The following is a 55,745-nucleotide window of genomic DNA, read 5'->3' as shown; positions in this document are numbered from 1 at the left end:
TTGCCCTGCCGCTAACCGGCTGGCTGAGCCGGCGTTTCGGTGAGGTGAAGTTGTTTCTCTGGGCCACCCTGCTATTTGTACTGGCCTCGTTTCTCTGCGGTATCTCCCGTTCAATGCCGGAACTGGTGGGCTTTCGCGTATTGCAGGGGGTTGTGGCCGGGCCGTTGTACCCGATGGCGCAGACGTTGTTGATCGCGATCTATCCGCCGGCGAAACGGGGAATGGCAATTGCCCTGCTGGCCATGGTGACGGTGGTGGCACCGATTGCCGGACCGATTCTGGGCGGCACCATTACCGACAGCTACAGCTGGCCGTGGATCTTCTTTATCAATGTGCCGATCGGTCTGTTCGCTGCTTTTGTCGTGCGCCAGCAGCTGGCGGATCGCCCGGTTGTGACCAGTCGGCAGCCGATGGACTACGTCGGGCTACTGGCGCTGATTGTCGGCGTAGGTGCGTTGCAGATCGTGCTCGACAAGGGCAATGACGCCGATTGGTTCGAATCCACCTTCATCATCATCGGTACCGCCATTTCGGTGGTGGCGTTGGCGTTCTTTGTCATCTGGGAAATGACCGACGCGCACCCGGTGGTCAACCTGCGGCTATTCGCCTACCGCAACTTCCGTTATGGCACGCTGGTGCTGGTGTTGGGCTATGCGGCCTTTTTCGGCATCAACCTGATTCTGCCGCAGTGGCTGCAAACCCGGCTGGGCTACACGGCTACCTGGGCCGGCTTTGCCGCGGCACCGTTGGGGGTGTTGCCGGTGCTGCTATCGCCGTTTATAGGAAAGTACGCGCCGCGCTTCGATATGCGCGTGCTGGCGGGCCTGGCGTTTCTGGCGATGGGCATGAGCTGCTTTATGCGCGCCGGCTTTACCACTGAAGTGGACTTTCAGCATATCGCCCTGGTGCAGCTGTTTATGGGCGTGGGTGTGGCGCTGTTCTTTATGCCGACCCTGACCATCCTGCTCTCCGACCTGCCGCCGCAGCAGATTGCCGATGGCTCCGGCCTGGCGACTTTCCTGCGGACCCTGGGCGGCAGCTTTGCCGCCTCGCTGACCACCTGGATCTGGATTCGCCGCGCCGACCAGCACCATGCCTATATGACCGAGAGCATCAGCGTCTACGACCCGGCTAGCCAAACTGCGCTGCACAACCTCGGCGGGGCCAGCCCGCAGGCGTATGCGCAGTTGGATCAGATGGTCACCAGCCAGGCGTACATGCTTTCCACCATTGATTACTTCACCCTGTTGGGCTGGATGTTTATGGCCCTGATCGTGATCGTCTGGCTGGCCAAGCCGCCGTTTACCGCCAAGGCCGGGCCGGAGGCCAGCGGCGGGCATTAAATACGCTGCGGTCTTGTGGGAGGGGCTTTCGCCGCGACGCTGTTGATTTTAAAAGCTCGCGGCGAAAGCCCCTCCCACCCGGACCGCGCTGACCTGTCGTAGTTGTCATCATTCGTACATCAAAAATTAATTCCTCCGTCACGGAACTCGGGCAGTTTGCAAGCCTGCGTTTACCTCAGAGGAGTTGCCATGTTGTTTACCAAGTCGCGTTACATCAAACCCGTCGCCATTGCCTTGCTGGCCGCTGCTGTCAGCGCCTGCGCAAGCACCGCGCAGACGCCCGCCAAGCCTGCCAGCAAAGCGCCGGACGTAGCGCTGAACAACACTGATTGGTATCAGGTACGTACCCAGACCGAAGTGTATGTTTTCGACGACTACGCGGTGTTCACGCAATTCGTGCAAACCGGCAAAGCGCCTGCGCTGAAGCCGTTGGACAAGAAAGACAACTTCGGTCGCGCAATCATTCTTGGCCTGAAAGCCGAAGACCAGAACCTGCCACTGAAAGACATCGCTGCCGCGCGTTTCCTCGACGTCAGCCTGGTACCGGGCAACCCGTTCTACGGTGAAATCCGTAAAGACGGCATCATCTACGTGTTCGCCCGTTACGGCGACATGATGGATATGTACAAAACCGGCGAGCCAACCTTCAGCTACACCGAAATCGGCGGTGGCCCGAAAGGCGAGCGCGTGGTGTACGGTCTGATGAAAGAAGAGAAAAAACCGGAGAAACAAATCGCTCTGTTCCACCAGAAATACCCGCACTAAGCGACGGGTTGTGGAAACAAAAACGGCAGCCCGCGGGCTGCCGTTTTTATTGGGCGCGATTAATCCCCGTGGGCGGTTTAACCCGCTACCAATACCCGGATCGCTTCCAGACGCAGAGCGGCTTTGTCCAGCATTGCCAGGCCTTGTTCCAGCTGGCTGCGCAGGGTTTCCAGCTCGCTGTCGCGCACGCTCGGGTTGACCGCTTGCAGGGCGGTCAGGCGTGCCAGCTCTTCCTGGGTGTCGGCGGCCAGACGGCGTTTGGCTTCGTCAACGCGTTCAACGTGGCGCGGGCTGATCTTGCCTTCGGCCGAGTTGATCTGCTGGTTAAGGGTGTCGCGCTGGGCCTGCACGAACTTGTTGGCGCTGGCCCGTGGCACGCTTTCCAGCTGGTCGTTGAGTTTCTCGAAGGAAACCTTGGCGGCCAGGTCGTTGCCATTGGCATCAAGCAGGCAGCGCAGGGCAGCGGGTGGCAGGTAACGGCCCAGTTGCAGGGCGCGCGGGGCGACCACTTCGCTGACGTACAGCAGCTCCAGCAATACGGTGCCGGGTTTCAGCGCCTTGTTCTTGATCAGCGCCACGGCGGTGTTGCCCATCGAGCCTGAGCGCACCAGGTCCATACCGCCTTGCACCATCGGGTGTTCCCAGGTAAGGAATTGCATGTCCTCGCGCGCCAGCGCCTGGTTGCGGTCGTAGGTGATGGTCACGCCTTCGTCGTCGCCGAGCGGGAAGCTGGCGTCGAGCATTTTCTCGCTGGGGCGCAGGATCAGGGCGTTTTCCGAGTGGTCTTCGCTTTCGATACCGAAGGCTTCGAACAGCTCTTCCATATAGATAGGCAGGGCGAATTCGTCGTCTTGCTCGTGAATCGCTTCCACCAGCGCCTGGCCTTCGCCCGAACCGCCAGAGTTGAGTTCCAGCAAGCGGTCGCGGCCGCTGTGCAGTTCACCTTCGAGGCGAATGCGCTCCGCTTTGGCTTCGTCGACCAGCACTTGCCAGTCGCCATCGTCGGCGCTTTCCAGCATCGGCAGCAGGCGCGGGCCGAACTGGTGTTGTAAGGCATTGCCGGTCGGGCAGGTGGCCTGGAAGGCGTTCAGCGCCTGGTGGTACCACTGGAACAGCCGTTCCTGCGGGGTGTTTTCCAGGTACGGCACGTGCAGTTGGATGGTGTGTTTCTGGCCGATACGGTCGAGACGGCCGATGCGCTGTTCCAGCAGATCCGGGTGCGCCGGCAGGTCGAACAGTACCAGGTGATGGGAGAACTGGAAGTTGCGGCCTTCGCTGCCGATTTCGGAACAGATCAGCACCTGGGCGCCGAATTCTTCGTCGGCAAAATAGGCCGCCGCACGGTCGCGCTCGAGAATGTTCATGCCTTCGTGGAAGACCGTGGCCGGAATGCCGGAGCGCACGCGCAGGGCGTCTTCCAGGTCCATCGCGGTTTCGGCGTGGGCGCAGATCACCAGCACTTTAACGCGCTTGAGCATTTTCAGGGTGTCGATCAGCCAGTCGACGCGCGGGTCGAATTTCCACCAGCGTTCTTCTTCACTGGCTTCCGGCTGGGCCTGGAAGCTGACTTCCGGGTACAGGTCGGCGTGTTCGCCCACCGGCAATTCCAGGTACAGGTCCGGGCAGGCCAGCGGGTAGGGGTGCAGTTCGCGCTCGGGGAAACCCTGCACGGCGGCGCGGGTGTTGCGGAACAACAGGCGGCCGGTGCCATGGCGGTCGAGCAGCTCGCGCACCAGGCGCGCGGAGGCTTCGATATCGCCATCGGTGACGGCGGCCAGCAAGGCCTCACCTTCGGCACCGAGGAAACCGTGGATGGTTGTATGCGCGGCCGGGGACAAGCGGCCCTGGTCGAGCAGTTCTTGCACCGCTTCGGCCACTGGTTTGTAGTTGGCGCTTTCGGCGCGGAAGGCTTCCAGATCGTGGAAGCGCGCCGGGTCGAGCAGGCGCAAACGGGCGAAGTGGCTGTCCTGGCCCAGTTGTTCCGGGGTGGCGGTCAGCAGCAGGACGCCAGGAATCACCTCGGCCAACTGCTCAACCAACTGGTATTGCGGGCTGGCTTGTTCCGGGTGCCAGACCAGGTGGTGCGCTTCGTCGACCACCAGCAGGTCCCAGCCGGCGGCGAACAGGGCGTCTTGCGCCTTGTCGTCTTCGCACAGCCACTCCAGGGCCACGAGGGCGAGCTGGCAGTCTTCAAACGGGTTGCTGGCATCGCTTTCAATAAAGCGTTCGGCGTCGAACAACGCCACTTCCAGGTTAAAGCGCCGGCGCATTTCCACCAGCCACTGGTGCTGGAGGTTTTCCGGCACCAGGATCAGCACGCGGCTGGCACGGCCCGACAGCAGCTGGCGGTGCATAACCAGGCCGGCTTCGATGGTTTTCCCCAGGCCTACTTCATCGGCCAGCAATACGCGCGGAGCGATGCGGTCGGCCACTTCACGGGCAATGTGCAACTGGTGCGCGATCGGTTGCGCACGCACGCCACCCAGGCCCCAGAGTGAAGACTGCAACTGGCGGCTGGTGTGTTCCAGGGTGTGGTAGCGCAGGGCGAACCAGGCCAGCGGGTCGATTTGCCCGGCGAACAGGCGGTCGCTGGCGAGACGGAACTGAATAAAGTTGGAAAGCTGGGTTTCCGGCAGCGTCACCGACTGGTGCTGCGCATTGAGGCCGTGATAGACCAGCAGGCCGTCGATATCGTCGACTTCCTGAACGGTCAGCTTCCAGCCTTCGAAATGGGTGATCTCATCGCCGGGCGAGAAACGCACGCGGGTCAGCGGTGCATTGCGGGTGGCGTATTGGCGGGTTTCACCAGTGGCCGGGTAGAGCATGGTGAGCATGCGGCCATCCTGTACGAGGACGGTGCCCAAGCCCAACTCCGCTTCGCTGTCACTAATCCAGCGTTGCCCCGGTTCATACTGCTGCGCCATGCCTGTCTCCCGCGATGAAAAAGCCCGCTATGGTAACGGAACCCGGCGGCCCTGGCCAAAGGCGATGCACATCAATTGCTTACTGGCCTTTCGCCTGGGTGGGCGTTTACCGCGTCAAAAAGGGCCAAAACCCCGTTTCATATGGTAAAAGTGTAGCGATACAGCGCTAAAGTCGTCGATTTGATGGCCGACAGCCTGACCAAGGGCGTGTTTTTCTGCCCTGATCGATTTGTCGCTATGGAGGATGGCCGATGATTCCGCCCATTCCGCCGCACCTGGTGACGGCGCCGCCTCAGCAAGACCTGATCAAGCCCGTGCCCGCGCTGCCTGTGGTCGCGCCTGTGGAAAGCACCACCCATGAAAATAAAGTCGCGCTGGGCAAGCGCGACGCGCAAGAGACCGAAGAACTGCTCTGGGAAGAGCAGCGCCGGCGTCGGCAACGCCGCGGCTATAGCGCGGCGGAACTGGCTGAAGGCGAGGTGGCCGAGGAAGACCAGGAGTTGATCCAACAGCTACCGCGTCAGGGCCTGTGGGTGGATGTCGAGGTATAGAAGTTGTGCCGAGCTTTTGTGATTTGAGTACCTGAGTGGACCTTTTCGATAACCCGCCCATTTCCCTCGACAATGCTGATCTGCGCTACACCCCGCACTGGGTGGACGAGCGTACGGCGGACCGTTGGCTCGCCGAACTCCTGGCCCAGACACCCTGGGAACAACCGCACGTTTTCATTCATGGCCAACACTTTCCCGTGCCGCGCTTGCTGGCCTGGTACGGCGACGCTGATGCTAGCTACCGCTATTCCGGCATGACCCACCAGCCCTTGCCCTGGACGCCGCTGCTGGCCGAGATCCGCGAACGGGTGCAGGAAGAGGCGGGCGAGCGCTTCAACGGTTTGCTGATCAACCACTATCGCGATGGCCAGGACTCCATGGGCTGGCATAGCGACGCCGAAGCGGTGTTGGGCGCGAACCCGACAGTGGTGTCGCTGAACCTGGGCGGTACGCGGCGCTTCGATTTGCGCCGGGTCGGCAGTACGCGTATCGAGCACTCGCTGGAATTGGAACACGGCTCCCTACTGGTCATGGCCGGGCCAACGCAGCATTATTGGCAGCATCAGGTGGCCAAGACGCGCAAACCCTGCGCGCCGCGGTTGAACCTCACTTTCCGCCTTATCCGGTCCCAGCCATGAGCAACGACAGCAAGCTGATCGACTTCAGCGCCGAGCGCGACAAGCGTATCCACGACCTTAACGAAAAACGCTTGAACGAAGTGCGCCAAGCCTTCGAACAGGCCTTGCCGCTGAGCAAGGCGAAAAACAAGAAGCCCAAGAACAAACCGAAAAAGCCCTGAGTGATCCCCGCGTTGCTGCCGCCTGGCGGCAACCTGTGCTTTTTTTCTTCGGCGAGCCCGCCACCCTCAATGCCATTGACTCAGATCAAGTCCGCCACCCCGCGCGGTGCCTATCCTTTGCCCATCGCTTCAAGAACACCCGGGTACGCAAGGCAGTGTTCGAGAAGCCATGGTGTTCACGGGCACATCTGGAGGCTCTTATGTATTTCGATATCGCCGTATTCGCAGGGCTGGCAGTTGTGGCCCTGACCGTTGGTTTCTTTGGTGGGATTGGTTGGTTTATCCGTAGCGACATCCGTAAGCACAAAGCGCATTAAGGACGGCACTACGGTTTCATGGGCACGCAAGGCTTTTGGGCAACTTAGGTTGCCCATTTTTTTGCCTGCGATTTGCCACCGTCACCGCTATCGCTCCCCCGTAGGAGCGGCTTCAGCCGCGATGTTTTTGATCTTCAATATCAGCGTTTTCAGGTCCGGCCAATCGCGGCTGAAGGCCGCTCCTACAGGTTGATCCCGCTGCCATTTCGTCGCCCACCAGCTATCGTGCATAGGTGTTCCCTGACAGGTTCCTGCCGTGCGCACATTGTTACAGGTGTTTCTCGCGCCTGATCTTCCCGCCGTCAAATTCGCGATCAAAACCCTGATAGGCGCTGGCCTGGCATTGTGGTGCGCGATGCGTTTCGGCCTGGAGCAGCCGCAATGGGCTTTTATGACGGCGGTGATAGTCGCTCAACCGCTGTCGGGCATGGTGGTGCAGAAGGGCCTGGCGCGGCTGTGCGGCACTTTGGTGGGGACGCTGATGTCGGTGCTGGTGATGGCCTTTTTCGCTCAGGCCCCCTGGCTGTTTCTGCTGGTGCTGGCGACCTGGCTGGGCATCTGTACCGCCGCTTCCACCTTGATGCGCAGTGCCTGGTCCTATGCCTTTGTGCTGGCCGGCTACACCGTGGTGATCATCGCTCTGCCGGCCATCAGCAACCCGCTGAATGTGTTCGATCAGGCGGTGTCGCGCTGTACGGAAATCTCCCTGGGCATTGTCTGCGCCACGGTAATCAGCGCCTTGCTCTGGCCGCAGCGGGTCGAGCAGTTGTTGGCCAAGCAGGCGCGGGATGCCTGGCTGGCCGGTATTCATGCCTCGAAAGCAGCCTTGAGCGGCGAGCGCCAGGAGCGTCAGGGTTTGCTTGGCGCCCTGGGCCGCATCGTCGCCGTGGATGCCCAGCGCGAGCATGCCTGGTTCGAAGGCAGTCGCGGTCGGCAGCGGGCGGTGGCGCTGCGGGTACTCAGCCGCGACCTTCTCACCCAGTTGCGCCTGGCCCGAGGTGTGGCTCGGCAATGGCGCCAGTTGTCGCCCGCCGAGGCGCAGCAGGTGCAGCCCTGGTTGGAGCAGGTGCAGCAGGCGCTGGACGATCCCCAGGTGCCCGTGCTGTTGGATCTGCGTGAACGCTTGCTGGCCGCCGTCGAAGATGAGCAACTGCCGACGTTGCAGCAATATTGCCTGGGCCGCCTGGCCTTGCTGGTGCGGCAACTGCTGGCCGCGCACGACACCTTGAACGCGGTGGAGCAGGGCGTGGCTCCGGCCGATGCGCCGCGCGCCATGTCCTGGCACCGCGATATCCAGATGGCCTCGCTCTATGGCTTTCGCAGCGGCGTGGCGTTTCTGCTGATCGCCACCTTCTGGCTGGCCACCGGCTGGACCTCCGCCGCCGGCGGCCTGACCATGACAGCGGTGCTCTGCAGCCTGTTCGCCAACCGCGAAAACGCCGCAGAGATCGGCCTGGGATTTCTCCGTGGGGTGATCTACTCGCTGCCCGTGGCCTTCGTGGTTGGCCAACTGCTACTGCCGCAACTGAGCGGTTTTCCCTTGCTCTGCCTGGCCATGGGCGTACCGCTGTTCTTCGCCGCCCTGGGCATGACCAAGCCGGCGACTGCCGGTACCTCTACCTCCTTCGCCCTGCAATTTATCGTGCTCTGCGCGCCGCAGAACCTGATGCGTTTCGATGTCTCCTCCTTCCTCAATCAGGCCGTGGCGATTGTCTTGGGCGTGGGTTTTGCCGTGCAGATTTTCCGGCTGATCAGTCTGCGCAACCCCGAGTGGCATGCCGAGCGCCTGCTGCACGCCATGTTGATCGACCTCAGTCGTTTGCCGCAGCGGCCGCTAGCCGGGGCGGAAAACTGGTTTGGCGGGCGCATGGCCGACCGCCTGTTGCAACTGGCTCGTCACTATCCGGTGTTGCCGACACACTCGCGCAGCCGCTGGGACGACGGCATCAGCGGCCTTGACCTGGGCGATGAGCTGCTGCACTTGCGCCGCTGCCTGGAGGTGTCTGATTCCCCGGATCTGCACGATGCCGAAGCGCGTTTTATGCGCGCCCTCGAACCTGTTCTGCTGGAAGGCCCGGAAGCCCATTCGGTGTCGGCACTGGATAAGCCCGTGGCCGATCTGCTCAGCGCCTTGCGCGAGTCAGGCAACAGTATCGACCGCCGCCTGGCCCAGGCCGCCCTGCTGCAATTGCAGTTCAGCTGGCGGCTGTGGTGCGAACAGTCGGAACTGAACCCCTACACCCCGCAGGAAACTGCGCCGTTAAAGGAGGCGGACCATGGCGTTGCGTGAGTGGGCGCTGGGCGGTGTATTGCTCAGCCCGTTTTTGCTGTACGTGCTACTGGCGTTGCTGTGCACCGGGCTCTTGCGCCTGGGCTTGCAGCGCGTTGGTGTGGCGCGCTGGATCTGGCATGAGGCGCTGTTCGATACCGCCTTGTTTGTCTGTGTACTGGCGGCGGTGGTTGCCGTAACGAGTCGTTGGTAAGGAGGAGTGCGGTATGCGTTCAACCCTGCGGGTGGTGATTACCCTGTGTCTGGTCGCTGTGGCCATCTGGGCCGGCTACGACCTGTGGCGCTATTACATGCTGTCGCCCTGGACCCGCGATGCGCGCATCCGCGCCGATGTGGTGGTGATCGCCCCGGACCTGTCCGGCTGGGTGGTCGACCTTCAGGTGCATGACAACCAGGAAGTGAAGGCCGGCGACCTGCTCCTCAGTCTCGATCGGCAGCGCTACCAGGCGGCCCTGGACAAGGCCCAGGCCGTGGCCAATACCCGCCAGCAGCAACTGCGTCTGCGCGACCACGAAGCGCAGCGTCGTGCCAGCCTGGGGCCGCAAGCCATCAGCGCCGAGCTAAAGGAGAACGCGCAGATCACTGCCGATATCGCCCGTGGCTCACTGAAAGAAGCCCAGGCCGATGTAGCCCTGGCCGAACTCAATCTGGCGCGTAGCGAGGTGCGTGCGCCGCGCACCGGGCAGATCACCAACCTGCGTCTGGCCCAGGGCAACTACGTTACCGCCGGGCAGTCGGTGATGGCCCTGGTGGATGAGCAGTCGTTCTACGTACAGGCCTACTTCGAGGAAACCAAGCTGCCGCGCATTCGCATCGGCGCGCCGGTAAAAGTCTGGCTGATGAGTGAAGGACAGACCCTGAGCGGGCAGATCGAAAGCATCAGCCGCGGCATCACCGACCGCAATGCGATACCCGACAGCCAGTTGCTCGCCAACGTCGAGCCGACCTTTAACTGGGTGCGCTTGGCGCAGCGGATTCCGGTGCGGATCAAGCTCGACCCGTTGCCGGCGGACGTGCAACTGAGCGCCGGGATGACGGCGAGTGTGCGGGTGAGTGAGGAGGGGCAGGACTGAGTTCTCGTAGGAGCAACTGTCTTAATCACGCGCTTGCGGGTTGCCAGGAGGTCCCATCTCGGACCATGGCATTGAGGCGCGTGATCAAGACGCGCAGGCAAGCCATTAAGGCGACCTTGGCCGGTTTTCCGCGTTGTCGCAGGGCTTGGTACCGACGTTTGAAGTCCTCTTGGCGGCGTACTACGGACCAGGACGTCATGTACAGAACCCTTCGTAATAGGGGGCGGCCTCCGCTTATCCGGCGGACACCGCGCTGGCTTCCGCTGTCGGCGTTGTAGGGCGCAACTCCTACCAAGGCTGCGATTTGACGCCGATCCAGTTGCCCCAGCTCTGGCAGGTAGGTCAGCAGACTCGCTACGGTGACGGGGCCTATACCTGTGATTTCGCGCAGGCGGGTGCAGCGCTCTTCGTCCACCTCTCTAGCAGCTTCAGCGATGGCTCGATCAAGTTGAGATATCTGCGCCTTGAGCGTTTCCAGACAAGCGTTGAGGCTATTGATAACGAAAGGATTGCAGGCCTGCTTACGGCGACGACGCTCGTCGTCACGCTGCTGGACGAGTTGCTCGCGGCGTCTCACCAACTCGCGCAGGGCCTGGGCCTCAGGGCTTTCCACCTCGCACGCCTTCGCCTCAATGACCTCAGCCAGATGAGCAAGAACGGCGGCATCAATGGGGTCCGTCTTGGCCAAACGCCCCATCGCCTTCGCGAAAGCTTTTGCCCGTTAAGGGTTAACCCGAACCACGTCCAAACCGTTGGTCAACAGATGCTGCAGCACGCCTCGCTCGTAGCCCCCAGTGGCTTCCAGCAACACACGCTGAACGTCGTAACCTTCTAGGGAACAAAGCAGCTGTGCCCAGCCCTCGCCGGTGTTGGGATATTCGAAGGACGTTCCTTGTGGCCGAACAAAAACAGCAAGAGTTTTCTTGGATACATCAATTCCAACCCATGCACTCATCGTCAGATCCTCTTAGAATCAGGGTCGAGAGCGCCTCTGGCGATGCCCACGCTTGTGCGGTCCGAGTTGCAGCTCGATCAACTGTTCGGGCTTGGACGCCAGAGGTATGTAGGGGGTGGCATGAGCTCCTACTCGTGCTCGGGGCACTGCGGCTTATCAGCCTACCCCCTACTGCTCTCACCTCGGATATTAACGTCCTGCGCTGACACAAGCGGCTTCAGCCGCGATGCTCTTGAACAATCAACAGCAACGCGGCTGAAGCCGCTCCTACTGGAACAGCGTTAACCGATGGTGATCGCCGGCAAGTCGGTGAGAGTCACGGTCTGCTGCGAACGCGGTGCGAGAATTTCCGCTTCACCATCCACCACCAGCTCATCGCGCTGGTTGAACACACGGGTGGCTACACGTACGCGGAATTTCGGCAGCTTTTCCAGAATTTCCAAGCGCACGGTCAGCGTATCGCCGAGCTTCACCGGCAGGGTGAAGCGCATGGTCTGGCCCAGGTAGATGGTGCCCGGCCCAGGCAACTCGCACGCCACTGCCGCGCTGATCAGAGCGCCGCTGAACATGCCGTGGGCAATGCGCTCTTTGAACATGGTGCTGGCGGCGTATTCGGCATCCAGGTGCACGGGGTTGTGGTCACCGGAAACCGCGGCGAACAGCTGAATGTCGCGCTCGTCCACGGTCTTGCTGTAGCTGGCGGTCTGGCCGACTTCGAGGGCTTCGTACGGGGTGTTAGTCAATTGGCTCATGCAGGCTCCTGAGTTTCGGGGTGGCTACGGCGGCTGTGACTCAAGGTCTTGTCCAGCCAGCCGAGCAGATCGGCCGTCACCTCGTCACGGTTGGTCTCGTTGAGCAACTCATGGCGGGCGTCCGGGTAAATTTTCAACAGGGTGTTCTTGTGGCCCGCCTCGCGCAGGGCGGCGGTCAGCGCTTCCAGGCGTTTGCCATCGCTGACCGGGTCGCGGCTGCCACCGATCACCAGCAACGGCAGGTCGGCGTCGATCTGCTTGAGGTGGTTGACCGGGGTGATCTGCTGCAAGCCTTCGAGCAGGTCGATCCACAGTTGATTGGTGCAGCGGAAGCCGCACAGCGGGTCGTTGACGTATTTGTCCACTTCCTGCGGATCGCGGCTCAACCAATCGAATTGGGTGCGGGTCGGTTTGAAGGCCTTGTTGAACGAGCCGAAAGACAGAAACTCGAGCAACGCGCTGCGACCGGTGACGCCCTGGCGCCAGCGCTCGAAGCGGGCGATGGCCGCCGCTGCTTTATACAGCCCCACCGGTTGATAGTTGGAGCCGGACAGAATGGCACCCTGCACGCTGCAGCTGTGCTGCATCAGGTAAGCCTGGCCGATATAGCTGCCCATGCTGTGGCCGAGGAGAAAGATCGGCACATTGGGGTGCTGTTGGCGGATATGGTGGTTTAGGTTGGCCAGATCACTGACCACCCGCTGCCAGCCGTGGTGCTCGGCGTACATGCCCTGCACACCGCGCTGGGCGGTTTTGCCATGGCCGCGTTGGTCATGGGCATACAGCTCGTAGCCCGCAGCCACCAGCGCTTCACCCAGGCGGGCATAGCGTCCGCCATGTTCGGCCATGCCGTGGGCGACCATCACCACCGCTTTCGGTGCCTGCTCGGCGTACCAACGGTTGACGTACAGCGGGGCTGCGTCGCTGGCCGTTAGCCAGAAATCATCGTGCATGGGCAGTCCTCGTTCCTTGTTCTGCCGGGTAGGTTCTGCAAAAGGTCTGCGGCAACAATTTCACAACAGAGCGGCTTCAGCAGGTTGGGCATTGTAGAGCGAGCGTCGGGGCTTGTCCCAGCCTGGCGTCGTTTAGTCTGCCGCTACGAGTTGAGCAAGATTCACGTAATAAATGACGCTGCCTTTGGTATTTGCGCTATGTGCCAGAGCTGCTAAGTTCCCGTCAGCCCCGAATGCGCGGGCCAGACACTCTCAGGTAACGAGGATAAAAATAATGCAACCTGATTTCTGGAGCGACAAACGCCCGGCCGGCGTCCCGAACGAGATTGACCTGGGCACCTTCAAGTCGGTAATCGAGGTGTTTGAGCGCTCCTGTAAGAAGTACGCCGACCGTCCGGCGTTCTCCAATATGGGCGTAACCCTGACCTACGCCGAGCTGGACCGTCTTTCCGCCGCGTTCTCTGGCTACCTGCAAAAACACACTGATCTCAAGCCCGGCGACCGCATCGCCGTGCAATTGCCCAACGTGCTGCACTATCCGATTGCCGTGTTTGGCGCCATGCGTGCCGGCCTGGTAGTGGTCAACACCAACCCGCTGTACACCGCGCGGGAAATGCGTCACCAGTTCAAGGATGCCGGCGTACGTGCGCTGGTGTACCTGAACGTGTTCGGCAAGCTGGTGCAGGAAGTGCTGCCCGACACCGACATCGAATACCTGATCGAAGCCAAGATGGGCGATCTGCAACCGGCCCTCAAAGGCTGGCTGATCAACGCTGTGGTCAAGCATGTGAAGAAGGTCGTGCCCGAGTACCACCTGCCGCAGGCCATCGGCTTCAAGGATGTACTCAAGCAAGGCAGTGGCCAGCCGCTGAAGCCGGTGAAAGTCGGCCTCGACGATATCGCCGTGCTGCAATACACCGGCGGTACCACGGGCGTGGCCAAGGGCGCGATGCTCACCCACGGCAACCTGGTGGCGAACATGCAGCAGGTCGATGCCTGCCTGGCGCAGCACGGCCCGGATGGCCGGCCGCTGATGCAGCCGGGCCAGGAAGTGATGATCGCGCCGCTGCCGCTGTACCACATCTATGCCTTCACCGCGAACTGCATGTCGATGATGGTCAATGGCAACCACAACGTGCTGATCAGCAACCCACGGGATATCGGTGCCTTTATTAAGGAACTGAAAAAGTGGCGCTTCTCCGCGCTGCTGGGGCTGAACACGTTGTTCGTGGCGCTGATGGAGCACCCCGAGTTCAAGGATGTCGACTTCTCCAACCTCAAGGTCACCAACTCCGGTGGCACCGCACTGGTGAAAGCCACCGCCGAGCGCTGGAAATCGGTCACCGGCTGCACCGTGGTCGAAGGCTACGGCCTCACCGAAACTTCGCCGGTGGCCAGTACCAACCCTTATGGCGACAAAGCTCGTCTGGGCACCGTCGGTATTCCGGTGCCGGGCACCGCGTTCAAGGTGATCGATGACAATGGTATCGAGCTGCCGTTGGGCGAGCGTGGCGAGCTGTTGATCAAAGGCCCGCAGGTGATGAAAGGCTACTGGCAGCGTCCTGAAGCCACCGCCGAAGTGCTGGATGCCGACGGCTGGCTGAAAACCGGCGACATCGCGGTGATCGACCCGGACGGCTTCACCCGCATCGTCGACCGCAAGAAGGACCTGATCATCGTCTCCGGCTTCAACGTGTACCCCAACGAAATCGAAGACGTGGTTATGGCCCACCCGAAAGTGGCGAGCTGCGCGGCCATCGGTGTACCGGACGAGAAATCCGGCGAAGCGGTGAAGCTGTTCGTGGTTGCCCGCGAAGGCGGGGTGACCGCTGAAGAACTCAAGGCGTACTGCAAAGAGAACTTCACTGGCTACAAGGTTCCCAAGCACATCGTGTTCAAGGAGTCGCTGCCGATGACTCCGGTGGGCAAGATTCTGCGTCGCGAGCTGCGCGATATCGCCTGAAAGGCCGAGGTTAAAGCCGCTGGTCGGCTTTAACCGGGTTTTGTTTTAAACGTGACCGAAAGCCTGGCTATCGGTCATTTTTTTGACCGGTAAGGTCATGTTTGGTGCTGGTTCCCCCCCTTCAAAGCTGCTAATCTCGGCCCGCTTTTTGGCCTGTCCGCACGGCTAAAACGTACGAAAATCACAAAAACATCCGTCATCGCGCGGTGAAGATTAGCTGTTGCTTAGGAGTGGGCTTCCATGATCGAAAACTTCTGGAAGGATAAGTACCCTGTTGGGGTTGCTGCCGAAATCAACCCCGATCAGTACCCGAACATTCAAACTGTACTGAAACAGTCTTGCGAACGCTTCGCCAACAAGCTGGCCTTCAGCAACATGGGCAAGTCACTCACCTACGGTGAGATGTACGAGTTGTCGGGTGCTTTTGCCGCTTACCTGCAACAACATACCGATCTGCAGCCGGGCGACCGCATCGCCGTGCAGCTGCCGAACGTTCTGCAATACCCGGTGGTTGTCTTCGGTGCCATCCGCGCCGGCCTGGTGGTGGTCAACACCAACCCGCTGTACACCGCACGGGAAATGGAACACCAATTCAATGACTCCGGTGCCAAGGCGCTGATCTGCCTGGCGAACATGGCGCACCTGGCTGAAGCCGTGCTGCCAAAAACCGGCGTCAAGCACGTGATCGTCACCGAAGTGGGCGACATGCTGTCGCCGCTCAAGCGCCTGCTGGTCAACAGCGTGGTCAAGTACGTGAAGAAGATGGTGCCGGCCTACAACCTGCCGCAAGCCGTCAAACTCAACGATGCGCTGGCCAAAGGCCGTGGTCAGGCCGTGCAGGAAGCCAGCCCGCAGAGCAGCGATATCGCTGTGCTGCAATACACCGGCGGCACCACTGGGGTGGCCAAGGGCGCGATGCTCACCCACCGCAACCTGATCGCCAACATGCTGCAGGTCAAGCAACTGATGGGTGCCAACCTCAATGAAGGTTGTGAGATCGTCATTGCGCCACTGCCGCTGTACCACATCTATGCCTTCACCTTTCACTGCATGGCGATGATGCTGCTCGGCGGCCATAACATGCTGGTTACCAACCCGCGTGACTTGCCGACCATGGTCAAAGACCTGTCGAAGTTCAAGTTCACCGGCTTCGTCGGCTTGAACACCCTGTTCGTTGCCCTGTGCCACAACGAAGGCTTCCGTCGCCTGGATTTCTCCTCGCTGAAACTCACCGTTTCCGGCGGCATGGCGCTGCAACAAGCCGCCGCCGAACGCTGGAAGGAAGTCACCGGCTGCGCCATCTGCGAAGGCTTCGGCATGACCGAAACCAGCCCGGTTGCCACCGTTAACCCGTTCAACGCCATCCAGCTGGGCACCATCGGTATTCCGTTGCCCTCGACCCTGTGCAAAGTCATCGACGATGACGGCAAGGAACTGGAAATCGGCGCAGTAGGCGAGCTGTGCGTCAAAGGCCCGCAAGTGATGAAAGGCTACTGGCAGCGCCAGGAAGCCACCGACGAAATCCTCGACAGCGAAGGCTGGTTGAAGACCGGAGACATCGGCCTGATTCAGGAAGATGGCTACCTGCGTATTGTCGACCGCAAAAAGGACATGATCCTGGTGTCCGGCTTCAACGTGTACCCCAACGAACTGGAAGACGTGCTCGCCACCCTGCCAGGCGTGATGCAGTGCGCGGCCATCGGTGTACCGGACGAGAAATCCGGCGAAGCGATCAAGATCTTTGTCGTGGTCAAGCCGGGTGCCAGCGTCACCAAGGAACAGGTCATGGAACATATGCGCGCCAACGTCACCGGCTACAAGGTGCCCAAGGCCGTAGAGTTCCGCGACGTATTGCCGACCACCAACGTCGGCAAGATCCTGCGTCGCGAACTGCGTGATGAAGAGCTGAAGAAGCTCGGCAAGAAGTGATTTTTGCCTGATGAGAACGCCACCTTCGGGTGGCGTTTTTGTTGGTGCCTGGAAAAGTATCGCGGCTGATCGTTTAGCGCTTGAACACCAGCAGTGCACTGTGGCCCTTGAGCGCGACCTGTTGCGGGTCCCGTGTCTCGTTGAAATACACCGGCGGGGTATGCAGGGTATCGGTCAGGGCACCGGTCTTGCGGTCGAACAGCATCAGCCCGCCGTTATCGTCCTGCGCCACCACCGCCCCATTGGCGACCTGCAGGTCGCTGATATAGCGGCCCTCCGGTGGGGTGACAGACCACAGTGTCTTGCCACTGCGCGGGTCGATGGCTTGCAGTTGGCCGCTGTCGTCGTTCACGTTGAAGAACGCTGGAGCATCCGCATCCAACTCCAGGCTCTCGCCCTCTTTATAGGTGTAGGTGGCGAGGGTTTTGCCGCTGTCGACGGCGAGGGTCTGCACGCTGTATTCGTCCTGGTTCCAGTAGAACAGCTGAGCACCGGCCTTCAACGTGCCGCCTTCGGCCATCTGCCGCTGCCAGCGTGGTTTGCCGGTGGCGATATCGAAGGCATGCACCAGATACGCTTCGTCGCTCAACAGCAGCGTGTTATCGAGCACTTGCACGGCGTCGGCACCATGGCTGGGCACTTCGACGCGCCAGCGTTCAGCCAGGCTGTGGCGGTCCACGGCCACCAGGCTTTCTGCGGTTTCGCTGCTTTCTTCGTAGATCAGCAGATCACCGACCACCAGCAGGTTGGCGACCGCGGCTTCCGGCGCGAGGGTGTTCAGCACCTGGCCGCTGGTGCGGTCGAGAACGCGAAGGTGCGGCGCGCCGGCGGCGACAACAAATACCCGATCATCGCTGATGGCCGTATTGAGCACCTCGGACCCTGCGTCATAGCGCCAGCGTGGGTTGCCGGTGTTCAGGTCGACGGCATGGAAAAAGCTTTCGCCGCTGGTGAAGTAGCCGGTCTGATCGCGGCTGGCGAGCAGCTCCAGGGTTTCGTCTTCGCGGCTATAGGCCCAGTTCAGCCAGGTGATCGAGGTGGCTTGCGGCGTGCGCACCGCGTCCAGTTGCACCCGACTCAGCAGGCTCACGCTGCTTCCGGTGCTGGGCTCCGGGTTGTCCGCCAAGTCGTGGTCGCAGGCCATATAGGCCTGCATATCCAGTTTGGGCTCGGCTTTGCGTTTGCCGACGGCGAGGTCGTATTGCTCCTCGACATAGGGCGGCAGGTTTTTGCGGGTCACCTGACGGCTGATCAGACGCATGCGCTCGGGGTCGCCGACCATATGCTCGCCATCGTAAAAGGTCCGGTCTATGCACTCGATCTGGCTGTAATACCAATCCCACTGCGCATCGCTCATGGCGGCATAGGCCGCGCTCTGATCGGCGGCGGGGGCGTTCGCCGGGCAGGCCGTAGCCTGGGCGGTGAACTTGCCGGCCTGGCTGGCGCAAAGAAAGACATCCGCCTGGCTGCTGGCACTGAAACCACTCATCAATGCCAGGCCTAGAAGTGAACGGCTTAAACGCATCCCTGTGTTCCTTGTGTGGATACCCATCCGGTGGGCGATGGCGGATTGTAAGCGGGCAGGTAATAAAAAACGCCACCGGCAGGTGGCGTTTTTCAATGGTGAGAGCGAGTTGGCGACGAGCCGCCAGCTAGGCGTTGCCGCCGCTGGCCTTGGCCATGATCGCGTAACCAATCAGCGCGGCAAAAAACGACCCGGTGAGAATCCCGATCCGATCCATCCCCGCCAGCGGATTCACCCCCGGCTCAAAGGCCAGCGAGCCAACGAACAGGCTCATGGTAAAGCCGATGCCGCAGAGCACCGCCACTCCCAACACCTGCCCCCAATTCGCCCCTTCAGGCAATTTGGCGATCCCCAGCGCGATCGCCAGCCATGCCAGGCCAAATACCCCCACGGCTTTACCTACCAGCAAGCCACTGGCAATGCCCAGGGGAATGCTGTGCAGAAAGCTGTCGAGATTTACCCCGCTCAAGGGCACGCCGGCATTGGCAAAGGCGAACAGCGGCAGGATGCCGAAGATCACCCAGGGGTGCAGGGTATGTTCCAGCGCCCGCGCCGGGGAGGGCACGCCATCGCGGGTGCGCAGCGGAATGGTGAACGCCAGCGTCACCCCGGCCAAGGTGGCGTGCACGCCGCTTTTCAGCACGCATACCCAGAGGATCAGGCCCACCGCCATATAGGGGCTGAGCTTCTGCACGCCCGCGCGGTTCAACCCGATCAACACCGCGATACAGATGGCCGCCAGCAGCAGCGAGCGGGTGGAGAGGTCGGCGGAGTAGAACAGGGCGATAACGATGATCGCCCCGAGGTCATCGATGATCGCCAGGGTCATCAGAAACAGCTTGAGGGTCAGCGGCACTCGTGCGCCCAGCAGCGCCAGCACACCGAGGGCGAAAGCGATATCGGTGGCCATGGGAATCGCCCAGCCATCGATGGCTTCCGGGTGGTTGCGGTTGATCGCCCAGTAGATCAGCGCCGGTACCAGCATGCCGCCGATGGCCGCCATACCCGGCAGCACGATCTGTGAGGGGTGGGACAGATGGCCTTCGAGCACCTCGCGTTTCACTTCCAGGCCAATGGTCAGGAAGAACAACGCCATCAAGCCATCGTTGATCCACAGCAGCAGCGGTTTGGCGATTTCCAGTGCGCCAACCTGCACTGCCACCGGGGTGTCGAGCAAGCCGTTGTAGAGAAATGCCAGGGGTGAGTTGTTGATGATCAGGGCCAGCACCGCGGCGGCGATCAGCAACAGGCCGCTGGCCGCTTCCATGCGAAAGAAACTGCTCACTACATGGCGAAAAGACAAAGGCACACTCCATGGCCGCGAGGCCGGCAAAAACAGTTGCGCAGAGGATAGCCGCTCCACTGTAACTGGGCGGCTGACGGCGTGGTTTCTATACTGCTGGTCAGTAAATTGTGGAGGTGTGCGTGTTACAACGTGAAGGTCAGGCGCTTGCCTGGGGATGTCTGGTAGTCGCCATGGCCTTGTGGGGAAGCTCGTTTATTGCCTTGAAGCTGGCATTCAGCGAACTGCCGCCGATGTGGGTGATTTTCGGCCGCATGGCCCTCGGCAGCCTGGTGTTTCTCCTGGCCTGGCGCTGGCGTGGGCGCATCGAATACCGCGCCGGCGACTGGAAATACCTGCTCGGCCTGACGGCTTGCGAGCCGTGCCTGTACTTCATCTTCGAAGCCCTGGCGCTGCAACGCACCAGCGCCTCGCAGGCCGGCATGATCACCGCATTGTTGCCGCTGCTGGTGGCGGTCGGTGCCTACCTGACCCTGCGTGAGCGCATCACCCGTACCACCCTGGCCGGTTTTCTGCTGGCCGTGGTCGGCGCGGTATGGCTGAGTCTGGCCGGTGAGGCCGATGCCCATGCGCCCGCGCCGCTGCTGGGCAACTTCTTCGAATTCCTGGCGATGCTCTGCGCCACCGGCTACACCTTGCTGCTCAAGCACCTGTCGAGCCGTTATTCGGCTTTTGCGCTGACGGCGTTGCAGGCCTTTGTCGGTTCGTTGTTCTTTCTGCCCCTGGCGCTGGTCAATGCCGGGCTGCCGGCCGAGGTCAGCGCCCAGGGCTGGGGGGCGGTGGTGTACCTGGGCATCGTGGTCACGGTGGGTGCCTATGGCTTGTACAACTTTGGCGTCGGCCGTCTGCCGGCCAGCCAGGCCTCGGGTTTTACCAACCTGATCCCGGTGTTCACCCTGCTGCTGGCATCGCTGTTTCTCGGCGAACGCCTGAATGCCTGGCAACTGCTGGCGGTTGGGCTGGTCTTTATTGGTGTAGGGCTGAGCCAATGGCGGCGTGACCCGCAGGTGCCCACCCCTGCTGGAATTCTCGATTGAAGGTGAACCATGAGTGTTTCAAACCTTGCTGCAAGAGCCTGGGCCCGCGAGGCCATCCGCATTATCGAAGCCGACTTCCAGCGTAGCGCCGACACCCATCTGATCCCCTTGGCGATCCCCGGTCTGCCAGGCATCGAGCTGTACTTCAAGGATGAATCCAGTCATCCCACCGGCAGCCTCAAGCACCGCCTGGCGCGCTCGCTGTTTCTCTACGCGCTGTGCAATGGCTGGCTAAAGCCGGGGGCACCGGTGATCGAAGCCTCCAGCGGTTCGACGGCGATTTCCGAAGCCTATTTCGCCCGCTTGCTCGGCCTGCCGTTTATTGCCGTGATGCCCGCCAGCACCTCGAAAGAGAAGATTGCCCAGATCGAGTTCTACGGTGGGCAGAGCCACCTGGTCAAAGACCCGACGCAGATCTACGCCGAGTCCGAACGCCTGGCGAAAGAGAGCGGCGGCCATTTTATGGACCAGTTCACCTACGCGGAACGGGCCACCGACTGGCGCGCCAACAACAATATTGCCGAGTCGATTTTCCAGCAGATGCGCTTCGAGCATTTCCCCGAGCCGAGCTGGCTGGTCTCCAGCCCCGGTACCGGCGGCACCCTGGCGACCCTCGGCCGCTACGTGCGCTATCGCCGCCACGCCACCCGAATTCTCTGCGCCGACGCCGAGCGCTCGGTGTTCTTCGACTACTACCGCACAGGCGATGCCAGCCTGCGCCTGGACCATGGTTCGGGCATCGAAGGCATTGGCCGCCCGCGGGTGGAAGCGTCGTTTCTGCCGTCGGTGATCGATGCCATGTGCAAGGTGCCGGACGCCTTGTCACTGGCGGCCATGCACTACCTGGCGCAGCGCCTCGACCGGCATGTCGGCGGCTCCAGCGGCACCAACCTGATCGGTGCCTTGCTGGTGGCCCAGCGCATGGTCGCGGCCGGCGAGCGCGGCTCGATTGTGGCGGTGCTTTGCGATGGCGGCGAGCGCTACGCCACCAGTTACTACAACCCTGAATGGCTCAAGGCCCAGGGTTACCAGATGGATTCCCTGATCGAACAGGTGGCAGCCTGTGCCGAACGTGGCGAGGCGTTGCCTGATCTCCCCACCGCAGGACTCTGAGCGATGAACGATGCCGCGCTGACCTTTCGTTTTGCCCAACCGGATGATGTTGCCGAGCTTACCCAGCTGTTACTGGAGCACGGTCCCAACCCCTGGAACTACCTGCCCGAAGACGGCGTGCATGAGCACCTGAACGGCATTGCCGATGGCGCAGTGGAAGCGGTGCTGGCCGAGCAGGGTGGACGGATTGTCGGTTTTGTCAGCTCTATCCAGACCCGCCAGTTCGCCGATCAGCAACCGGCGGCGCGGCGCGACGATGCCCAGGGCTATATCTGCGAAGCGGTGGTGCACCGCGATCTGGCGGGCAAGGGACTCGGCTCGATCCTGTTGGAAAAGGCCGTAGCGCGCCTCGGGGAGAAAGGGCTGGTCGACATCTACATCGACCGCCACGAAGAAAATGTCGCCTCGGCCGGCATGATGCGCAAAGCCGGCTTCAGCGAGTTGCATACCTACGCCGACCCACAGCGCCGGCCCAATGGGTCTCGGCGCACGACGGTGTGTTATCAGCGGTATCGCGGTTAAACCCAATGCAAAACCGTAGGAGCGGCTTCAGCCGCGATGCTCTTGAACGATCAAAGGCATCGCGGCTGAAGCCGCTCCTACGGAGACGTCGAACGTTGCGTTACGCCGCAAACCCACCATCAATGGTCAGGTTGGCACCGGTGATATAGCCGGCTTCCGGGCCCGCCAGGTAGCTGACAAAGCTGGCGATCTCTTCCACTTTGCCGTAGCGCGCCAGCGCCATGCCTTGTTTCAGGGTGTCGGCGAATTCACCGCTGTCCGGGTTCATATCGGTGTCCACCGGGCCGGGCTGCACGTTGTTCACGGTAATGCCACGGCCGCCCAGATCGCGGGCCAGGCCTTTGGTGAAGCCGACGATGGCGGATTTGCTCATGGCGTAGATCGAACCACCGGCAAACGGAATGCGCTCGGCGTTGGTGCTGCCGATGGTGATGATGCGGCCGTTGTCGCGCAGGTGGCGGGCGGCTTCCTGGCTGGCAATCACCACACTGCGCACGTTGATCGACAGGGTGCGGTCGATGTCTTCCATGCTCAGTTGCTCGATGGGTGCCACAGCCAGGACGCCAGCGTTGTTGACCAGAATATCCAGGCCGCCAAAGGTTTCCACCGCTTGGCTGATGGCACCGCGAATGGCTTGTTCATTGGCGCTGTCGGCACGGATGGCGATGGCCTTGCCGCCGGCGGCAACGATTTCGGCCACCAGGCCTTCCGATTGCTGTGCGCTCTGGCTGTAGGTGAAGGCCACGGCCGCGCCGTCACGGGCCAGACGTTTGACGATGGCCGCGCCGATACCGCGGGAACCGCCTTGCACAAATGCAACTTTACCGTTCAGGGATGCTTGAGTAGTCATGGTGTTCTCCAAAGTAAGTAAGGGGTGAATCGTTAAGGGGTGTCGTTTGGTGTTGGGGCTAGTATCCGCAGGGAATTACCCTGCGAATAGCCGGTAATACGGATATGCTTTCGATCCAAACGGTATGGAATCAGCCATGGACACACTCAACTGCATCGAATGTTTTATTCGCAGTGCCGAGGCCGGCAGCTTTGCTCAAGCCGCGCGGCGCCTGGGTTTGACCCCGGCAGCGGTGGGCAAGAACGTCGCCCGCCTGGAGGATAGCCTGGATGTGCGGCTGTTCCAGCGTAGTACCCGCAAGCTGAGCCTGACGGAGGCGGGGGAATATTTTCTGGCTGAAGCCGCGGGCGGCTTGAGCACCCTGCAGCTGGCCATGGGCAATCTGACCACCCTGAAAAGCCAGCCGGCCGGCACCCTGAAGGTGAGCATGGGTTTGTCCTTCGGCCGCGAATATATGGTGCCGCTGCTCGGCGAGTTTCTGCAGCGCTACCCACGGGTGGTGCCGGACTGGCATTTCGACAACCGTCCAGTGGACCTGATTGCCGATGGTTTCGATGCCGCCGTCGGCGGTGGTTTCGATCTGCCGTTGGGGGTGGTGGCCCGCGAACTGGCACCGGCCCATCGCATTCTGCTGGCCTCCAGGGCCTACCTCGAACAGGCCCCGGCGCTGCGCTCGCCCGCCGATTTGCCGCAGCATGCCGGCATCCTGATCCGCTCACCGCAGACCGGCCGCGTGCGGCCCTGGACCTTGCGCAACCGTGACGGCCTGCTGGCACCTATCGATATTCAGGCGCGAATGACCTTGAGCGATCCGGAAGCAGCCTGCGCGGCGGCGCAGATCGGCCTGGGCATCGCCTTGGTCAGCGTCGCCCACGCGTTGCCGTATCTGGAGCGGGGAGGGGTGCAGCGGGTGCTGCCGGATTGGTATGTAGATACCGGGGCGACGACCCTGTACTTCGCCGGGCAGAAACTGCTGCCGCAGAAGACACGGGTGTTTGTCGATTTTGTCGTGGAGCGGTTCAAGGCGTTGGGGCTGGAGAAGCGCTTGTCGGCGCTGGAAGGGCCCGCTTCGTCATGATGGGGCCTCTCTCACGCCAGGCGGTGATTGCCGGTGGGAGAGGCCTCAGCTTCGATTGTCGCTAACGCACTGTCAGAAGCTGTACTTGGCCGTCAGCATCAGATTGCGCGGATTACCGTAGGCGTCGCCGCCGTAGAGTATCGAGTTGGAGATCGACGAGTAGTACTTGCGATCGAAGATGTTGTTCGCGTTCAGTTGCAGATCCAGATTCTGGTTCACCTGGTAGCCGGTCATCAGGTCGGTGACCGCATAGGAGCCTTGCTCCAGGCGGTAGGTGCTGCCATCTGCCACCACGAAGTCGTTGTACATACGGCTCTGCCAGGACACGTTGCCGCCGACCCGCAGTTTTTCCAGCTCACCCTGGAAGTGGTAGCTGGTGGTCAGCTTGAACAGGTGCGCCGGTGAGTCGGTGTCGAACTGCTGGTTCTCGTTCTGCGGGTTGGCGTCATCCTTGATGGTGTGCACGCGGGCGTAGGTATAGCCGCCACCCACTTGCCAGTTCTCGGTCAGCGCGCCTTGCAGCTCGAAGTCGATACCCTGGCTGCGCACCTCGCCTGAGGCTTGATAGCAGGTGTCCAGGCTCGGGCACACGGTGGCGTGATCGAGAATTTCCACCGCGCGGTTTTCCTGATCGATGCGGAACAGCGCCAGGCTGGCGTTCAAGGCACCGTCGAAGTATTCGCCCTTGATGCCGATCTCGTAGTTCTTGCCCTCGATAGGTTTGACCGGGGTGCCGGCCGAGTCGTTGTTGCTCTGCGGAGTAAAAATGTCGCTGTAGCTGACGTACACCGAGTGATGGTCGTCCAGGTCGTAGATCAGCCCGGAGTAGCGGGTGACGTTACGGGTGACCTTGTAGTCGCCGGCACCATCGCGGTTGTCGTAGTCATACCAGTCCAGACGGCCACCGAGGATCAGCTTCAGCGGGTCGGCCAGGTTCAGGCGGGTGGTCACATAAACGCCGTCTTGGGTGGTGACTTCGCGCTGATCGGTGGTGTGGACAAAATTCGGCTTGCCACCGCCGGTTACCGGCCAGTCGAAGGCGTACGGCGAATAGTTATGGGTGGTGCTGTCGTAGATGCGTTCGCTGGCACCCACTACCAATTCATGGGCGCGCCCGAACGCTTCGAAAGGACCGCTGAAGAAACCGTCCACGCCGGCCTGATTTTCATCGGTAGTGGCCTGGTAGACAGTCCGCGCCAGGCTCTTATCGAGCGCCCAGCGTGACTGATAGGAACCGGAGAACAGCGCGTTCTGCTCGGAGTAGTTGGCGTTGAGCTGCAGGCTCCAGTCGTTGGCCAGGCGCTGACGCAGCTCGGCGAATACGGTGTTGATTTCCTGGTCTTTGTTCTCCCAGCTGGTGCCGGGGTTGTACGAACGCGAGTAGTCCAGGTGATGGCCGTCGAGGCCGACCATTGCCGCGCCCCAGTAGTAGTTGGTCTTGTCTTTCTGGCTGGAGATACCCAGGGTCAGGGTGGTGTCGTCGCTCAGATCGGCTTCGGTGACCGCATAGAACAGGCTGTGTCTATCGACGGCATCGTCGATAAAACTGTTGGCGTCGTTGTACGAGGTCACTACCCGGCCGCGCAGGGTGCCGCTGTCATTCAGCGGGCTGGACGCATCCAGCTCGCCGCGGTAGTTGTCCCAGCTGCCGGCGGCACCGGTCAGGGTGACTTTCTGCTCGGCCAGCGGGCGTTTGCGGATCAGGTTGATGGCCGCCGAGGGATTGCCTGCGCCGGTCACCAGCCCGGTGGCACCGCGCACGATTTCCACGCGGTCGAACATCGCCAGGTTCGGCTGGGCACCCACGCTCCAGCCCTGGTAGCCGCTGGGGATGCCGTCGTACATCAGATTATCGACATCAAAGCCGCGGGCGGTGTAAGTCTGCCGGCCCGGGCCGCTGGAGGTGTCGAGGAACAGCCCCGGGGTAGCGGCGACCACATCGTTGATGCTGGTCATCGCCTGGTCGTCCATACGCTGGCGGGTGATCACGGTGGTGGCCTGCGGGGTTTCACGCGGGGTCAGCGCCAGCTTGGTGGCGGTCGACTGGATGCCGGAGGTGTAGGACTCAGTCCCTTCAGTAGTCGCCTGGCCTTGCACGCTGTTGGCATTGATTGCGGTGGTGCCCAGTTCCAGGACGGTGCCCGGTTCTGTGCTCGCAGCGGGAGCAGGGTCAGCCGCATAAGCGGCCTGGGCAACCCACAAGCTCAGGGCAATGGCGGTAGCCAGGGGCGATAGGTGATGACGATGCATGTGAAGGGTCCTGTGTCCGAAGTCCGGCAGTTTTTTGGATGGCCTGTCTTTTTGCAGGCAAGCCGAACCCCTCGCGCATTGACTGAGCGTTAGAAAATTTATGGGGTAAGGGTGCGGCGGGGGGAGTGTAAGTAAATGTAATAAGTTAGTAAATGGGAAAAGATATCATTTGGTATTATATGGCAAATGAGATGTTTGCAGGTTAAACAAAACACCCGCTCAAAGCGGGTGTTTTGTTCCTGCGAAAACAGCTTTTCAGGCGTCGTGCAGGCCGAGGATATCCCGCGCCACGGCTTCGGCAATGCGAATGCCATCGACCCCGGCGGAGAGAATGCCGCCGGCATAACCAGCCCCTTCGCCCGCCGGGAACAAGCCACGCACATTGAGGCTTTGCAGGTCGTCGCCACGGGTGATGCGCAGCGGTGAGGAGGTGCGGGTTTCGATGCCGGTGAGCACCGCGTCGTGCATGGCAAAGCCTTTGATCTGCTTGTCGAACGCCGGCAGCGCTTCGCGGATCGCTTCGATGGCGAAGTCCGGCAGGGCGTCGGCCAGGTCCATCAGGTGTACGCCGGGTTTGTACGACGGCTCGACGCTGCCCAGCGCAGTGGTGGCTTTGCCGGCGATAAAGTCGCCAACCAACTGCCCCGGCGCATTGTAGTTGCGCCCGCCCATCACATAGGCGTGCGATTCCAGACGCTCCTGCAATTCAACGCCGGCCAGCGGGCCGCCCGGGTAATCCACTTCCGGGGTAATGCCGACCACGATGCCGGAGTTGGCATTGCGTTCGTTACGCGAGTATTGGCTCATGCCATTGGTCACCACCCGCTCGGCTTCCGAGGTGGCGGCGACCACGGTGCCGCCCGGGCACATGCAGAAGCTGTACACCGAGCGACCGTTCTTGGCGTGGTGCACCAGCTTGTAGTCGGCAGCACCAATCTTCGGGTGGCCGGCGAATTTGCCCAGACGCGCCTGGTCGATCAGAGACTGCGGGTGCTCGATACGGAAACCCACCGAGAACGGCTTGGCTTCCATAAACACCTCGCGGCTATGCAGCATACGGAAGGTATCGCGGGCGCTGTGGCCGAGGGCGAGGATCACATGGCGGCTGGCGATCTGCTCGCCGCTGGCCAGGGTCACACCGGTCAGTTGGCCGTCCTCGATCTGCACGTCGGTAACGCGCTGTTCGAAGCGCACTTCGCCGCCCATGGCGATGATCTGCTCGCGCATATCCGCCACCACGCCGGTGAGGCGGAAGGTGCCGATATGGGGTTTGTTGACGTAGAGAATCTCTTCCGGCGCACCGGCTTTGACGAACTCGTGCAGCACTTTGCGGCCGAGGAATTTCGGATCTTTGATCTGGCTGTACAGCTTGCCGTCGGAGAAGGTGCCGGCACCGCCTTCACCAAACTGCACATTGGACTCGGGGTTGAGCACGCTTTTGCGCCACAGGCCCCAGGTGTCCTTGGTGCGCTGGCGCACTTCCTTGCCGCGCTCCAGCACGATCGGCTTGAAGCCCATCTGCGCCAGCAGCAAGGCGGCGAAGATGCCGCAAGGACCAAAGCCCACCACCAGCGGGCGTTCGCCCAGTTGCTCGGAGGCCTGGCCGACGAATTTGTATGAGGTGTCCGGGGCGATGCTGATATGGCGGTCGTCGCTGAATTTTTGCAGCAGCGCCGCTTCGTCCGTCACCGAAAAATCCAGGGTGTAGATAAAGCACAGCTCGGCGGATTTTTTCCGTGCATCGTAGCTGCGCTTGAAACGGGTGAAGTCCAGCAGGTCGCTATCGGCAATGCCCAGGCGTTGCACCAGAGCAGGGCGCAGGGCCTCCTCGGCGTGGTCGATAGGCAGCTTGAATTCGGTGATTCGTAACATAGGGCAATCCAGTATCAGGGCCGGAGGTCACCCGGCAGCTTGGCAAGGCGGCGATTATACGCGGGAAAATCGCCCTCAAGAGCATCCAGGCTGAAGCCTGCCTATAAGGATGGAATGTGAGCCTGACTGGCGACGGCCAGCTATCCCCGAGCAAAGGGCTTTACCGCGTGCTCTGGCGTTGCAGTTCCTCTTGCTTTTGCCGCGCCTCTTGGCGGCGAAATGACTCGTCGTAGGAATCCTTCTTGCGCTGCTCGGCTTCGTCGCGCATCAGCTGGCGTTTCTGATCGCGGCCAGCCGCATCGCTGTCTTCGATCACGGTGACGCCGGTGGCGCTCGGTGCTTTGCCGGCGTCGTCATCGCTGCTGGATTGTGGTTCGTCGACGGCAGCTGGCGCGCTGGCAGGAATACTCAGCACGCCGCTGGGCGGCACCGGTTCGATGATGCGGGTGGTTTCGCCAGTGCCCTCGGGGCAGGGCACGGTGGCGTAAGTGGTGGTGCCATCGCTGGCGACGCATTTGAACACCTGGGCCTGGGCTACCAAGGGTAAAAAACACAGGGCGATCACTGCCGGTTTCAAAGTGCTTCCCTCACTTTGGGGTTCGAAGGCGGCAGCCTAGCAGGCAATCCGTGCCCTCGAAACGCTGGCCGCTCAGGCCAGTAGGCTCAACCAGGCCGAAGCCAGCAACAGCAGCGCCATCGCCTGGTTGAAACGACGCATGCCGGCATCGCTGCGACAGAAGCGCGTCAAGCCTTGGCCCAACGCCGCCCACAGGCCCATACAGGGCACCGCGACGAAAAAGAACAGCAAGGCCAGGACGGCGACGCGGCTGGGTTTGTCGCTGGCATGGGCGGCAAATACGCCGACCACCGCCAGGGCCATCATCCAGGTTTTCGGGTTGACCACCTGCAGGCCGGCAGCGGCCGCCATGCTCAGGCGTTTACCGCTATGTTGGCTGGCGTTGTCCAGGCCCACCGCCGGGCTGCGGAAGATTTGCCAGGCCAGGTAGCTGAGCCAGGCGATACCGGCCCAGGCCATAGCCAGTTGCACCTGCGGATAGCGCCCCAGGGTGTCGCCGATGCCCAATCCCACCACCAGTACCAATAACGCCGCAGCGCCGCAGGCGGCCAGGGCGACAGGAGCCGTGGCGCAAAGGCCGAAGCGCGCGCTATTGCTGAGCACCAGCAGGTTGGTGGGGCCGGGGGTGATGGAGGCGACTAAGGCGAATAGCAGAAAGGGCAACAGGTCCACGATGGGCTCCAGGCAGGATCAGGAGCCTGGATGGTTGCAGGGCCAGGGCCCTCAGTCTGGATGATTTGTGCAGCGCTTGCGGTAGTCGGCCGGGGTCAACCGATAGGCGCGGCGGAACCAACGGCCGAGGTGGCTCTGGTCGGCAAAACCGAGGGCGCTGGCGACCTGCGCCGGGGTTTCGCCCCGGGCCAGCAGATGGCGGGCCTTGGCCAGGCGCAGTTGAATCAGGTAGGCGTGTGGGGCCAGGCCAAAGGCCGCCTTGAATGCGCGGCTGAGGCGGAAGCGGTCGACCCCGCTGATCCGCGCCAAGTCATCCAGGCCGATATCGTCGTGCACATGGGCATGCAGGTAATCGCGGGCGCGCTGCGCCACCAGTGGCAAGCGCGGGTCGAGTGGCTGCTGCGGCCGACGCCAATGCAGGTGCGCGGTCATCTGCGTTAGCAGGCCATCCAGGGCGGTCTGGCGGACGATCCGCAGCTCCTGCTCATGCAAGGCCTGAAAAGCCTGCAAGGTGGCCCCGGCCAGCGCCACGTCGCCAATCAGGGTGCTGGCAAAACCCGGCTGGCAGGCCACCGGTGCCTGTTCGAACAGGGCATGCAGCTCGCGCTCCAGCCACTGCGGGTCGAGGTACAGCATCGAGTAGGTGAAGCCTTCGGCTGAGGGCGCGGTGCCATCGTGAATCTCGCCGGGCTCGAGCATAAATACCTGGCCTGGCGTGCTGATATGCCGTTGTTGCCGGCAGCTGAATTGCTGCACGCCCTGTTCGGTGACGCCGATCAGGTAGCTGTCGTGCCAGTGCGGGTCATAGGCATGACCGCGAAAATGCGCGCGGATGGTCTCGATGCCGGTGTCGGCATCCTGAGCGAGATCGATCCAGTGGGTGGTGGCCATGGGCTGCAATCAGTTTGCCTGCGGGTGGCCGTAGTATGCCAAGGCAGGCCAACAGCGTCTGGAAGTTTTGTGCAGCGCTCAGGCTTACGGATGGAGGGTGGACACCCAGGTGCTCAGCCAGGGCCGCAGGTAGCAGGTGGAAAGTACTTTGGTATCGCATTTGCCATTGGTCAGTGCCTCGCGCAGTTTGCCGATGTCGGCCTGCTCCACATAGCGACGGGCATCGGCCATATCCTCGGCCTGGTCATAGCCGCCATTGAGCATTTCGCTCAGGGCTTCCTGTTTGCTCCAGCCCTGGATCACGGTGCGGAACATTGCCGCCATCAGGCCAGTACGGTCGCTGCCATGTTTGCAGTGCATCAGTACCGGGCCGCGGGTTTCGGCCAGCTGCAGGGTGGTGAGCACACGCAGCACATCGGCATCGTCGACGCGGTCGGCATGCAGCGGAATGCTGATCAGGGTGATGTTGCTATCGCCCAGCCACTGGTGATCGTCGTCTTTGATAAAGCTGACCACAGTGCGCACCTGCAACTGTTGCAGGAGGGCCAGGTTCTGCGGCTTGGGCAGGGCGCTGCGGTACAGGGTCGGGGACATTTCGAACAGCTTGAAGGTGCTGTCCACCGGGCGCGCCCAGGATTCCGCCTGGGCCTCGCTGAGCAGCGGCGTAGCGTCAACCTTGGCAGGCAGGTAGTGCAACACCAGGCCGGTGGTGATGACGGCCAGCAACGCAGCAACAGCAAAATACAGGCGACGTGACGTAAGCATGAAGGCTCCCCGAGTAAGGGAGCCGATGCTAGAAAGAACGCGGTGAAGCGCAGATCAAATCAATGTGAAAAAAGAGTGAACGCGACGCCACTCAGTTGTTACGTGAACCCCCGAAGTAGGCGCAGCCGCGTTCGACTTTGCCATTGCTACGCAGCTCGGCGGAGAGGAACGACACCGCGCCGCTGGCGCTGTCGACACAACGCTGCGGTGCCACCCAGAGTTCCAGGCGCAAGCCGTTGGCTTCGCTGGTGAGGTTGAAGCGGCCGTCGGGCAGCTGTTCTTCCAGATAGGGCAGAGCGAGGGGTTCCTGATTGGGGCGTTCGAGCACCATGCCTTTGGCGTTGACGCTGACGCTCCAGTCCGGCTCATGGCCGCTGGCGCGCAGTACCTGGCGTTTGAAGTTGGGGTCGTCGCAAGCGTGGCCTTCACGCTGTACACGGTACAGGCGGGTGAGGTTCAACTGGCCATCACTACCGGCCGCTTTGGCGGCGTCGAGGTTGCCGCTGACATCGGCGAACAGGGTGGCATCCTTGGTATCCAGCAGGGCGGCGGATTCCTGCAGTAAGCCGGTGTTGCCGCTGTCATTGATCAGGAAATGACGTTGTTCCTGGCAGGGGCGTAGCAGCAATTTGCCGCCGCTGACGCTCAACTCACCCTGCATGCGAGTGCCGGTCGGGACCGGGGCTTCCTCCGGGCCGTAGGACATTGTGCAACTGGCGAAAATCGGCAACAGGGCGAACAGCAAAGGGCATACAGCGCGCATCGGGTGGGTCTCCTGGCAAGTGCGGCCACGTTACCCACGGCCCGTTGCCGATACAAGAGCGCGCTGCAAATCAAAGGCATCGCGGCTAAAGCCGCTCCTACGGTTTTTGCAAACCTGTAGGAGCGGCTTCAGCCGCGATGCTCTGGGTTCAACCGACGGTATAAATCTGCCCGGTCTGCTTACCTTCCACGCTCTTGGCATATGCCAGCGCCACGTCTACCGCCGGCACCGGTTTGAAGCCGCGGAAGAACGGGCCGTAGCTGCCCATGGCCTCCACCAGCACGGTCGGGCTGATGATATTTACCCGCAGGCCGCGCGGCAGTTCGATGGCAGCGGCTTTGACGAAGCTGTTGAGGGCGCCATTGACCATGCTGGCAGAAGTGCCGGCGACAATCGGGTCATCGCTGAGCACGCCGGAAGTGAGGGTAAAGGAGCCACCGTCGTTGATAAATTCGCGGCCGATCAGCAGCAGATTCACTTGGCCCATCAGCTTGTCATTCAGGCCTACGGCAAACTGCTCGGCGTGCATCTCGGCCAGGGCACCGAACTGTACTTTGCCGGTGGCGGCGATCAGGGCATCGAAGCGCCCGGTCTGCTCGAACAGCTGGCGAATCGAGGCGACGTCGCGGATATCCACCTGGTAATCGCCGCTGCTGTGGCCGACGCGGATCACTTCATGGCGCTCGGCCAATTCACGTTCTACCGCCTGGCCGATGGTGCCGCTGGCACCGATCAAGATGATTTTCATGGCACTGCTCCGAAAAAAAGGAAAAACGGGGGGGTGGGTGGCGAGCAGTGTAGATCGGCGGTTTGTAGGCGATAATCCGGCTAATTGGAAACCTTTGGTTCTCACTGGGAAACAATGCGATGAGTGAAATGGATGACCTGGCTGCCTTCGCCACCTTGGTCGAAGCCGGTAGTTTTACCCAGGCGGCCGAGCGCCTGGGGTGCAGCAAGGGGCAGTTGTCCAAGCGCATCGGCTTGCTGGAGCAGGGACTGGGCATCAGCCTGCTGTACCGCACCACCCGCAAACTGTCGCTGACCGCCGCTGGCGCTGCGCTATTGCCGGAAGCCCAGGCTCTGGTGGCCCAGGCCGTTCGCGCCCGACAAACCCTGGCGCGCTTGCAGGAAGAGGCGACCGGAGCGGTGCGCATTACCGCGCCGGTGTCCTTGGGCGATACCTTTTTCGACGCGCTGCAACTGCAGTTCGCCCAGGCTTACCCGCAAATCCGCATCGAGCTGGAACTGAGCAACACCTACCGCGATCTGGTGGCCGATGGCTTCGATCTGGCGATTCGCAGTGGCGAGCAACGCGATGAGCGCCTGGTGGCCAGGCCCTTGTTGTCGATGCAGGAATTGACCTGCGCCAGCCCGGCCTATTTGGCTGCGCATGGCGACGTACACACCCCTCAGCACTTGAGCGAACAGGTGTGCCTACTCAACAGCCATTACAGTGGCGCGGAAGAATGGCTGTACCACCGCCAGCATGAGCTGACCCGGGTGCGGGTGAACGGGCCGTTTGCCAGTAACCATTACAGCCTGCTGAAGAAGGCCTGTCTGGGCGGCGCGGGGATCGCCCGTCTGCCTTCCTATCTGGTCCATCAGGAATTGTTGGATGGCCGCTTGGTGTGGTTGCTGCGTGACTACCAGACGCGGATCAGCCCGGTGTTTCTGGTGCATGCCTATCAGCATGGATTGCCCAAAAGGACCCAGGTGTTGGCGGATTATTTGTTGGGGTGGTTTGAGCAACGGCGGGAGGAGTTGGATGAGTTGACGGCGCTGCGCTGACTGACAAATTTCCTTTGCCGGGATCGCGGCTGAAGCCGCTCCTACGGACCGCACAGTCTCGTAGGAGCGGCTTCAGCCGCGATGCTTTTAAAGGCGCTGATCAGCCTTCAACAGCGTTTCCAGACACTGCTCCTGAATCCCGTAAAACGCTTTGATGCCCTGGATTTTTTCCATCATCTCGGCCGGGTCGACCGGCTCGGCGCGCTTCACGGCCAGGATCATTTTGTTTTTGTTGGTGTGTTCCAACGAGACAAATTCGAACACCTTGGTTTCATAACCGCAGGCTTCCAGCAGCAGGGCGCGCAGGCTGTCGGTGACCATCTCCGCTTCCTGGCCCAGGTGTACGCCGTACTGCAGCATCGGGCGCAGCATGCTCGGGCTGCTGATCTGCGGGCGGATCTGTTTGTGGCAGCAGGGCGAGCACATGATGATCGAGGCGTCGCTGCGAATGCCTAAGTGAATCGCGTAGTCGGTGGCCACGTCGCAGGCGTGCAGGGCGATCATGATGTCGATGGCCGCCGGGGTGTAGGTGCGCACGTCGCCGTGTTCGAAACTCAGGCCCGGCTGTTCCAGGCGCGCGGCGGCATCGTTGCCGAGGCGCACCATGTCCTGGCGTAATTCAACGCCGGTGACCTTGCCCTGACGGCCGAGGCTGTTGCGCAGGTAGTCATGCATGGCGAAGGTCAGGTAACCCTTGCCGGAACCGAAGTCGACGGCATGGATGGCTTCATCCACCCCGCGCTGCTGCAGCGGCGAGCCAGCCAGGGCATGGGAAAACACTTCGACGAATTTGTTGATCTGCTTCCACTTGCGCGCCATCGCCGGCACCAGTTCGTGCTTGGCGGTGGTGACACCGAGGTCGGTGAGAAAGGGCCGGGTCAGTTCGAGAAAGCGTTTTTTCTCGCGATCATGGCCGGCACTGGGGCCTTCGCGCTCGGCTGCCTTGCCGACAAACAGGCGACTTTTGTTTTTCTTGCCGAAGGTCAGTTGCACATCGTCAGTCAGTGACAGCAGGTGCGCGTTCTTGAACGCCGTCGGCAGCAGCTCGGTGATCAGCGCCAGGGCTTCGCCGGTCGGCAGGTTTTTGGTGATATCGCGGGTTTTGTAGCTGTACACGAAGGACAGACACGCCTGACCGCGCACGCTCACCGGGCGAATCGCCACACGCTGCAGCTCGCTTTCCTCGCCCTGGTATTTGCTCAGCAGCACCTTGACCAAGGTGTTCTGCACCAGGCTTTTTTCCACGAGGGCAAGAAACTCACCACGGTCATCGGTGGTGGTAGCGGCGGAAGCTTCAACTGACATGTGCGGGGCCCGGTTAACACTGACTAGGGGGGCGGTAATGCTACAGGGTTCGGGCCATTTTGTGGCGCCGCGCCAGCAGGCTGTAGCGGCGGCTCAGCAGATGATCGACCGATAGCACGCCAGGGCCGCGGGCGAGTAACAACAACAGTAGTGCCGCCCAGGTGCCGTGGGTGGGGTAGGCGTCGGGATAGACGAACAGCTGAATGGTCAGGGTCATGCCCAGCAAGGCCAGGGCCGAGAAGCGGGTGGCCAGGCCCAGCAGAATCAGCACGGGGAAGAAGTGTTCATTGAAGGTCGCCAGGTAGGCGGCAGTTTCTGGCGGAATCAGCGGCAAGGCGTACTCGCTGCTGAACAGTGGAATGGTTGAATCGGCCAGACGGGGATGGTCGAACTGAAAGGTGCCGCTGACCAGGTCGATGGCAAACCCCTCGACCTTGGTCTGCCCGGATTTCCAGAACACCGCGGCAATGGAAAAGCGCGCGACAACGGCGATCAGGCTGTGGGGAATACGCTGGAACAATGCGTTCAACGCGTGGATAAGGCCTATCGGGCCGCTGGTGCTGTACATGCTGGTTCTCGTGTGGAAAGCGCGATGATCGCGCCATGGCTGATCAACAGCGCCAGGGCGGCGCTGAGGTTGAAGTCGGCGGGGCAGGCGGCCGCCGCCGTGCCCAGCGGCACACCGGCCTGCAGCTGGGTAATAAAGGTGCTGCTCGGCGCATCGAGGGCGATCACCAGCACATCGAGGTGCTGGCGCAGCACCAGGCAATATTCGCGCTGGTACGGATCCACCGTTTCGATCGCCAGCTCGCCCTGATGCGCCGCCCACAGCGAGCGCACGGCAAAGCTTGAGGCCAGCAGCTGCAGCGAGGGATGCAGCTGGAACCGCAGGCCGGCGGGTTCCGGGCTCGCGGCAAAGGCGCTGGCCAGCTCGGCATGGCTGAGGGAGAGGGCGTCGGCGGCGTGGTACGCGCGAATCCGCAGGGCTTCCAGGCGGGCCATATCCGCCAGGTAGGGCAGGGCACGGGCCGGTGCGAACTGCTCGATAAACGCCGCCAGGTCGTCGCCGTACTGCACCAGCAGACGCGAGCGTGGTGGATTGTTTTGCACGTATTGCAGGGCCATGGCGCGGAAGAATTCGACGCCAACCAATTGCTCCAGCACCGGGTAGCTGTCGGCCAGGGCATTGATCAGCGAACTCAGCACATTGTTGCGGTACACCGCAAAGCGCGCCGCCGGGTCGGAGCCATTGCCGCAGTGCAGACCCTCGGGGATAGCGCCGCTGCTACTGAGCAGCGCGCTGGCGAACTGACCCTGCGGGCTGGTCATCGGCGGCTCCGGGTCAGGATCGCTTCGGCCTGTTCAGCCTCGCCAAGCAGATCGGCCAGGGGCGGTACATCGTTGTCCCGTTCGATCAGGGTGGGCAATGGGCCGAGGCGCTCGATGATCTCGCCGTACAGCGACCAGACCGCGTTATCCACGGTGGCGCCATGGCTGTCGATCAACAGGCGCGCACCGCTGGCGTCCTGATCCTCGGCAAACCCGGCCAGATGGATATGCGCCACTGCGGTCAGCGGCAGTTCATTGAGATAGGCCTGCGCATCGCGCTGATGGTTGATGCAGGAGATATACAGGTTGTTGACGTCCAGCAGCAGGCCGCAGCCGGTGCGTTGCACCACTTCACGGATAAACGCCGCCTCGCCCATGCTCGAGGCGCTGAACTCGACATAGGTGGCCGGGTTTTCCAACAGCAGGGGCCGTTTCAGGTAGTTCTGCGTCTGCTCGATATGGGCACAGACCCGTTCCAGGGTGGCCTGATCGTAAGCCACTGGCAGCAGGTCGTTGAGGTAATAAGGGCCATGGCTGGACCAGGCCAGGTGTTCGGAAAATACCGCGGGCTCATAGCGCTCCAGCAGCGCCCTCAGGCGTTGCAGATGCTCCACGTCCAGCGGCTGTTCAGCGCCGATGGACAGACCGACACCATGCAGTGATAGCGGGTAGTGCTGGCGAATCTGCCCGAGGTAATGATGAAAGGGGCCGCCGGCGACCATATAGTTTTCGGCGTGGATTTCGAAGAAACCCAGGGGCGGCAGGCTGGCGAGAACCTCTTGGAAATGCTCGGGTTTGAGCCCCAGGCCCGCACGCGCCGGCAGGCTGCTGGCGCGGGTAGGCTGGCGGGTGCGAGACGCACCGGGGCGGGTGGTTGCGGGGTGGTTCATGCTCGGTGCGTCTCGGCGGGGTCAGGCTTTTTCTTTGAAGGCAGCGAGTTGGCCGAAGCCGGTCGGCGAGGTTGGGCTGGCGGTTTTTTCGCAGGTACCTTTGGGCACCAGTTTCCAGGAGTTGCCCTGGTAGTCCTTGGCGGCGGTGCCAGCACAGGTGGTGCCGGCACCAGCGGCGCAATCGTTTTTACCTTTCATGGCCACGCCAAAACATTTGTCGCCTTTGCCGTCATCGGCATGGGCAACCAGTGGCGCGGCGGCCATGCTCAGGGCGCTGCCCAGGGCAAGAGCGAGTGCGGCGGTGTGCAGGGGCTTGGATGCTTTCATGGTGGTTTTTCTCTTTGTGGGTGGTGGGGGCAAGTACGGTATTGCCTGCCAGGCAAGCGCAATAGAGCACCGGGCCGGGATTGGCGTAGGAGGGCTCAGCCTTGCTTAGTGAAGTAGAGAAAGGAGAAGTCAGGGTGTTACAGCAGGGGACAGAAAAATTTCGCTGTAGGTTGGGTTGACCCACTGCAGGCTGACGCGGTTTTGCTGTGTTGGGCTTCGCTAGGCTCAACCCAGCCTACGGATCGGTTTATTGAAGCCAACAAAAAGCCCCGCGTGGCGAACCAGGCGGGGCTTTTTGTAGCGAGCTGGAGTCAGCCGCCAAGGTAAGCGTCGCGTACCTTTGGATCGGTCAGCAGCGCTTCACCGGTACCTTGCATGACCACGTGGCCATTCTCCAGCACGTAGGCACGGTCGGCGATCTTCAATGCCTGGTTGGCGTTCTGTTCCACCAGGAACACCGTCACACCATCTTTGCGCAGCTGTTCGATGATCTGGAAGATCTGCTGGATGATGATCGGCGCCAGGCCCAGGGACGGCTCGTCGAGCAGCAGCAGTTGCGGCTTGCTCATCAGCGCACGGCCGATGGCGAGCATCTGCTGTTCGCCGCCGGACATGGTGCCGCCACGCTGGTTGTAGCGTTCCTTCAGGCGCGGGAACAGGTGCAGGACCTTGTCCAGTTGCTCCTGATAGTCGCCCTTGTCGGTGAAGAAGCCGCCCATGGCCAGGTTCTCTTCCACGGTCAGGCGGGCAAAGATGCGGCGGCCTTCGGGCACCACCGCAATGCTTTTACGCATGATCGCGCTGGATTCCAGCCCGACCAATTCTTCGCCCTGGTAGCGGATGCTGCCGCTGGCCGCGCGTGGCGAACCGCAGAGGGTCATGAGCAGGGTCGACTTGCCGGCGCCGTTGGCCCCGATCAGGGTGACGATCTCGCCCTTGTGCACTTCCACGTTGACGTTATGCAACGCCTGGATCTTGCCGTAGAAGGTGGAAACGTTGTCGAAATACAGCATGAGTTACGCCTCCCCCAGATAGGCTTTGATCACATCCGGATTGTCGCGAATCTGCTCCGGTGTGCCGTCGGCCAGGGGAGTGCCCTGGTTGATCACCACGATGTGGTCGGAAATGCTCATCACCAGCTTCATGTCGTGCTCGATCAGCAGCACGGTGACGTTGTATTCATCGCGCAGCACGCCGATCAGCTGTTTCAGCTCTTCGGTTTCGTTCGGGTTCAGACCGGCCGCCGGCTCGTCGAGCATCAGCAGGCGCGGGCGGGTCATCATGCAGCGGGCGATTTCCAGGCGGCGTTGCTGACCGTAGGCCAGGGTGCCGGCGGGGCGGTTGGCGACCTCGGTGAGGTTGACCTTGTCCAGCCAGTGCGCGGCGAACTCCATGGCATCGCGCTCGCTTTTGCGGAACGCCGGGGTCTTGAACAGGCCCGCCAGGAAGTTGGTGTTGATATGCCGGTGCTGGGCGATCAACAGGTTTTCGATGGCGGTCATGTCCTTGAACAGGCGCACGTTCTGGAAGGTGCGTACCACGCCCTTGCGAGCGATCTCGTGACCGGCCAGACCCTGGATGGCTTCACCGTCCAGCAGCACGCTGCCCGAGGTGGGTTTGTAGAACCCGGTCAGGCAGTTGAACACCGTGGTCTTGCCGGCACCGTTCGGGCCGATCATCGACACCACCTGTTTTTCCTGCACGGTCAGGCCCACACCGTTGACGGCCAACAGACCGCCGAAGCGCATGCACAGGCCGCTTACTTCAAGAATCGGGCGGCTCATTGCTTCAGCTCCAGGTGTGGGCGCTGCATGGGCAAGAAGCCCTGCGGACGCCAGATCATCATGCCTACCATCAAGGCACCGAACATCAACATGCGGTACTCGCTGAAATCACGCATCAGCTCGGGTAGCAGGATCATCACGATGGCGGCCAGAATCACCCCCAACTGCGAACCCAGGCCGCCGAGCACGACGATGGCGAGAATGGTCGCCGACTCCATAAAGGTGAACGACTCCGGGGTGATCAGGCCTTGGCGGGCGGCGAAGAAGCTGCCAGCGAAACCAGCGAAGCAGGCGCCCAGGGTAAAGGCCGAAAGTTTGATCACGGTAGGGTTCATGCCCAGTGCGCGGCAGGCGATCTCGTCTTCACGCAGCGCTTCCCAGGCACGGCCGATGGGCATGCGCAGCAGGCGGTTGATCACGAACAACGCCAGCAGCACCAACAGCAGGGCCACCAGGTACAGGAAGATGACCTTGTAGATCGAGTTGTAGGCGAGGCCGAAATACTCGTGGAAGGTTTGCAGGCCTTCGGCTGCCTTGCGCTCGAAGCTCAGGCCGAACAGGGTCGGTTTTTCGATGTTGCTGATGCCGTTCGGGCCGCCGGTAAGGCCGGTGAGGTTACGCAACAGAATGCGGATGATCTCGCCGAAACCCAGGGTCACGATGGCCAGGTAGTCGCCGCGCAGACGCAGCACCGGGAAGCCCAGCAGGAAACCGAACAGCGCCGCCATCAGGCCGGCAATCGGCAGGCACAGCCAGAAACCGAAGCCGTAGTAGTGCGAGAGCAGGGCGTAGCTGTAGGCACCGACGGCGTAGAAGCCGACATAACCCAGATCCAGCAGGCCGGCCAGACCGACCACAATGTTCAGGCCGAGGCCGAGCATCACGTAGATGAGGATCAGGGTGGCGATATCCACCGCACCGCGTGAGCCGAAGAACGGCCACACCAGCGCGACTACCACCAGCGCCAGAACGAACCAGCGCTGGGTAGAAGGCAGGGTCAGGAAGTTGCTGGCCGAGGCCGGCACGCCGGGTACTTTCGGCACGGCGCTCCAGGCTTGGTCGAACTGGCTGCGAAACAGCTGCCAGAAGAACATGCCGACCGCACAGGCAAAAATGGTCCACAACACCGGTGCGCTGGCACCGTGAACTTCCAGCTGAATGCCGACGATATTCAGCTTCAGGCCAAGTACCGGGTAGGCCACAGCCAGCACCAACAGGGCGCTGAAAAACGCCGTTTTGAGCCGCTTGGTATCAAGTGAGTGAGTCATACCTTCTCAACCTCCGGGCGACCGAGAATGCCGGTCGGGCGGAACAACAGCACCAACACCAACAGGCTGAACGCCACCACGTCTTTGTATTGGTCACCGAAGATATCGGCACCAAAGGCTTCCGCCACGCCCAGCACCAGGCCGCCGAGCATGGCCCCTGGAATGCTGCCGATACCGCCGAGCACCGCTGCGGTGAAGGCTTTGATACCGGCGAGGAAACCGAGGTTGGGGTTGATCACGCCGTACTGCAGGCCCAGCAACACCGCCGCGACGGCCGCCAGGGTGGCACCGATCACGAAGGTCAGGGCAATGATGTTGTTGGTGTTGATGCCCAGCAGGTTGGCCATCTTGATGTCCTCGGCACAGGCGCGGCAGGCGCGGCCCAGGCGGGAACGAGAGATGAACAGGGTCAGGCCGAGCATCACCAGGAAGGTGACGACGAAGATCAGCACCTGCATATAGGAGATCACCACACCGTTCATGGTGCTTTCGCCAAACACGAAGTTGCCAGGGATCAGGTTTGGAATCGCTTTGTCTTTGGAGTTCTGCGAGAGGAGTACTTCGTTCTGCAGAAACAGCGACATACCGATTGCCGAAATCAGCGGGATCAAACGGTTGCTGCCACGCAGCGGTCGGTAGGCGACCCGTTCGATGCTGTAGCCATAGGCGCTGGCGACAATGATGGTGGCCGCGAAGGCACCGATCAGAATCAGCGGCAGGCTGTCCAGGCCCATCATGGTCAGCCCGGCAATCACGATAAACGCCACATAGGAGCCGATCATATACACCTCGCCGTGGGCGAAGTTGATCATGCCGATAATGCCGTACACCATCGTGTAACCGATGGCGATCAGGGCGTAGGTGCTGCCAATGGTCAAGCCATTAACCAGCTGCTGTAAGAAATGGTAGATGTCAGGCATCAAAACTCTCCTGAAAACTTGCAAAACCTGTCGCACGGCTCGATAGCAGCGTCAGGTCGTCAATTGCGTCATGCAGGGCCTGCATCCCGCCGGGGCGGGTACTGTCAGCTGTGGTTTGCAGCAGAACAGGGGGGCAATCGCTTCCATCACGAAGCACGCCATGTGCTTCGCCCCTCACGGGGCCGGCTCGCGCCGTTCAGACCTGCTGGGCCGGTCTGCCTTGCTATATAGCTTGGGAATGGGGTTTTGAAAGTTTTCGCGTGGGCACAGCTCGTCGCTTATGGCTGAGCGTGGACCCGTTTACCTCTTAAAACAAAGCCCACTGCAAATGCAGTGGGCTTCGGGTTGCGGCTCGAAACTTACTTGGCTTCGGTTTTGGTGCCGTCAGCGTGCCAGTCATAGACCACAAAGCTGAAGTCTTTCAGGTCGCCTTTGGCGTCGAAGCTCAGGTCGCCAGTCGGAGTAGCGAAGGTGTTGGCGCGCAGGGCGGCAGCAACCTTGGCAGTGTCGGTGTCACCGGCTTTCTTGATGCCTTCGGCAATCACTTGTACCGCGGCGTAAGCCGGGAACACGAAAGGACCGCTCGGGTCTTCTTTCTTGGCTTTGAAGGCTTCAACCAGCGCCTGGTTTTTCGGGTCCTGGTCGAACGACTTCGGCAGGGTTACCAGCAGGCCTTCGGAAGCCGGGCCAGCGATGGCCGACAGCTCTTTGTTACCCACGCCTTCCGGGCCCATGTAACGGACTTTCAGGCCTTTCTCAGCCGACTGACGCAGCAGCAGACCGAGTTCCGGGTGGTAGCCGCCGTAGTAAACGAAGTCGACGTTGGCTTGTTTCAGTTTGGAGATCATCGCCGAGAAGTCTTTGTCGCCGGCGTTGATGCCTTCGAACAGAGCGACTTTCACGCCTTTGGCTTCCAGGGTCTGCTTGACCGCGGTAGCGATGCCTTCGCCGTATTGCTGCTTGTCGTGGATCACGGCAACGGTTTTCGGCTTGATGTGGTCGGCAATGAAGTTGCCGGCGGTCGGGCCCTGCAGGCTGTCCAGACCGATGGTGCGGAATACCAGTTGGTAGCCACGAGCGGTGATTTCCGGGCTGGTGGAAGCCGCGGTGATCATCAGGATGCCTTCATCTTCGTAGATGTCGGAAGCCGGCTGAGTGGAGCTGGAGCACAGGTGGCCAACCACGAATTTCACTTCGTCGTTGACGATCTTGTTGGCTACGGCCACGGCTTGTTTCGGGTCGCAAGCGTCGTCGTACACCACGCCTTCGAGTTGCTGGCCGTTTACACCGCCAGCTTTGTTGATTTGTTCGATGGCCATTTTGGCACCGATGAATTGCATCTCGCCGTATTGAGCGACAGCGCCGGTAACCGGGCCGGCCAGGCCGATCTTGATGGTGTCAGCTGCTAGTGAATAGCTGGCGACGCCGGCCATAGCCATGGCAGCAAACAGTTGCTTAGTAGCCTTGTTCATAGTGCTCCACTCTTATGTTTTTCGTTTTTTTATAAGACCCACTCGCGCGAGGTGCGCAGATGGTTCATGCCCTGCTGGTCTTCAGTTGCTGAACCGGGACGAACCCCCGGCCATAATCCCTGGCAACTTTAACGGCGGAGTTTAGAGTGCCGATTTGGGCCTTGAAAAGCGGCGACTGATGTCGTCTGTAAGCAATGTCGCTAAATCGAAATAAATGTATAGAAAAACGGCGTACCGCCACTGCCGGCCTGAACCTCAGGCGGCGCTTGTTTCGCCGCCAGGCACCGCTATCATGGCCGCCCCAACGTTGGACCACCTTTTACATTTTGTCGAACAAAGAGCCCGCGATGACCGACGCTACCAACCCCCTGTACGCCAATCCTCTGTACGCGAAGCTGCTCGGCGAAACCGCCGCCATCACCTGGCAGGAGCTGCAACCGTTCTTCGCCCGTGGCGCGTTGCTGTGGGTGACGCCGGGCATGGACCTGGTGGAAGTGGCCATCGCCGTGGCTGAAGACAACGGTAGTCAGGTTGGCCAGTGGCTGGGTGAACAGTCCATCAGCAAAGTCGAAGCCGCCCTGGCTGAAGACCTGCTGGCCCGTGACCCGCAGTTGTGGGCGGTGGTGGTAGCGCCGTGGGTATTGATTCAAGAGCGCCCCTAAGCGCAACCCCCGTCCATAGGAGCGGCTTCAGCCGCGATGCTTTTGAGCCGGTGGCGTTTTCAGGCCAGGCCCATCGCGGCTGTAGCCGCTCCTACGAATCGGCGTTGGGGGCTAAGATGGCGTCATTCTGATGTGTATGGAGCCTTCGATGAACGCCGCCCTTCCTTCTATTGCTTTCGCCGGTATCGGCCTGATGGGCCTGCCCATGTGCCAGCGCCTGTTGGCCGCCGGCTATCCGCTGACCGTGTGGAATCGCTCGCCGGAAAAATGCGCGCCGCTGGTAGCCGCCGGTGCCCGCCAGGTGGCGACCCCCGCTGAACTGTGCGCCCATGCCGATGTGGTGATGCTGTGCCTGGCCGACACCCGCGTAGTACGCAAGGTGGTGTTCGGTGAGCACGGTGTGGTGGAAGGGGCGAAAGCTGGTCAGCTGCTGGTGGATTTTTCCAGCCTGGAACCGGCAGCCACCCGCGAAATGGCTGCCGAGCTGGAAAGCCGCAGCGGCATGCATTGGCTGGATACGCCGGTGTCCGGTGGTGTGGCGGGTGCACAAGGCGGTACCTTGGCGATCATGGCCGGCGGTCGTGAAGATGACATCGAGCAGGTGCGACCGATGCTGATGAACCTCGGCCAACGCCTGACGCGCATGGGTGCGGTGGGTGCCGGCCAGGTGACCAAGGTGTGCAACCAGATGATCGTCGCCTGCAACGCCCTGGTGATCGCCGAAGTGGTGGCTCTGGCGGAAAAGTCCGGCGTCGATGCCAGTCTGCTGGCACCCGCCCTGGCCGGTGGTTTTGCCGACTCCAAACCGCTGCAGATCCTCGCGCCGCAAATGGCCGAGAGCCATTTCGAACCGATCAAATGGCATGTGCGGACCTTGCTCAAGGACCTGGATACCGCGGTGAAACTGGCTCGTGAACATGATTCCAGCACCCCGGTCAGCGCCCTTGCCGCACAGCTGATGCGCCTGCACGGCAGCAATACCGGCAATCTTGAGCGCGACCCGGCCACCTTGGTCGAGCTTTACCGGGAGAAACACTGATGGCCGCTACCGCGCTGAAAGTGGTCGCCAATATTTCCCTTCTGTTTACCGAACTGCCGTTGCTGCAGCGCATTGTCGCGGCGGCCGCGGCCGGTTTTTCCGCGGTGGAGGTGCAGTACCCCTACGAGGTGCCGGCCATCCAGTTCAAGGAAGCACTGGCCGCCGCCGGCCTGCCGCTGGTGCTACTGAATATCGCCGCGCCGGATCTGGCCGGTGGTGGCCCTGGCCTGGCAGCGGTGCCCGCACGTCAGGCGCAGTTCGATCAGGCGCTGCAGGAAGCCCTGACCTACGCCGCGATGGTGCGCCCGCAGTTCGTCAATGTGCTGCCGGGACGCTTGGTTGAAGGCGTCAGCCGCGAACAGGCGCTGGCCACTCTGGTCGGCAATGTGCGGCAGACGGCCGAGGCTTTTCAGCCGTTGGGTATCAAGGTGCTGAGTGAGGCGATCAACCCGCTGGATATGCCGGGCTTTCTGATCAATACCCCGGAGCATCTGCTGGCGCTGATCGCGGCGGTGGACCACGCGAATTTTGCCGCGCAACTGGATCTCTACCATATGGCGCGCCAGGGTCTGGACCTGCCCCAGGCAATTGCCGCGCTGGCGGGCAAGATTGGCCATGTGCAGTTTGCCGATTGCCCAGGCCGTCATCAGCCCGGGACCGGGACGGTGGACTTCGCTGGCGCGCTGCGGGCATTGCAAGCGGGAGGCTACAGCGGCTGGTTGGCGGCGGAATATCGGCCCACCGCCAATACCCAGGAATCCCTGGGCTGGCTGGCCGAATGGCGGGATGCCGGGTGGATCAGTCCTCGCTAGTCTCGTCGAGCTTCCAGTAGCCGGCGGCTTTGAAGAAGTCCTCGTTGACGCCGAAGTCGTCCAGCAGCACGCGCCGAATGCGCCGCGAGGTCGCCGACTCGGTAGCCACCCAGGTGTACAGCGAACCGCTCGGCAGACCATTGAGGGCTTTCACCGCGCTGAGCAAATTCTGCCCAGCCTCGCGGTGCAGCCACTGCACCTCGACACTCGCGGCGCTCTGCAGGCTTTGCTGCTCGGCGGCATTTGGCACTTCGATCAACGCCAGTACCTGACGGCCGGCGGGCAGCTCTTCCAGACGGCGGGCGATGGCGGGCAGGGCGGTTTCATCGCCGATCAGCAGGTAGCTGTCAAAGATATCCGGCACGATCATCGAGCCGCGTGGGCCGCCTATATAGAAGTGTTGGCCAGGTTTCGCCTGTTCTGCCCAGGTCGATGCCGGGCCGTCGCCGTGCAGCACGAAGTCGATATCCAGTTCGTTCAGCGCAGCGTCATAGCGGCGCGGCGTGTAGTCGCGCATGGCCGGTTTAGGGTCGTCGTCGTTGCCCTTGCCACCAAACTGCATGCTTTCCAATGCCGCTTGCTCTGCGGCGTTTTGCGCGAAGAAACACTTGATATGGTCATCGGCGCCCAGGCTGGTAAAGCCGGCGAGCTCAGGCCCGCCGAGGGTGACGCGGCGCATATGTGGGGTGATATCGGTGACCCGCAGCACCTGCAGCCGGCGGCGCTTGATTTCATGCATAACGCGGTGGATGCCTTGGGTATTGGCTGTATTCATTGCTCTGTCTCCTTGGCCGCGAGGGGGCCGGTGGCGATGGCGGTGGCGGCGGCATTCAGCAGGTCGCGCACGCGGATGATTTCCGCCTCGCTCCACTGACCGTGGTGCAGTTGCAAGGCATGGCGCAGGTTGTGCACCGCCTCGTGGATTTCCGCAGGGCGGTCGTGGCCGCGCAGGGAGCGCTTGCTGACATCCATGCGCACTTTCAAACCTTGCAGCGCCACCTGTTGCTCGGCCAGCGAAGCCTCACCGGTGAGGGTCACGCTATAGAGCTTTTTGCCGGCATTGGTCTCGCTGGCGATCAGGTCGCTTTCTTCCAGAAAGGTCAGGGTCGGGTAGATCACGCCGGGGCTGGGCGCATAAGCGCCTTCGAACAGATCTTCGATCCGGCGGATCAGGTCATAGCCGTGGCTAGGCTGCTCGGCGATCAACGCCAACAGCAGCAATTTCAGATCGCCCGGGGCAAACACCCGTGGCCCGCGCCCGCCACGCCCGCCGGGGCGGCGTTCGAATTCATCGGTTTCGCGCATATGGGGGTGATGGTGGTGATAGTGATGGTGGTCTCGCATCGTTTGGCTCTCGTCTTGGTTATCTAAGATATAACTTAAGATATATCTTTACGTTCACGCAAGCTCAAATGACAAACGGTCTCAACATTGCGCTTTGCCTTAACCCCGTCCAAGGGTTTCAACGCCGCATGGCCGATGCCCCGGAAGCCGAAGCCCTACCCAATATCGAGTTACATAAGGTTTACGAATATTCACAGACACAAACAGCCGAAGGCTCTAGATTGCCCCCTGGTGCCTTGTCCTACAGTTTTCTGTAGAGGCCGGCCGGCTTCATAAGAACAACAAAAGAGAACCCTTTATGACCAGTGCTACTCAGGCGGCCAATGCTTGGCGTGTCTTGTTCTTGCTGTTCCTCGCCAACCTGTTCAACTTTTTTGATCGCAGCATTCCCGCGATCATCATCGAACCCCTGCGCCATGAGTGGAGCCTGAGCGACCTGCAGCTCGGTCTGGTCGGTACTGCGTTCACCATCATCTATGCGATTGCCGGCGTACCTCTGGGGCGCATGGCCGATACCGGTTCGCGGCGTAAGATCATGGGCTGGGGCTTGATGGCCTGGAGCGGCCTGACCGCCATCAACGGTTTTGTCACTGGCTTCTGGAGCTTTCTGCTGGTGCGCATGGGCGTCGGTATCGGCGAAGCCAGCTATGCGCCGGCGGCCAACTCGCTGATCGGCGATCTGTTCCCCGCCAACAAACGCGCCCGCGCCATGGGCATCTTTATGCTCGGCCTGCCGCTGGGCCTGCTGCTGGCGTTCTTCACCATCGGCGCGATGGTCGAAGCCTTTGGCAGCTGGCGCGCGCCGTTCTTTATCGCCGCCGTGCCGGGCATGATCCTCGCCCTGTTTATGTTTCTGATCCGCGAACCGCAGCGCGGTGCCGCCGAGGTGGTGCAAGTGGCGGCGGTGAAGGTCGACCGCCCGGTGCGCAAGGTGCTGAGCATTCGCACCTTCTGGTGGCTGATCGTTGCCGGCCTGTGCTTCAACTTCGCCACCTATGCCTGCAACTCCTTTATGGTGCCGATGCTGCAACGTTACTTCCTGATGCCCCTGGGCCAGGCGGCGGTGGCGACGGGCATCATCGTCGGCGTCACCGGTCTGTTCGGTTTGACCATCGGTGGCTGGTTTGCCGACAAGGCGCATCAGAAATCGCCGCGGGGTCGCCTGCTGATGGCCGCGGCCTCGATGTTGATCGCTACGGTCGCCACCGGCTGGGCGCTGACGCTGGGGGCGGGCGAGATCGCGCTGTTCGTAGGGATCTTCAGTATCGGCTGGCTGTTCTCCTACAACTTCTACACCTGCGTTTACACCTCGATTCAGGACGTTATCGAGCCGCGCTTGCGGGCCACCGCCATGGCGCTGTTCTTCGCGGGTCTGTATCTGCTTGGCGGCGGGCTTGGCCCGGTGGTCGTGGGCTGGCTGTCTGACCACTTCGCCCATTCGGCCATGTATGCCGCTGGTGCCGCCGAGATGAACGAAGCGTTCAAAGCCGTGGGCCTGCATGACGCCATGTACCTGATTCCGATCGCCATGCTGCTGACCTTGCTGGCGCTACTGCAAGCGGGCCGGCATCTACCCAAGGATGCCCTGGCCATGCGCCAATCCATGGCAGACAACGCCGAGTAGGGCAGTGCGCTCTCACACAAAGGCCCGCATTTGCGGGCCTTTGTGTTTCTGCTGTTGGCTGTCTGTGTCCGTGAAACTTATACAACTTAGTACTTATATCCGTGCTGAAGGTTCTTTTTCTTGTTAAGTCGTTGTTCATGGTTTCCTGTTATTTTTCTATTTCTCATGTGTGAATTTTCCCATTATTAAAGTTCGACTTAATTGACGAAAGACTGATCCTGTTTTTGTGGGATTACCCTTACGAATAGTACAGTTGGTTCGTGTACGTCCATCCCGGGTTGTTCGCGTAACTTGCGGCCAACTAAATCCTGAGATGGTGCTGTCGTGAGTTCACTAAAAAATCAGCGTCCCGGCGCAATGCCGATTTTGTTGAATTGCCTTTCCCTCTGTTTCCACTTTTCCCTCGCAGGCTATGCCTTTTACGGCGCAGCGCTGCTTTTTTCGCTGCCGGTCAATGCCAGTGAACCCGCCTCGGGCGGCCCTCCCGCCGTGAATCCTCTGGATAAAGAACACGACCGACAGAACAAACTTCGTCTGCAGGAAAAAATCAGGCGTGAGTTGGAAGAAAACCGACGGCGGATATTGGAGCCGTCAAACAAAGGATCAGAAAAAGATTCGCCATCACCACCTGCATATCCGGGCAACGAAGGTTCCAGGAAATAAACGGAAGTTTCAGAGCAAGCGGCTCTGTTTAGCCGCAGTGTAATTATTCAAGGGCGTCGCCGTCCTTTTGCTTAAGCGTACTTAAGCGCTGTATTTGATTCGGACGATATATATGAACAAGCATTGTTTCCGCCTGATTTTTAGTAAATCCCTGGGCTTTCTGATTCCCGTCGCTGAGACCACTCGCGCGCAGCGCAAGCCAGGGCAACAACAAACTGTCTCTCCTGCCGTTGTTTCTCCCGTCACTCCCACCTGGTCACTCAAGCGCCTGGCGCTCTCCCTGCTGTTAGCCGCGGTGCCGGGCTGGGCGGCGGCGGATATCCTGCTGGATACCAATCAACCTTCGGGCACCACACTTGGCAATGCCGCCAACGGCGTGCCGGTGATCAACATCGCCAACCCCAACGCCAACGGCCTGTCCCATAACCGTTTCAACGAATTCGATGTGCAGCAACCCGGCGTGGTGTTTAACAACAGCCAGGTCAATGGCGTTAGCCAGTTGGGCGGGGCGATGCTGCTTAACCCCAACCTCAAGCAGACGGCCTCGGCGATTCTTACCGAGGTGACAGGCAATAAACCCAGCTCCCTGGCGGGCACTCTGGAGGTGTTTGGTGGCAAGGCTGATTTGCTGATTGCCAAAGCAGCTGATTACCGATGGCAAGGTAAAAAATTTACTGCTGGAAAGGCCTACATGGGATTCCCGTTTACTTGGGAAAGAGGCGTTGTTGTTGGCTAAGAAAAAGGGTTACGCCTCTATAGATGATTATCTGGAGAAAACACAAAAGGTAAACGGCGTAAAAAAAGATATGGATGTATTCAAAGCAATCATTGACGCACATGCGGTAACGCTGGGCGATGGTTCAATTTATCCCGATGATGATCTTATAGTTCACGGGCTGAAGGCGGGGGTTAAGCTGCATTTTCTCGATGTGCGGCCTGAATCGGATGACTTTGTGGCTGATGTTGATTATCGCAATAGATTTATGGCTTTGAAGATAACAAAAAATCCCGCCTTTACCGAGCCTGGAACGATTGGTTTGTTTGGTTGGGGGCATTTCAAAAATCAAAAACGGAATGGAAAATTGTTGCCGACATTACAGCAGTTGGCGGGAATTGATCAGTCTCAGGTTTATAACCTGAGTCCGAAATTTTTCGATATGGAAACGCGCCAAGGCTATCCACGCTGGGAGGAGTTAGGTAGCAATAAAGCAGCTGATCCAGCTGCAGCCTATACAAAAATCAAGTCGTCCAAAGCGGGTGATCCGCGCTATAAGCGGGATGCGTATGGCAACCGTGTGGTGATAGACGATGTGGGTAGCAATGAGTCGCGGGCAGAAGCCGCTCGCATAGCGGCCAAATACCCCGATAATGCTCTAGTGTTTAATAGAAATGCAGATGGAGGGCTGGAGTATTCGCAAGGGAAGTATTTCGGTGATTCATATACCGCACCGATTGCCTCCAAGCTTTATCTGTTGCAACAGAACAAGAAAGCCATCAGTCGCGAGGAGGTCAAAGATATAGTGGCTCGCGTAGCGAGAAAAACGGGCGGGAAGATGGAAGTGGGCAAATTAACAAGGAAAACGTTGCCGGCTGATAATAATGGCGCATCTGCCGCAAGCCCTGACGATATCCAACTGGTCGAGAAACCATAAACCCGGCGGTAAATAAAAACCTGCTGGCACTACCGCCAGCAGGTTTTTTTATACCCGCTGTTTTTAACTAACCTTCAATACCAACTTGCCAAAGTTCTCGCCGCTAAACAGCTTCAGCAGGGTCTCGGGAAAGGTTTCCAGGCCGTCGACGATATCTTCCTTGCTCTTCAGCTTGCCGGCTGCCATCCAGCCGCCCATTTCCTTGGCGGCGTCGGCGAACTGGCTGGCGTAGTCCATCACCACAAAGCCTTCCATGCGGGCGCGATTGACCAGCAGGGACAGATAGTTGGCCGGGCCTTTGACGTTTTCTTTGTTGTTGTACTGGCTGATGGCACCGCAGATGACGATGCGTGCTTTCGGGGCGATGCGGGTGAGAACGGCGTCGAGGATGTCGCCGCCGACGTTGTCAAAGTACACGTCCACGCCTTTCGGGCATTCGCGTTTCAGGCCGGCGTGGAGGTCTTCGTTTTTGTAGTCGATCACCCCATCAAAACCCAGTTCGTCTTTGAGCAGTTGGCATTTTTCCGCGCCGCCGGCGATACCGACTACGCGGCAGCCTTTGATCTTGGCGATCTGCCCGACCACGCTGCCCACCGCACCGGCTGCACCGGAAATCACCACGGTGTCGCCTTCTTTCGGTTGGCCGACATCCAGGAAGGCGAAGTAGGCGGTCATGCCGGTCATGCCCAGAGCCGAGAGGTACAGCGGCAGCGGTGCGCGTTTAGGGTCTACGGCGTAGAAGCCTTTGGGTTCGCCGAGGAAGTAGTCCTGTACGCCGAGGGCACCGTTGACGTAGCTGCCGACCGGAAATTTGTCGTTCTGCGAGGCGATCACTTTGCCCACGCCGAGGGCGCGCATCACTTCACCGATGCCCACTGGCGGGATATAGGACTTGGCGTCGTTCATCCAGCCGCGCATGGCCGGGTCGAGGGACAGGTATTCGTTTTTCACCAGAATCTGCCCGGGGCCGGGCTCGCCAACCGGGTTTTCCACGTAGCTGAAGGTCTCGCGGCTCGGCAGGCCGACAGGGCGCTGGGCGAGGAGGAACTGACGATTGAGTTGGGTGGTCATGGCAAAACACTCATGGCAGGGAAACAGTGGTGATAGACCGCTCACCGCCCAAGGGCAAGGTTTGATCACCAGCGGAATGCAGGCTTATCCATCTGCTAAATGGCACCGCCCGGGGCTCTATCACTGCGCTGGATAATTACTCCTCGTGACCTTTAATAGTGCTGACATGGGCCAGGCGCTGCTGGCTAGACTGGCCGCCACAACAATTCGATACCACTAAAGAGGGATAAAGGAATGAGCATGACTTTCTCCGGCCAGGTCGCCCTGGTTACCGGTGCAGGCAACGGCATCGGCCGTGCCACGGCGCAGGCATTCGCCGCCGAAGGCCTCAAGGTGGTGGTGTCGGATGTCGATGTGGCGGGCGGTGAGGGCACTGTGGCGTTGATTCGTGATGCCGGTGGTGATGCCACGTTTATCCGCTGCGATGTGACCAAGGACGCTGAAGTGCAGGCGCTGATGGCCGGTGTGATCGAGGCTTATGGTCGGCTGGATTACGCCTTTAACAACGCGGGCATCGAAATCGAAAAAGGCCGCGTGGCCGAGGGCAACGAAGCCGAGTTCGACGCCATCATGGCTGTCAACGTCAAAGGCGTGTGGCTGTGCATGAAGTACGAACTGCCGCTGATCATGGCCCAGGGTGGCGGTGCCATCGTTAACACTGCCTCGGTGGCTGGCCTTGGTGCGGCACCGAAGATGAGCATCTACGCGGCGTCCAAACATGCGGTGATCGGTCTGACCAAGTCGGCCGCCATCGAATATGCCAAGAAGAAAATTCGCGTCAACGCTGTCTGCCCGGCGGTGATCGATACCGATATGTACCGCCGCGCCCATGAGGCGGATCCGACCAAGGCCAATTTTGTAGCGGCCATGCACCCGGTGGGCCGCATCGGTAAAGTCGAAGAGATTGCCGCTGCGGTGATGTACCTGTGCAGCGATAACGCTGCGTTCACCACAGGGCATTCGTTGGCGGTGGATGGTGGTGCTACCGCTATTTGATTGTGCTTGCAGATATCGCGGCTGAAGCCGCTCCTACGGGGTCCCACAACCTGTAGGAGCGGCTTCAGCCGCGATGCTTTTAGCGCTAGCCCAGCGCCCGATACTGCAGGCTAAGGCTTAAAGTGGCCGTCTCCCCCTGCGCCAACAACCGCAACCCCGGCCGCCCCGGCAGGTGGTGCGCGTTCACCGGATGGCTCACCGGCTCCAGGCAAAAAAACGGTTTATCCAGCGGGCAGAACAGCAGAAAAAACTCACTCCCCGTGGCCTGCACTTGCAACTGGTACCCGGCGTCCGCCTGGGTGATCAGCGCCTGACCATCCCAGCCGGTAAAACCGTTATCCACCAGTTCACTGGGCAGTGCAGCCGCCTCGCGGAAATTCCATTCCGGCGGCAATGCAGCCAGTTCGGTTGGCAGCCGCCCCTCGTCACACAGCCACACCTGATCTGCATGCACCTGCAACCGGGTGGCAGCGGTGCGCGGCAGGTAGGGGTGCAAACCCAGGCCGTGCCAGCAGGGCTGCTCAGCCAAGTGGGTGACCTTCAGTTCAATGCTCAAACGTCCGTTGTCGAGGCGAATGTGTTGTTGCGCGCGGTAGGCGAACGGCACCTGACTCTCAAGCTGCAGCACCAGGCTCGACGCGTTGTGCTCCACCACGGCCCACGCTTGTTGCCAGGCGCTGCCATGAATGGGCAGTGGGTCATTGCTGGCGTTGGGGCTGAGAGCCAGCCAACCCTCGGGGCAATCGAACCCGCCATTGGCAATCCGGTTGGACCAAGGCACCAGCGGGTAACACGCCAGTTGCCGGGGGCCTTCGGCGTCGGCCGCGCTCGGGCGCAGCAGGTCGAGGCCATCGCTTTGGCGCGTCCAGGCCACCAGGCTGCCGCCGATAGCGGGTGCCACCGTCAGGCGGGTGAGGGCGTCTTCGATACTGATTAAGGTGAGCGCATTCATAGGCCAGTCAACCTGTAAGAAGTGAGGCACGCATCGGTGCGAGAGTATGTCGTTGTGCTGCAGATTTGCTGCGCTCTCAGGGGTGTCATCGTACAACCGCTGGGATATGATGGCCGCCTGCCCGTTAGCCGAGAATAACCGTCAACATGGAAATCCCAAGCCCCCAGCCACGTGTGCGCCGCAAGCATCGCAGCCTCGCCCAAGAGTTGGTGACCGAGCTGTCGCAGCAGATTCGCGACGGCCTGATCAAGCGGGGCGACAAGCTGCCCACCGAGTCGGCGATCATGGAGGCGCAAGGCGTCAGCCGCACGGTGGTGCGCGAGGCGTTGTCGCGCTTGCAGGCTTCGGGGCTGGTGGAAACCCGTCATGGCATCGGCACCTTTGTGCTGGATACGCCGAGCCCCAGCGGCTTTCGTATCGACCCGGCGACCATCGTTACCCTGCGCGATGTGCTGGCCATTCTCGAATTCCGTATCAGCCTGGAAGTGGAGTCCGCCGGCCTGGCGGCCCAACGCCGTACCGACGCCCAGCTGCAGGCCATGCGCGATGTGCTGGATGCCCTGCGTGAAAGCGCCGCCCATACCGGCGATGCGGTGGCCTCGGACTTCCAGTTCCACCTGCTGATTGCCGAAGCCACCGGCAACCGCTATTTCACCGACATCATGAGTCACCTGGGCACCAGCATCATTCCGCGCACGCGGATCAATTCGGCGCGCCTGGCCCACGATGACCAACGCCATTACATGGCCCGCCTGGAACGTGAGCATGAGCAGATCTTCGAAGCCATCGCCCGCCAGGATTCCGATGCCGCCCGTGCCGCGGTGCGCTTGCACCTGACCAACAGTCGCGAGCGCCTGCGCCAGGCCCACGAAGCGGCCCAACTGGTCAACCAGGGCTGAGCTTCAGCCACGTTTGCGGTACGTCAGCAGGACGATGCCGCTGACCACGATCAGCCCGCCGATAATCTGCCCGGCACTCAATAGTTGGTCGAGAATCAGCCAGCCAAACACCAGGCTGGCCACCGGTTCGACATTCATCACCGGGGCGTTGCGGGCCATATCCAGGCGCGTCACGCAGACAAACAACAGCGAAAACGCCACGCCATACAGCACCACCAGGCAGGCGAGGGCGAGCCAGCCGGCGTTGGCCGTGGGCAGGCTGACGCCGCCGGGCATTACGCCACTGGCACCGGCCACCGCCACGCTGGAAAACACGATCAGCATGGTCAGCATGCTGCGCACGGTGCCGGGCATGGCCGACAGTTTGTTGTCGGTGATCCACAGCGCGACAGCAAACACCGCCGCCGCACCTATGCCGAACAGCACGCCCTCGGCCCATTCGATGCCGTCGTCCACGCCATTCAGGCGCGCCGGCACGTCCAGGGCAAACACCAGGCCGAACAGAATCACCCCCATCAGCAGCAGCGCCCGTGGCGTTGGCCGCGCACCGCCCAAGGCCCAGGTCAACAGCACCAACAGGATCGGCGCGATATTGACGATCAGCAGCGCCAGCGCCACCGGAATCCGCGCCACCGTGGAGTACACGCAAAAGCTCTGGGTGGCGATCAGCAAGCCCAACGCCAATTGCCAGGGCCAGACGCCGCTGGGCAGTTTCAGCGAGTCGCGCCGCCACCACACCAGCCCCGCCAGCACCAGGGTAGTGACCCCGGAGCGACAGAGAATCGCCAGCAACAAGCCGGTGTCATGATCGAAAGCGATGCGTGCGGCGATATGGTTGCCGGCAAAACAGCTGGCCAGAAAGGCCAGGGTGAGCACGGCAATATGGCGGGGAAACGGGGCAGGGCTAGACATGACCATCCTTATAAAAAAGCCGCACCCAATGTAACTGGTGCGGCCAATGCTGCTTCTACGAAAAATTAAAGTGTTCGAGATTCCCCTGTAGGAGCGGCTTCAGCCGCGATGCTCTTGAGATCACAAGCATCGCGGCTGAAGCCGCTCCAACCAGGCGGGCGGTGGCGTAGTTAACGACCCGCGGCCGCCCCCCGGAGATAGATA

Annotated in this window: 54 protein-coding genes and 1 pseudogene (1 of these 55 running past the window's edge); 25 read left to right on the top strand and 30 right to left on the bottom strand. The window is 61.2% G+C overall.

The annotated features are described in order from the left end of the window. On the top strand, positions 1-1,343 hold the 3' portion of the coding sequence (locus ACVW0Y_RS21560; protein WP_457441145.1) for a DHA2 family efflux MFS transporter permease subunit. 190 nt of this gene lie to the left of the window's left edge; the window shows 1,343 of its 1,533 coding nt (coding positions 191-1,533); its start codon lies beyond the left edge, outside the window; its stop codon occupies positions 1,341-1,343. A gap of 189 nt (positions 1,344-1,532) precedes the next feature. After that, complete coding sequence (locus ACVW0Y_RS21555) at positions 1,533-2,108, top strand: hypothetical protein (RefSeq protein WP_457441144.1); 576 nt, start codon at positions 1,533-1,535, stop codon at positions 2,106-2,108. Between the two features lie 77 nt (positions 2,109-2,185). Here the strand turns inward: ACVW0Y_RS21555 and rapA are convergent, their stop codons facing one another. Beyond that, entirely contained in the window at positions 2,186-5,032 is a 2,847-nt protein-coding gene (gene rapA, locus ACVW0Y_RS21550) for an RNA polymerase-associated protein RapA (RefSeq protein ID WP_457441143.1), read from the bottom strand. Positions 5,033-5,283: 251 nt separating this feature from the next. Between rapA and ACVW0Y_RS21545 the strand changes: the two genes are divergently transcribed. The 7 genes from ACVW0Y_RS21545 (at position 5,284) to ACVW0Y_RS21515 (ending at position 10,062) form a co-directional block, all read left to right on the top strand. Then, the gene (locus tag ACVW0Y_RS21545) at positions 5,284-5,583 is read left to right on the top strand and encodes an aspartate-semialdehyde dehydrogenase (protein WP_457441142.1); all 300 of its coding nucleotides are present in this window, start codon (positions 5,284-5,286) and stop codon (positions 5,581-5,583) included. A 35-nt stretch (positions 5,584-5,618) separates the two neighbouring features. Then, positions 5,619-6,221 (top strand): alpha-ketoglutarate-dependent dioxygenase AlkB family protein, encoded by a 603-nt coding sequence (locus tag ACVW0Y_RS21540; RefSeq protein ID WP_457441141.1) that lies wholly within the window; start codon positions 5,619-5,621, stop codon positions 6,219-6,221. Beyond that, positions 6,218-6,382, top strand: coding sequence for a hypothetical protein (locus ACVW0Y_RS21535; protein ID WP_457441140.1), 165 nt, complete (start codon positions 6,218-6,220; stop codon positions 6,380-6,382). Before ACVW0Y_RS21540 ends, ACVW0Y_RS21535 begins: the two co-directional genes overlap by 4 nt. Positions 6,383-6,582: 200 nt before the next feature. After that, entirely contained in the window at positions 6,583-6,699 is a 117-nt protein-coding gene (gene ccoM / locus ACVW0Y_RS21530) for a cytochrome c oxidase subunit CcoM (RefSeq protein WP_457441139.1), read from the top strand. 256 nt (positions 6,700-6,955) lie between these two features. Then, positions 6,956-8,989 carry an FUSC family protein gene (locus ACVW0Y_RS21525; RefSeq protein WP_457441138.1) on the top strand — a complete coding sequence of 678 codons (2,034 nt, stop codon included), beginning with the start codon at positions 6,956-6,958 and terminating at the stop codon, positions 8,987-8,989. Next, a complete protein-coding gene (locus ACVW0Y_RS21520) occupies positions 8,976-9,182 on the top strand; it encodes a DUF1656 domain-containing protein (RefSeq protein WP_271195713.1) in 207 nt (68 codons plus the stop codon). Before ACVW0Y_RS21525 ends, ACVW0Y_RS21520 begins: the two co-directional genes overlap by 14 nt. A 13-nt stretch (positions 9,183-9,195) precedes the next feature. After that, a complete protein-coding gene (locus ACVW0Y_RS21515; protein WP_457441137.1) occupies positions 9,196-10,062 on the top strand; it encodes an efflux RND transporter periplasmic adaptor subunit in 867 nt (288 codons plus the stop codon). A 25-nt stretch (positions 10,063-10,087) separates the two neighbouring features. On the opposite strand, the pseudogene ACVW0Y_RS21510 reads toward ACVW0Y_RS21515, so the two are convergent. The 3 genes and pseudogenes from ACVW0Y_RS21510 to ACVW0Y_RS21500 all read right to left on the bottom strand — a co-directional run bounded on the left by ACVW0Y_RS21510 (position 10,088) and on the right by ACVW0Y_RS21500 (position 12,722). Beyond that, positions 10,088-11,017 (bottom strand): annotated as a pseudogene (locus ACVW0Y_RS21510) (IS110 family transposase). Positions 11,018-11,298: 281 nt separating this feature from the next. Next, positions 11,299-11,769 carry a MaoC family dehydratase gene (locus ACVW0Y_RS21505; protein ID WP_457441136.1) on the bottom strand — a complete coding sequence of 157 codons (471 nt, stop codon included), beginning with the start codon at positions 11,767-11,769 and terminating at the stop codon, positions 11,299-11,301. After that, positions 11,766-12,722, bottom strand: coding sequence for an alpha/beta hydrolase (locus ACVW0Y_RS21500; RefSeq protein ID WP_457441135.1), 957 nt, complete (start codon positions 12,720-12,722; stop codon positions 11,766-11,768). Before ACVW0Y_RS21500 ends, ACVW0Y_RS21505 begins: the two co-directional genes overlap by 4 nt. A 274-nt stretch (positions 12,723-12,996) precedes the next feature. Between ACVW0Y_RS21500 and fadD2 the strand changes: the two genes are divergently transcribed. Together fadD2 and fadD1 are read left to right on the top strand one after the other, a co-directional pair. Next, a complete protein-coding gene (gene fadD2, locus ACVW0Y_RS21495; protein WP_457441134.1) occupies positions 12,997-14,685 on the top strand; it encodes a long-chain-fatty-acid--CoA ligase FadD2 in 1,689 nt (562 codons plus the stop codon). A gap of 240 nt (positions 14,686-14,925) precedes the next feature. After that, entirely contained in the window at positions 14,926-16,614 is a 1,689-nt protein-coding gene (gene fadD1 / locus ACVW0Y_RS21490) for a long-chain-fatty-acid--CoA ligase FadD1 (protein WP_457441133.1), read from the top strand. A gap of 73 nt (positions 16,615-16,687) precedes the next feature. Here fadD1 and ACVW0Y_RS21485 read toward each other — a convergent pair whose 3' ends face one another. Further along, positions 16,688-18,139 carry a PQQ-binding-like beta-propeller repeat protein gene (locus tag ACVW0Y_RS21485; RefSeq protein WP_457441132.1) on the bottom strand — a complete coding sequence of 484 codons (1,452 nt, stop codon included), beginning with the start codon at positions 18,137-18,139 and terminating at the stop codon, positions 16,688-16,690. A gap of 127 nt (positions 18,140-18,266) precedes the next feature. Continuing rightward, positions 18,267-19,442 carry a Na+/H+ antiporter NhaA gene (nhaA, locus tag ACVW0Y_RS21480; RefSeq protein ID WP_457441131.1) on the bottom strand — a complete coding sequence of 392 codons (1,176 nt, stop codon included), beginning with the start codon at positions 19,440-19,442 and terminating at the stop codon, positions 18,267-18,269. A gap of 173 nt (positions 19,443-19,615) precedes the next feature. On the opposite strand from nhaA, the gene ACVW0Y_RS21475 reads away from it, so the two are divergent. From ACVW0Y_RS21475 to ACVW0Y_RS21465, 3 genes are read left to right on the top strand one after another with little or no spacing between them, the layout of a single operon-like run. Further along, the gene (locus tag ACVW0Y_RS21475; protein WP_457441158.1) at positions 19,616-20,479 is read left to right on the top strand and encodes a DMT family transporter; all 864 of its coding nucleotides are present in this window, start codon (positions 19,616-19,618) and stop codon (positions 20,477-20,479) included. 9 nt (positions 20,480-20,488) lie between these two features. Further along, positions 20,489-21,592 (top strand): PLP-dependent cysteine synthase family protein, encoded by a 1,104-nt coding sequence (locus ACVW0Y_RS21470; RefSeq protein ID WP_457441130.1) that lies wholly within the window; start codon positions 20,489-20,491, stop codon positions 21,590-21,592. 3 nt (positions 21,593-21,595) lie between these two features. Further along, the gene (locus ACVW0Y_RS21465; protein WP_457441129.1) at positions 21,596-22,114 is read left to right on the top strand and encodes an N-acetyltransferase family protein; all 519 of its coding nucleotides are present in this window, start codon (positions 21,596-21,598) and stop codon (positions 22,112-22,114) included. A 100-nt stretch (positions 22,115-22,214) separates the two neighbouring features. Here ACVW0Y_RS21465 and ACVW0Y_RS21460 read toward each other — a convergent pair whose 3' ends face one another. Beyond that, entirely contained in the window at positions 22,215-22,964 is a 750-nt protein-coding gene (locus ACVW0Y_RS21460; RefSeq protein ID WP_457441128.1) for a 3-oxoacyl-ACP reductase family protein, read from the bottom strand. 136 nt (positions 22,965-23,100) lie between these two features. On the opposite strand from ACVW0Y_RS21460, the gene ACVW0Y_RS21455 reads away from it, so the two are divergent. Continuing rightward, positions 23,101-24,042 (top strand): LysR substrate-binding domain-containing protein, encoded by a 942-nt coding sequence (locus ACVW0Y_RS21455; protein WP_457441127.1) that lies wholly within the window; start codon positions 23,101-23,103, stop codon positions 24,040-24,042. A gap of 72 nt (positions 24,043-24,114) precedes the next feature. Here the strand turns inward: ACVW0Y_RS21455 and ACVW0Y_RS21450 are convergent, their stop codons facing one another. The 8 genes from ACVW0Y_RS21450 to ACVW0Y_RS21415 all read right to left on the bottom strand — a co-directional run bounded on the left by ACVW0Y_RS21450 (position 24,115) and on the right by ACVW0Y_RS21415 (position 32,580). Continuing rightward, entirely contained in the window at positions 24,115-26,292 is a 2,178-nt protein-coding gene (locus ACVW0Y_RS21450) for a TonB-dependent siderophore receptor (RefSeq protein ID WP_457441126.1), read from the bottom strand. 255 nt (positions 26,293-26,547) lie between these two features. Then, the gene (locus ACVW0Y_RS21445; protein WP_457441125.1) at positions 26,548-28,164 is read right to left on the bottom strand and encodes an NAD(P)/FAD-dependent oxidoreductase; all 1,617 of its coding nucleotides are present in this window, start codon (positions 28,162-28,164) and stop codon (positions 26,548-26,550) included. Between the two features lie 160 nt (positions 28,165-28,324). Continuing rightward, positions 28,325-28,741, bottom strand: a complete 417-nt coding sequence (locus ACVW0Y_RS21440) for a DUF4124 domain-containing protein (RefSeq protein ID WP_457441124.1) — start codon at positions 28,739-28,741, stop codon at positions 28,325-28,327. A 72-nt stretch (positions 28,742-28,813) separates the two neighbouring features. Continuing rightward, a complete protein-coding gene (locus ACVW0Y_RS21435) occupies positions 28,814-29,416 on the bottom strand; it encodes a LysE family translocator (RefSeq protein WP_457441157.1) in 603 nt (200 codons plus the stop codon). Between the two features lie 48 nt (positions 29,417-29,464). Continuing rightward, positions 29,465-30,304: an AraC family ligand binding domain-containing protein gene (locus ACVW0Y_RS21430; protein ID WP_457441123.1), complete on the bottom strand. Its 840-nt coding sequence runs from the start codon at positions 30,302-30,304 to the stop codon at positions 29,465-29,467. 84 nt (positions 30,305-30,388) lie between these two features. Continuing rightward, positions 30,389-31,069: a phosphatase domain-containing protein gene (locus tag ACVW0Y_RS21425; RefSeq protein ID WP_457441122.1), complete on the bottom strand. Its 681-nt coding sequence runs from the start codon at positions 31,067-31,069 to the stop codon at positions 30,389-30,391. Between the two features lie 91 nt (positions 31,070-31,160). Beyond that, a complete protein-coding gene (locus tag ACVW0Y_RS21420; RefSeq protein ID WP_457441121.1) occupies positions 31,161-31,832 on the bottom strand; it encodes a COG3650 family protein in 672 nt (223 codons plus the stop codon). 148 nt (positions 31,833-31,980) lie between these two features. Further along, positions 31,981-32,580, bottom strand: coding sequence for a short chain dehydrogenase (locus tag ACVW0Y_RS21415; protein WP_457441120.1), 600 nt, complete (start codon positions 32,578-32,580; stop codon positions 31,981-31,983). Positions 32,581-32,699: 119 nt separating this feature from the next. Between ACVW0Y_RS21415 and ACVW0Y_RS21410 the strand changes: the two genes are divergently transcribed. Further along, positions 32,700-33,620, top strand: a complete 921-nt coding sequence (locus ACVW0Y_RS21410) for a LysR family transcriptional regulator (protein ID WP_457441119.1) — start codon at positions 32,700-32,702, stop codon at positions 33,618-33,620. Positions 33,621-33,707: 87 nt separating this feature from the next. Here the strand turns inward: ACVW0Y_RS21410 and ACVW0Y_RS21405 are convergent, their stop codons facing one another. From ACVW0Y_RS21405 to ACVW0Y_RS21360, 10 genes are all read right to left on the bottom strand, one after another. Beyond that, positions 33,708-34,925, bottom strand: coding sequence for a class I SAM-dependent methyltransferase (locus ACVW0Y_RS21405; RefSeq protein WP_457441118.1), 1,218 nt, complete (start codon positions 34,923-34,925; stop codon positions 33,708-33,710). 40 nt (positions 34,926-34,965) lie between these two features. Then, the gene (locus ACVW0Y_RS21400; protein WP_457441117.1) at positions 34,966-35,493 is read right to left on the bottom strand and encodes a DoxX family protein; all 528 of its coding nucleotides are present in this window, start codon (positions 35,491-35,493) and stop codon (positions 34,966-34,968) included. After that, positions 35,469-36,254, bottom strand: coding sequence for an HvfC/BufC family peptide modification chaperone (locus tag ACVW0Y_RS21395; RefSeq protein WP_457441116.1), 786 nt, complete (start codon positions 36,252-36,254; stop codon positions 35,469-35,471). Before ACVW0Y_RS21395 ends, ACVW0Y_RS21400 begins: the two co-directional genes overlap by 25 nt. Then, positions 36,251-37,144: an MNIO family bufferin maturase gene (gene bufB / locus ACVW0Y_RS21390; RefSeq protein ID WP_457441115.1), complete on the bottom strand. Its 894-nt coding sequence runs from the start codon at positions 37,142-37,144 to the stop codon at positions 36,251-36,253. The genes ACVW0Y_RS21395 and bufB overlap by 4 nt, the downstream gene beginning before the upstream one ends. A 21-nt stretch (positions 37,145-37,165) precedes the next feature. Further along, entirely contained in the window at positions 37,166-37,471 is a 306-nt protein-coding gene (locus ACVW0Y_RS21385) for a BufA1 family periplasmic bufferin-type metallophore (RefSeq protein ID WP_457441114.1), read from the bottom strand. A gap of 311 nt (positions 37,472-37,782) precedes the next feature. Next, the gene (locus ACVW0Y_RS21380) at positions 37,783-38,484 is read right to left on the bottom strand and encodes an ABC transporter ATP-binding protein (protein WP_457441113.1); all 702 of its coding nucleotides are present in this window, start codon (positions 38,482-38,484) and stop codon (positions 37,783-37,785) included. Positions 38,485-38,487: 3 nt separating this feature from the next. Further along, positions 38,488-39,255 carry a high-affinity branched-chain amino acid ABC transporter ATP-binding protein LivG gene (gene livG / locus ACVW0Y_RS21375; RefSeq protein WP_457441112.1) on the bottom strand — a complete coding sequence of 256 codons (768 nt, stop codon included), beginning with the start codon at positions 39,253-39,255 and terminating at the stop codon, positions 38,488-38,490. Then, on the bottom strand, positions 39,252-40,523 hold the full coding sequence (locus ACVW0Y_RS21370) for a high-affinity branched-chain amino acid ABC transporter permease LivM (RefSeq protein WP_457441111.1): 1,272 nt from the start codon (positions 40,521-40,523) through the stop codon (positions 39,252-39,254). Before ACVW0Y_RS21370 ends, livG begins: the two co-directional genes overlap by 4 nt. Continuing rightward, entirely contained in the window at positions 40,520-41,443 is a 924-nt protein-coding gene (gene livH, locus ACVW0Y_RS21365) for a high-affinity branched-chain amino acid ABC transporter permease LivH (protein WP_457441110.1), read from the bottom strand. The genes ACVW0Y_RS21370 and livH overlap by 4 nt, the downstream gene beginning before the upstream one ends. Before the next feature lie 359 nt (positions 41,444-41,802). Continuing rightward, positions 41,803-42,915 (bottom strand): branched-chain amino acid ABC transporter substrate-binding protein, encoded by a 1,113-nt coding sequence (locus ACVW0Y_RS21360; protein WP_108096982.1) that lies wholly within the window; start codon positions 42,913-42,915, stop codon positions 41,803-41,805. A 347-nt stretch (positions 42,916-43,262) separates the two neighbouring features. Here ACVW0Y_RS21360 and ACVW0Y_RS21355 point away from each other — a divergent pair, with 347 nt between their 5' ends. The 3 genes from ACVW0Y_RS21355 to ACVW0Y_RS21345 all read left to right on the top strand — a co-directional run bounded on the left by ACVW0Y_RS21355 (position 43,263) and on the right by ACVW0Y_RS21345 (position 45,428). After that, the gene (locus tag ACVW0Y_RS21355; RefSeq protein ID WP_457441109.1) at positions 43,263-43,577 is read left to right on the top strand and encodes a DUF2288 domain-containing protein; all 315 of its coding nucleotides are present in this window, start codon (positions 43,263-43,265) and stop codon (positions 43,575-43,577) included. 148 nt (positions 43,578-43,725) lie between these two features. Further along, the gene (locus ACVW0Y_RS21350; protein ID WP_457441108.1) at positions 43,726-44,616 is read left to right on the top strand and encodes an NAD(P)-dependent oxidoreductase; all 891 of its coding nucleotides are present in this window, start codon (positions 43,726-43,728) and stop codon (positions 44,614-44,616) included. Positions 44,617-44,630: 14 nt separating this feature from the next. Beyond that, positions 44,631-45,428 (top strand): hydroxypyruvate isomerase family protein, encoded by a 798-nt coding sequence (locus ACVW0Y_RS21345; RefSeq protein WP_457441156.1) that lies wholly within the window; start codon positions 44,631-44,633, stop codon positions 45,426-45,428. Here the strand turns inward: ACVW0Y_RS21345 and ACVW0Y_RS21340 are convergent. Next, on the bottom strand, positions 45,415-46,203 hold the full coding sequence (locus ACVW0Y_RS21340) for a siderophore-interacting protein (RefSeq protein ID WP_457441107.1): 789 nt from the start codon (positions 46,201-46,203) through the stop codon (positions 45,415-45,417). The two genes, ACVW0Y_RS21345 and ACVW0Y_RS21340, sit on opposite strands and share 14 nt — an antisense overlap. Beyond that, positions 46,200-46,772 (bottom strand): PadR family transcriptional regulator, encoded by a 573-nt coding sequence (locus tag ACVW0Y_RS21335; protein ID WP_457441106.1) that lies wholly within the window; start codon positions 46,770-46,772, stop codon positions 46,200-46,202. Before ACVW0Y_RS21335 ends, ACVW0Y_RS21340 begins: the two co-directional genes overlap by 4 nt. Positions 46,773-47,070: 298 nt before the next feature. Here ACVW0Y_RS21335 and ACVW0Y_RS21330 point away from each other — a divergent pair, with 298 nt between their 5' ends. The 4 genes from ACVW0Y_RS21330 (at position 47,071) to ACVW0Y_RS21315 (ending at position 50,711) form a co-directional block, all read left to right on the top strand. Next, the gene (locus ACVW0Y_RS21330) at positions 47,071-48,396 is read left to right on the top strand and encodes a spinster family MFS transporter (protein ID WP_457441105.1); all 1,326 of its coding nucleotides are present in this window, start codon (positions 47,071-47,073) and stop codon (positions 48,394-48,396) included. A gap of 324 nt (positions 48,397-48,720) precedes the next feature. Continuing rightward, positions 48,721-49,059 (top strand): hypothetical protein, encoded by a 339-nt coding sequence (locus ACVW0Y_RS21325; protein WP_457441104.1) that lies wholly within the window; start codon positions 48,721-48,723, stop codon positions 49,057-49,059. Positions 49,060-49,171: 112 nt separating this feature from the next. Beyond that, a complete protein-coding gene (locus ACVW0Y_RS21320) occupies positions 49,172-49,795 on the top strand; it encodes a two-partner secretion domain-containing protein (RefSeq protein WP_457441103.1) in 624 nt (207 codons plus the stop codon). Further along, positions 49,788-50,711: a hypothetical protein gene (locus tag ACVW0Y_RS21315; protein ID WP_457441102.1), complete on the top strand. Its 924-nt coding sequence runs from the start codon at positions 49,788-49,790 to the stop codon at positions 50,709-50,711. Before ACVW0Y_RS21320 ends, ACVW0Y_RS21315 begins: the two co-directional genes overlap by 8 nt. 63 nt (positions 50,712-50,774) lie before the next feature. Here the strand turns inward: ACVW0Y_RS21315 and ACVW0Y_RS21310 are convergent, their stop codons facing one another. Then, positions 50,775-51,782, bottom strand: a complete 1,008-nt coding sequence (locus tag ACVW0Y_RS21310; protein WP_457441101.1) for an NADP-dependent oxidoreductase — start codon at positions 51,780-51,782, stop codon at positions 50,775-50,777. A 234-nt stretch (positions 51,783-52,016) separates the two neighbouring features. On the opposite strand from ACVW0Y_RS21310, the gene ACVW0Y_RS21305 reads away from it, so the two are divergent. Next, positions 52,017-52,778: an SDR family oxidoreductase gene (locus ACVW0Y_RS21305; RefSeq protein WP_457441100.1), complete on the top strand. Its 762-nt coding sequence runs from the start codon at positions 52,017-52,019 to the stop codon at positions 52,776-52,778. 85 nt (positions 52,779-52,863) lie between these two features. Here the strand turns inward: ACVW0Y_RS21305 and ACVW0Y_RS21300 are convergent, their stop codons facing one another. Then, positions 52,864-53,730: an aldose 1-epimerase gene (locus tag ACVW0Y_RS21300; RefSeq protein WP_457441099.1), complete on the bottom strand. Its 867-nt coding sequence runs from the start codon at positions 53,728-53,730 to the stop codon at positions 52,864-52,866. Between the two features lie 146 nt (positions 53,731-53,876). Between ACVW0Y_RS21300 and ACVW0Y_RS21295 the strand changes: the two genes are divergently transcribed. Continuing rightward, on the top strand, positions 53,877-54,629 hold the full coding sequence (locus ACVW0Y_RS21295; RefSeq protein ID WP_457441098.1) for a FadR/GntR family transcriptional regulator: 753 nt from the start codon (positions 53,877-53,879) through the stop codon (positions 54,627-54,629). A gap of 3 nt (positions 54,630-54,632) precedes the next feature. Here the strand turns inward: ACVW0Y_RS21295 and ACVW0Y_RS21290 are convergent, their stop codons facing one another. Continuing rightward, a complete protein-coding gene (locus tag ACVW0Y_RS21290) occupies positions 54,633-55,541 on the bottom strand; it encodes an EamA family transporter (protein ID WP_457441097.1) in 909 nt (302 codons plus the stop codon). Between the last annotated feature and the right edge of the window lie 204 nt (positions 55,542-55,745).

Source organism: Pseudomonas sp. TE3786, from assembly GCF_054057335.1.
Note: the sequence above shows the minus strand (reverse complement) of the source record. Positions and strands in the feature narration are given on the sequence as shown.

Coding starts and splice junctions, on each gene's coding strand:
- ACVW0Y_RS21460 (WP_457441128.1), bottom strand. CDS start 22,964: ATGACTACTCAAGCATCCCTGAACGGTAAAGTTGCATTTGTGCAAGGC.
- ACVW0Y_RS21455 (WP_457441127.1), top strand. CDS start 23,101: ATGGACACACTCAACTGCATCGAATGTTTTATTCGCAGTGCCGAGGCC.
- ACVW0Y_RS21335 (WP_457441106.1), bottom strand. CDS start 46,772: ATGCGAGACCACCATCACTATCACCACCATCACCCCCATATGCGCGAA.
- ACVW0Y_RS21555 (WP_457441144.1), top strand. CDS start 1,533: ATGTTGTTTACCAAGTCGCGTTACATCAAACCCGTCGCCATTGCCTTG.
- ACVW0Y_RS21400 (WP_457441117.1), bottom strand. CDS start 35,493: ATGTACAGCACCAGCGGCCCGATAGGCCTTATCCACGCGTTGAACGCA.
- ACVW0Y_RS21485 (WP_457441132.1), bottom strand. CDS start 18,139: ATGCGTTTAAGCCGTTCACTTCTAGGCCTGGCATTGATGAGTGGTTTC.
- ACVW0Y_RS21370 (WP_457441111.1), bottom strand. CDS start 40,523: ATGACTCACTCACTTGATACCAAGCGGCTCAAAACGGCGTTTTTCAGC.
- ACVW0Y_RS21295 (WP_457441098.1), top strand. CDS start 53,877: ATGGAAATCCCAAGCCCCCAGCCACGTGTGCGCCGCAAGCATCGCAGC.
- ACVW0Y_RS21520 (WP_271195713.1), top strand. CDS start 8,976: ATGGCGTTGCGTGAGTGGGCGCTGGGCGGTGTATTGCTCAGCCCGTTT.
- ACVW0Y_RS21300 (WP_457441099.1), bottom strand. CDS start 53,730: ATGAATGCGCTCACCTTAATCAGTATCGAAGACGCCCTCACCCGCCTG.
- ACVW0Y_RS21320 (WP_457441103.1), top strand. CDS start 49,172: ATGAACAAGCATTGTTTCCGCCTGATTTTTAGTAAATCCCTGGGCTTT.
- ACVW0Y_RS21475 (WP_457441158.1), top strand. CDS start 19,616: ATGGCCTTGTGGGGAAGCTCGTTTATTGCCTTGAAGCTGGCATTCAGC.
- fadD2 (WP_457441134.1), top strand. CDS start 12,997: ATGCAACCTGATTTCTGGAGCGACAAACGCCCGGCCGGCGTCCCGAAC.
- ACVW0Y_RS21465 (WP_457441129.1), top strand. CDS start 21,596: ATGAACGATGCCGCGCTGACCTTTCGTTTTGCCCAACCGGATGATGTT.
- livH (WP_457441110.1), bottom strand. CDS start 41,443: ATGCCTGACATCTACCATTTCTTACAGCAGCTGGTTAATGGCTTGACC.
- ACVW0Y_RS21395 (WP_457441116.1), bottom strand. CDS start 36,254: ATGACCAGCCCGCAGGGTCAGTTCGCCAGCGCGCTGCTCAGTAGCAGC.
- ACVW0Y_RS21360 (WP_108096982.1), bottom strand. CDS start 42,915: ATGAACAAGGCTACTAAGCAACTGTTTGCTGCCATGGCTATGGCCGGC.
- ACVW0Y_RS21385 (WP_457441114.1), bottom strand. CDS start 37,471: ATGAAAGCATCCAAGCCCCTGCACACCGCCGCACTCGCTCTTGCCCTG.
- ACVW0Y_RS21340 (WP_457441107.1), bottom strand. CDS start 46,203: ATGAATACAGCCAATACCCAAGGCATCCACCGCGTTATGCATGAAATC.
- ACVW0Y_RS21350 (WP_457441108.1), top strand. CDS start 43,726: ATGAACGCCGCCCTTCCTTCTATTGCTTTCGCCGGTATCGGCCTGATG.
- ACVW0Y_RS21380 (WP_457441113.1), bottom strand. CDS start 38,484: ATGCTGTATTTCGACAACGTTTCCACCTTCTACGGCAAGATCCAGGCG.
- ACVW0Y_RS21430 (WP_457441123.1), bottom strand. CDS start 30,304: ATGGCCACCACCCACTGGATCGATCTCGCTCAGGATGCCGACACCGGC.
- ccoM (WP_457441139.1), top strand. CDS start 6,583: ATGTATTTCGATATCGCCGTATTCGCAGGGCTGGCAGTTGTGGCCCTG.
- ACVW0Y_RS21415 (WP_457441120.1), bottom strand. CDS start 32,580: ATGAAAATCATCTTGATCGGTGCCAGCGGCACCATCGGCCAGGCGGTA.
- ACVW0Y_RS21355 (WP_457441109.1), top strand. CDS start 43,263: ATGACCGACGCTACCAACCCCCTGTACGCCAATCCTCTGTACGCGAAG.
- ACVW0Y_RS21500 (WP_457441135.1), bottom strand. CDS start 12,722: ATGCACGATGATTTCTGGCTAACGGCCAGCGACGCAGCCCCGCTGTAC.
- ACVW0Y_RS21310 (WP_457441101.1), bottom strand. CDS start 51,782: ATGACCACCCAACTCAATCGTCAGTTCCTCCTCGCCCAGCGCCCTGTC.
- ACVW0Y_RS21545 (WP_457441142.1), top strand. CDS start 5,284: ATGATTCCGCCCATTCCGCCGCACCTGGTGACGGCGCCGCCTCAGCAA.
- ACVW0Y_RS21445 (WP_457441125.1), bottom strand. CDS start 28,164: ATGTTACGAATCACCGAATTCAAGCTGCCTATCGACCACGCCGAGGAG.
- ACVW0Y_RS21420 (WP_457441121.1), bottom strand. CDS start 31,832: ATGCGCGCTGTATGCCCTTTGCTGTTCGCCCTGTTGCCGATTTTCGCC.
- ACVW0Y_RS21515 (WP_457441137.1), top strand. CDS start 9,196: ATGCGTTCAACCCTGCGGGTGGTGATTACCCTGTGTCTGGTCGCTGTG.
- livG (WP_457441112.1), bottom strand. CDS start 39,255: ATGAGCCGCCCGATTCTTGAAGTAAGCGGCCTGTGCATGCGCTTCGGC.
- ACVW0Y_RS21535 (WP_457441140.1), top strand. CDS start 6,218: ATGAGCAACGACAGCAAGCTGATCGACTTCAGCGCCGAGCGCGACAAG.
- ACVW0Y_RS21425 (WP_457441122.1), bottom strand. CDS start 31,069: ATGCTTACGTCACGTCGCCTGTATTTTGCTGTTGCTGCGTTGCTGGCC.
- ACVW0Y_RS21505 (WP_457441136.1), bottom strand. CDS start 11,769: ATGAGCCAATTGACTAACACCCCGTACGAAGCCCTCGAAGTCGGCCAG.
- ACVW0Y_RS21405 (WP_457441118.1), bottom strand. CDS start 34,925: ATGTCAGTTGAAGCTTCCGCCGCTACCACCACCGATGACCGTGGTGAG.
- ACVW0Y_RS21450 (WP_457441126.1), bottom strand. CDS start 26,292: ATGCATCGTCATCACCTATCGCCCCTGGCTACCGCCATTGCCCTGAGC.
- ACVW0Y_RS21470 (WP_457441130.1), top strand. CDS start 20,489: ATGAGTGTTTCAAACCTTGCTGCAAGAGCCTGGGCCCGCGAGGCCATC.
- ACVW0Y_RS21410 (WP_457441119.1), top strand. CDS start 32,700: ATGAGTGAAATGGATGACCTGGCTGCCTTCGCCACCTTGGTCGAAGCC.
- ACVW0Y_RS21330 (WP_457441105.1), top strand. CDS start 47,071: ATGACCAGTGCTACTCAGGCGGCCAATGCTTGGCGTGTCTTGTTCTTG.
- ACVW0Y_RS21290 (WP_457441097.1), bottom strand. CDS start 55,541: ATGTCTAGCCCTGCCCCGTTTCCCCGCCATATTGCCGTGCTCACCCTG.
- fadD1 (WP_457441133.1), top strand. CDS start 14,926: ATGATCGAAAACTTCTGGAAGGATAAGTACCCTGTTGGGGTTGCTGCC.
- ACVW0Y_RS21305 (WP_457441100.1), top strand. CDS start 52,017: ATGAGCATGACTTTCTCCGGCCAGGTCGCCCTGGTTACCGGTGCAGGC.
- rapA (WP_457441143.1), bottom strand. CDS start 5,032: ATGGCGCAGCAGTATGAACCGGGGCAACGCTGGATTAGTGACAGCGAA.
- bufB (WP_457441115.1), bottom strand. CDS start 37,144: ATGAACCACCCCGCAACCACCCGCCCCGGTGCGTCTCGCACCCGCCAG.